Annotated in this window: 38 protein-coding genes, 1 other RNA gene and 2 pseudogenes; 26 read left to right on the top strand and 15 right to left on the bottom strand. The window is 42.2% G+C overall.

The features are described from left to right. Positions 1-38 precede the first annotated feature (38 nt). Together VHA01S_RS13175 and VHA01S_RS13170 are read right to left on the bottom strand one after the other, a co-directional pair. Entirely contained in the window at positions 39-866 is an 828-nt protein-coding gene (locus tag VHA01S_RS13175; RefSeq protein ID WP_023404859.1) for an AlkA N-terminal domain-containing protein, read from the bottom strand. A 29-nt stretch (positions 867-895) separates the two neighbouring features. Next, complete coding sequence (locus tag VHA01S_RS13170; protein WP_023404858.1) at positions 896-1,453, bottom strand: outer membrane beta-barrel protein; 558 nt, start codon at positions 1,451-1,453, stop codon at positions 896-898. Positions 1,454-1,634: 181 nt separating this feature from the next. On the opposite strand from VHA01S_RS13170, the gene VHA01S_RS13165 reads away from it, so the two are divergent. After that, positions 1,635-1,952: a DUF1244 domain-containing protein gene (locus tag VHA01S_RS13165; RefSeq protein ID WP_023404857.1), complete on the top strand. Its 318-nt coding sequence runs from the start codon at positions 1,635-1,637 to the stop codon at positions 1,950-1,952. A gap of 121 nt (positions 1,953-2,073) precedes the next feature. Here VHA01S_RS13165 and VHA01S_RS13160 read toward each other — a convergent pair whose 3' ends face one another. Together VHA01S_RS13160 and VHA01S_RS13155 are read right to left on the bottom strand one after the other, a co-directional pair. Beyond that, a complete protein-coding gene (locus tag VHA01S_RS13160) occupies positions 2,074-4,764 on the bottom strand; it encodes a glycosyl hydrolase family 18 protein (RefSeq protein WP_023404856.1) in 2,691 nt (896 codons plus the stop codon). 852 nt (positions 4,765-5,616) lie between these two features. Then, positions 5,617-6,681, bottom strand: coding sequence for a PLP-dependent cysteine synthase family protein (locus VHA01S_RS13155; protein WP_023404854.1), 1,065 nt, complete (start codon positions 6,679-6,681; stop codon positions 5,617-5,619). A gap of 130 nt (positions 6,682-6,811) precedes the next feature. Here VHA01S_RS13155 and VHA01S_RS13150 point away from each other — a divergent pair, with 130 nt between their 5' ends. Further along, positions 6,812-7,279 carry an Lrp/AsnC family transcriptional regulator gene (locus tag VHA01S_RS13150; RefSeq protein ID WP_023404853.1) on the top strand — a complete coding sequence of 156 codons (468 nt, stop codon included), beginning with the start codon at positions 6,812-6,814 and terminating at the stop codon, positions 7,277-7,279. Positions 7,280-7,331: 52 nt separating this feature from the next. On the opposite strand, the gene putP is transcribed toward VHA01S_RS13150, so the two are convergent. Continuing rightward, entirely contained in the window at positions 7,332-8,765 is a 1,434-nt protein-coding gene (gene putP / locus VHA01S_RS13145) for a sodium/proline symporter PutP (RefSeq protein WP_023404852.1), read from the bottom strand. A 266-nt stretch (positions 8,766-9,031) separates the two neighbouring features. Here putP and VHA01S_RS13140 point away from each other — a divergent pair, with 266 nt between their 5' ends. Then, positions 9,032-10,054 carry a YHYH protein gene (locus VHA01S_RS13140; RefSeq protein ID WP_023404851.1) on the top strand — a complete coding sequence of 341 codons (1,023 nt, stop codon included), beginning with the start codon at positions 9,032-9,034 and terminating at the stop codon, positions 10,052-10,054. On the opposite strand, the gene tesB is transcribed toward VHA01S_RS13140, so the two are convergent. Next, positions 10,051-10,908, bottom strand: a complete 858-nt coding sequence (gene tesB, locus VHA01S_RS13135) for an acyl-CoA thioesterase II (RefSeq protein ID WP_023404850.1) — start codon at positions 10,906-10,908, stop codon at positions 10,051-10,053. The two genes, VHA01S_RS13140 and tesB, sit on opposite strands and share 4 nt — an antisense overlap. 265 nt (positions 10,909-11,173) lie before the next feature. After that, positions 11,174-11,476, bottom strand: coding sequence for an MGMT family protein (locus VHA01S_RS13130; RefSeq protein ID WP_023404849.1), 303 nt, complete (start codon positions 11,474-11,476; stop codon positions 11,174-11,176). A 60-nt stretch (positions 11,477-11,536) separates the two neighbouring features. On the opposite strand from VHA01S_RS13130, the gene VHA01S_RS13125 reads away from it, so the two are divergent. The 3 genes from VHA01S_RS13125 to VHA01S_RS13120 all read left to right on the top strand — a co-directional run bounded on the left by VHA01S_RS13125 (position 11,537) and on the right by VHA01S_RS13120 (position 13,317). Continuing rightward, complete coding sequence (locus VHA01S_RS13125; RefSeq protein ID WP_023404848.1) at positions 11,537-12,271, top strand: VP0952 family biofilm-associated protein; 735 nt, start codon at positions 11,537-11,539, stop codon at positions 12,269-12,271. Between the two features lie 122 nt (positions 12,272-12,393). Beyond that, positions 12,394-12,490, top strand: an RNA gene (gene ffs / locus VHA01S_RS18185) — signal recognition particle sRNA small type. 425 nt (positions 12,491-12,915) lie between these two features. After that, complete coding sequence (locus tag VHA01S_RS13120; protein ID WP_156916974.1) at positions 12,916-13,317, top strand: hypothetical protein; 402 nt, start codon at positions 12,916-12,918, stop codon at positions 13,315-13,317. A gap of 706 nt (positions 13,318-14,023) precedes the next feature. On the opposite strand, the gene VHA01S_RS13115 is transcribed toward VHA01S_RS13120, so the two are convergent. From VHA01S_RS13115 to VHA01S_RS13100, 5 genes and pseudogenes are all read right to left on the bottom strand, one after another. Continuing rightward, the gene (locus VHA01S_RS13115; RefSeq protein ID WP_052029622.1) at positions 14,024-14,686 is read right to left on the bottom strand and encodes a glutathione S-transferase; all 663 of its coding nucleotides are present in this window, start codon (positions 14,684-14,686) and stop codon (positions 14,024-14,026) included. Positions 14,687-15,028: 342 nt separating this feature from the next. Then, positions 15,029-15,961: a hypothetical protein gene (locus VHA01S_RS13110; protein WP_039970931.1), complete on the bottom strand. Its 933-nt coding sequence runs from the start codon at positions 15,959-15,961 to the stop codon at positions 15,029-15,031. Between the two features lie 303 nt (positions 15,962-16,264). Beyond that, positions 16,265-16,603, bottom strand: coding sequence for a hypothetical protein (locus VHA01S_RS13105; RefSeq protein WP_023404844.1), 339 nt, complete (start codon positions 16,601-16,603; stop codon positions 16,265-16,267). Between the two features lie 242 nt (positions 16,604-16,845). After that, positions 16,846-17,015, bottom strand: a pseudogene (locus VHA01S_RS18180) (transposase); the annotation flags it as partial. A gap of 66 nt (positions 17,016-17,081) precedes the next feature. Then, the gene (locus VHA01S_RS13100; protein WP_023404843.1) at positions 17,082-18,551 is read right to left on the bottom strand and encodes a KAP family P-loop NTPase fold protein; all 1,470 of its coding nucleotides are present in this window, start codon (positions 18,549-18,551) and stop codon (positions 17,082-17,084) included. A 170-nt stretch (positions 18,552-18,721) separates the two neighbouring features. Here VHA01S_RS13100 and VHA01S_RS13095 point away from each other — a divergent pair, with 170 nt between their 5' ends. From VHA01S_RS13095 to VHA01S_RS13035, 13 genes are all read left to right on the top strand, one after another. After that, the gene (locus VHA01S_RS13095) at positions 18,722-19,564 is read left to right on the top strand and encodes a hypothetical protein (protein ID WP_023404842.1); all 843 of its coding nucleotides are present in this window, start codon (positions 18,722-18,724) and stop codon (positions 19,562-19,564) included. Positions 19,565-20,268: 704 nt separating this feature from the next. Continuing rightward, entirely contained in the window at positions 20,269-22,488 is a 2,220-nt protein-coding gene (locus tag VHA01S_RS13085) for a PDDEXK family nuclease (RefSeq protein ID WP_023404840.1), read from the top strand. A gap of 560 nt (positions 22,489-23,048) precedes the next feature. Further along, positions 23,049-24,614, top strand: coding sequence for a polysaccharide lyase 6 family protein (locus VHA01S_RS13080; protein ID WP_023404839.1), 1,566 nt, complete (start codon positions 23,049-23,051; stop codon positions 24,612-24,614). 59 nt (positions 24,615-24,673) lie between these two features. Further along, the gene (locus tag VHA01S_RS18410; protein ID WP_156916973.1) at positions 24,674-24,859 is read left to right on the top strand and encodes a hypothetical protein; all 186 of its coding nucleotides are present in this window, start codon (positions 24,674-24,676) and stop codon (positions 24,857-24,859) included. A gap of 149 nt (positions 24,860-25,008) precedes the next feature. Next, on the top strand, positions 25,009-25,278 hold the full coding sequence (locus VHA01S_RS13075; RefSeq protein WP_039970929.1) for a type II toxin-antitoxin system TacA family antitoxin: 270 nt from the start codon (positions 25,009-25,011) through the stop codon (positions 25,276-25,278). Then, the gene (locus VHA01S_RS13070; protein ID WP_023404837.1) at positions 25,275-25,811 is read left to right on the top strand and encodes a GNAT family N-acetyltransferase; all 537 of its coding nucleotides are present in this window, start codon (positions 25,275-25,277) and stop codon (positions 25,809-25,811) included. The genes VHA01S_RS13075 and VHA01S_RS13070 overlap by 4 nt, the downstream gene beginning before the upstream one ends. A 130-nt stretch (positions 25,812-25,941) precedes the next feature. Continuing rightward, positions 25,942-26,790, top strand: coding sequence for a LysR family transcriptional regulator (locus VHA01S_RS13065; protein WP_023404836.1), 849 nt, complete (start codon positions 25,942-25,944; stop codon positions 26,788-26,790). A 108-nt stretch (positions 26,791-26,898) separates the two neighbouring features. Then, positions 26,899-27,615, top strand: coding sequence for a hypothetical protein (locus VHA01S_RS13060; RefSeq protein WP_023404835.1), 717 nt, complete (start codon positions 26,899-26,901; stop codon positions 27,613-27,615). Positions 27,616-27,674: 59 nt separating this feature from the next. Next, positions 27,675-28,106, top strand: coding sequence for a glycine zipper family protein (locus VHA01S_RS13055; protein ID WP_023404834.1), 432 nt, complete (start codon positions 27,675-27,677; stop codon positions 28,104-28,106). Between the two features lie 116 nt (positions 28,107-28,222). Continuing rightward, positions 28,223-28,462 (top strand): hypothetical protein, encoded by a 240-nt coding sequence (locus tag VHA01S_RS13050; RefSeq protein ID WP_023404833.1) that lies wholly within the window; start codon positions 28,223-28,225, stop codon positions 28,460-28,462. Positions 28,463-28,745: 283 nt separating this feature from the next. Further along, the gene (gene gntH / locus VHA01S_RS13045; protein WP_023404832.1) at positions 28,746-30,365 is read left to right on the top strand and encodes a guanitoxin biosynthesis MBL fold metallo-hydrolase GntH; all 1,620 of its coding nucleotides are present in this window, start codon (positions 28,746-28,748) and stop codon (positions 30,363-30,365) included. A 99-nt stretch (positions 30,366-30,464) separates the two neighbouring features. Then, a complete protein-coding gene (locus VHA01S_RS13040; protein WP_023404831.1) occupies positions 30,465-30,977 on the top strand; it encodes a hypothetical protein in 513 nt (170 codons plus the stop codon). Between the two features lie 118 nt (positions 30,978-31,095). Beyond that, complete coding sequence (locus VHA01S_RS13035) at positions 31,096-31,620, top strand: hypothetical protein (RefSeq protein WP_039970936.1); 525 nt, start codon at positions 31,096-31,098, stop codon at positions 31,618-31,620. 112 nt (positions 31,621-31,732) lie between these two features. Here the strand turns inward: VHA01S_RS13035 and VHA01S_RS13030 are convergent, their stop codons facing one another. After that, positions 31,733-32,470, bottom strand: coding sequence for an RluA family pseudouridine synthase (locus VHA01S_RS13030; protein WP_023404829.1), 738 nt, complete (start codon positions 32,468-32,470; stop codon positions 31,733-31,735). A gap of 295 nt (positions 32,471-32,765) precedes the next feature. Between VHA01S_RS13030 and VHA01S_RS13025 the strand changes: the two genes are divergently transcribed. Both VHA01S_RS13025 and VHA01S_RS13020 read left to right on the top strand, forming a co-directional pair. Further along, entirely contained in the window at positions 32,766-33,743 is a 978-nt protein-coding gene (locus tag VHA01S_RS13025) for a cell division protein FtsZ (RefSeq protein WP_023404828.1), read from the top strand. A gap of 5 nt (positions 33,744-33,748) precedes the next feature. After that, positions 33,749-34,546, top strand: a complete 798-nt coding sequence (locus tag VHA01S_RS13020) for an FtsZ/tubulin family protein (protein ID WP_023404827.1) — start codon at positions 33,749-33,751, stop codon at positions 34,544-34,546. 50 nt (positions 34,547-34,596) lie between these two features. Here the strand turns inward: VHA01S_RS13020 and sigZ are convergent, their stop codons facing one another. After that, entirely contained in the window at positions 34,597-35,139 is a 543-nt protein-coding gene (gene sigZ, locus VHA01S_RS13015) for an RNA polymerase sigma factor SigZ (protein WP_023404826.1), read from the bottom strand. A gap of 301 nt (positions 35,140-35,440) precedes the next feature. Here sigZ and VHA01S_RS13010 point away from each other — a divergent pair. From VHA01S_RS13010 to VHA01S_RS12990, 5 genes and pseudogenes are all read left to right on the top strand, one after another. Next, positions 35,441-35,671: pseudogene (locus tag VHA01S_RS13010) on the top strand (DUF3622 domain-containing protein); the annotation flags it as partial. A gap of 286 nt (positions 35,672-35,957) precedes the next feature. Further along, positions 35,958-36,167: a DUF3955 domain-containing protein gene (locus VHA01S_RS18175; RefSeq protein ID WP_084309162.1), complete on the top strand. Its 210-nt coding sequence runs from the start codon at positions 35,958-35,960 to the stop codon at positions 36,165-36,167. 208 nt (positions 36,168-36,375) lie between these two features. Continuing rightward, positions 36,376-38,160, top strand: a complete 1,785-nt coding sequence (locus VHA01S_RS13000; RefSeq protein WP_023404823.1) for an ABC transporter ATP-binding protein — start codon at positions 36,376-36,378, stop codon at positions 38,158-38,160. Next, positions 38,153-39,985, top strand: coding sequence for an ABC transporter ATP-binding protein (locus VHA01S_RS12995; RefSeq protein ID WP_023404822.1), 1,833 nt, complete (start codon positions 38,153-38,155; stop codon positions 39,983-39,985). The genes VHA01S_RS13000 and VHA01S_RS12995 overlap by 8 nt, the downstream gene beginning before the upstream one ends. Positions 39,986-40,010: 25 nt before the next feature. Beyond that, complete coding sequence (locus VHA01S_RS12990; protein WP_023404821.1) at positions 40,011-41,561, top strand: hypothetical protein; 1,551 nt, start codon at positions 40,011-40,013, stop codon at positions 41,559-41,561. Between the two features lie 62 nt (positions 41,562-41,623). On the opposite strand, the gene VHA01S_RS12985 is transcribed toward VHA01S_RS12990, so the two are convergent. Beyond that, positions 41,624-42,322, bottom strand: a complete 699-nt coding sequence (locus tag VHA01S_RS12985) for a metal-dependent hydrolase (RefSeq protein ID WP_023404820.1) — start codon at positions 42,320-42,322, stop codon at positions 41,624-41,626. Between the last annotated feature and the right edge of the window lie 503 nt (positions 42,323-42,825).

Genomic DNA, 42,825 nt, shown 5'->3' with positions numbered 1-42,825 from the left:
CCAGTTCAGAGTGAATGGCATTTTTTTTGAAGAATAGGTTATTGATTCCACAAATGAAAAGTCGCGTAACTTCCATAAGGGCTAACATTGTCAGCGGTGAGGTGGGGAAACTTAGCCAGCGCTTTTTTAACCACTAAATCATTGCTTAAAAAGCAGTTCTTTTCTGATAGACCTCTTAATTGCGCGTATTGAATTGTCCATGGGCCGATACCTTTGATGGCTAGCCATTGGCTTGGGTGTGCTTGCGGGGATTCAATAATAAATTCTGCCAGTCTGTTGAGTGTTTCTTTACGTCGCTGGGGCATTTTTAAGAAGGAAAGATCGGCTGTAGCGACCTGTTGCGGGCTAGGAAAGTGCTGGTGGTTGGTTAATTGTTTGGTGAAGTGATTTAAATGATTAATTGCCGCTGTCACTGATATTTGCTGTCCTAGCACGGCGCGTACGCCGGCTTCCCAAGTGCTCCATACCCCGGGAATGCGAATGCCGGCGCGTTTGATTAATGTGGGTGATAGGGCGTGCAGGTGCTTTTGTATAGCCTCTAAGTCTGAGTCGAGATCAAACATTCTGCGCACTGCATTAATTAGTGGGTTAAGCTGCGAATCACTACTTAATTGATACTCTAAAGTGAGGGACTGAGGGTGATTTTTTGATAGCCGAAACCATATCGGCATCTTGTCTATTTGTGCATGTCGCGTGTATTGGAGGTTATCTATTCGCTCTAGATGCGAAATGGCGCGCCGCTGATAAAAATCTAGCATGTATTGCCAATCTAGCGCGCCTTTATAGTTAAGCTCAATAGTATTCGTTTCTATAGGATTAGGTTCGATGATATTAGGTGTGATGCTATCAGACTGAATGACCATCATTGATATACCTAGATTATGAGCGGGCTATCTTAAAAATCTAAACCAATACTCATTTGCAGTCCATCATAGTCTGCATCATAGCGGCCGACTCCAGACGTCGCGTACCCATAAATGTATTCAGCACGAAGCCAGTAATCGGCGTTGATATTCCATTGCAAGCCTGCACCAACGGTAAATATCGAGCCTGTGGTATCACCCACATCGACTCTAGAGCCTGAACTAATATCGTGGCCTTTAATATGGGTGGCGATGGCACTGGTGCGGCCAAAGATCTCAAGGGGGGTATCACCGAGCTCCCCGGTAGTCGCGATAAGAGATAAGCCTAATTCGTAATAGTTGATTTCAAAGGTTTTAGCATCGTCTGAAGACTCTGAATAACGGAAAAATCCTTCCATACTGAGGTGTTCGTTAAAGGATTGACCCCCTCCAATAATAAAACTAGGGCTAGCAAAAGTGTCTGTTGAATCTCCCTCCGGGGAGAAGCCAACATCACCAACACCAAGATAAAAAGAGTTGTTGCCCGCGGCTGCCGCTGACAAGGAAAGCAGAGCAGTAGAAAGTAAGCTAAAGTGGCGAAGCTTGTTCATTGTCATCCTTTATTACGTGTTAGTATTAACAATATTGATACCAAAAGCAGGTAAACACGAAACGATTGATTAAGTGTTTATCTCATTAAGAGTAACAATAATATTACATGAAGCTATTGATTATTATTAAAAACATGGCTTAAAACGCTAGATAGTGACGCAATTAACAAGGAGAGGGACATTGACTCAAGCTAAGCACCTACAATTATCACAACAAGAGCAAGACCAACTAGACGCTGCAGTCTTTCGTCGTTTGCTGGCGCATTTAGACAATAACAAAGATGTGCAAAATATTGATTTAATGATTTTGGCGGGGTTTTGCCGCAATTGCTTTAGCAAGTGGTACACCGCTGAAGCACAAGATAAGGGGCTAGATCTGGATATTGATGATGCTCGTTTGCGTGTTTATGGCATGGCGTACGATGAGTGGAAGCAAAATCATCAACTGCCAGCAACACCAGAGCAACTGGCCGCTTTTGAAGCAAAGCATAAGAAGTAAAAACTTATAGTGTTATTTGCCGATGCTCTTTCAAGACATTACGGCAGCGCAATAAAAAAGTCCCTCAGCAATACTGAGGGACTTTGAAAAGACGCGTTACTTAATAAAGCCTAACTATCGGTTAGTATTTACAAGTAGAAGAGCCTAGGTTAACCCATACATCTTCAACACCAGGTTCATCACCTTGTGTCCACCATTTAGCCTGCCAGCGCGAACCGTTGTGGTTAGTTTGCTCTGTACCTGCGTATGCAATAGCTGCAGACCATGGTAGTTCGATTTCTGAAATCAGTTCCCAGCCTTCAGCCGTTGCACTTGGTTCTGCTTGAGTCCACCATTTAGCTTTGTAAACAAGGCCTTTGTGGCTCACTGTTTCGTTAGTGTAGGTGTTACCTGCTTCCCATGCAGGGTAGTTTGGTGCTGCTGGATCAGTTGATGAACATTGGTTGCCGCCATCGGTATCGCCATCACCAGAGTCGCCGCCGTCGCCTTCACCGCCATCAGTATCACCGTCACCGCCACCGTTGTCTTCTTCGATGTTTGCAACGTGAACACGTGTTGTAGCACTTGCTGACTCTTCGCCATCAGTGACTGTAACATCAATAGAGAACTGCGTATCAGCCGTCACTTCAGGAGCGGTTAGTACGATGCTGTTCTCATGTCCGCCATCAATAATAACGAAATCAGAAGGTACGTTCCAAGTGTATGCCAGTGAGTCACCATCTGCGTCAGATGCATTTGCTAGCAGAGTGAACTGTGCATTTTCATCAACGTAAACAGTTGGGGTAATAGCAATTGTTGGTGGTTGGTTTGTTACTTCAGCTGTGTTGGTAATCACAACGCTATCAGAAGACGATGCGCCATCTGGATCAGCAACGGTTAATGTGAAGGTGTAAGACACATCAGCTTCTGTGAAAGGGACATCCACAGTTGGCTTAGCGCTGGTGTTATTAATAATAGTCACCGCGTTGCCGCCAGTTTGTTGCCAGCTAAAGGTAAGAGCTTCACCTTCAGGATCTGATGATAAAGAACCATCAAGAGTGACTGAAGTAGGGCCCGTTACTGTCTTATCAACACCAGCACGTGCGATAGGTGCACGGTTTGGTTGTTCAGGATCCGTGATAGAATCACCGTGACCTAAACCTTCATGCATTGCATTAACTAGGTCGCCGTTATCGCCATCCATTTCCCAATGGAAAATACCCGCCATGCCAGTTGATAATGCGTACTGTGCTTTCGCTTTAATAGAACGAGCATTGTCATAGGTGATTAACTCACCGGTTGATTCCTTGAATAGGTATGGTGCTTCTGCTGCCTCATCATAGCCGTATACAAAGCCCTGCTCAGGACCGTGGTTATCAGCAATATCACGGTAATCTAGAACACCATTTTCCCAAGTACCGTTGATAGGACCTGTTGCATTACCGGTAAATGGATTGCCGTCGGTAAAACCGTGTACGCCAGACCAGCCACGACCGAATGCCGCTGCACCGATAACCATTTTCTCGATAGGAACACCTTGCTCAAGCAGGATCTCTACGCCGCGAGAAGTGTAGTACTCCGACTCATCAGGAACGGTATTGACGCTCGACTTATGCAACGCTGTTTGGTGGTTTAGAATATTGTTGTTCCATGCACCATAGTAGTCGTAAGACATTAGGAAGATATGGTCTAAGTATTTAGACGCTTCACCGTAGTCAACAACAGCCAGCTTGTCATGGCCAATGTTGATTGCTGAACCTAGCTCGTAATGACGGCCGTTTTTCTCGCCCAACTCGTCTAGCATTTCACGTAAGTCTTTCATCAAGGTTACGTAAGTTTGGCCATCGATATCTTTGTTACCTAGGTTAGGGTTTGCACCTCCGCCACCAGGGAATTCATAATCGATATCAACACCATCGAAGAATTTCCATGTTTCTAGATATTCACGTACCGATTCAACAAATGTATGACGGATTTCATCATCATGCATGAAGAAGAATGGGTCAGATAGGGTCCAGCCACCGATAGAAGGTAGGATTCGTAGATCTGGGTTGGCTTTCTTAGCCGCCATCATTTGCGCAAAGTTGCCTTTGTATGGCGCAGACCACTCTTCTGAACCTTTTAGAGGTATTTGTACCGCTGCCCATGGGTCATGAATCGCAACTTTAAAGTCATCGCGGCCAGCACAGGCATTTTGTAGCGCTTCAAACGAACCTTCGATAGTTTTGACCGAATCGTTAAGGCCATGACCACCACAAATTGGCACAAAGCCGTAAATCATACGGTTTAAGTTTGGTATTGGCGCTTTGTCGATAGGGTAATCACGACCGTAGACCGCCCACTCAACCACGTAAGTACCGACAATCTTGTCTGTCGTGTTTTCGTATGGCTTATTGTTTTCAGTCCAAACTGTTTCTAGAGGTTCAATGTGGCTGCCGTCAGTATCTGCAATGGTCAATAGAGTTGTTTTCGAGCGGCTTACACCGTCTGCGTTTTCAAGCTCAATAGCCATGTCATAAAGACCGCCTTTGTTCATCTTAAAGACAGCTTTGTTTGCAGAAGCGTCGCCTTCCCACACTACGTTACCGTCAAGAAGTACACGAGCCGTATCAGCAGGATCGCCGGCCCATACATCCCAAGTGACTTCAATGTCTAGCTCAGTATGTACAGCCTTAACGACTTTTTCGTAGGCAACAGCTTCTGGATCAACCTCAACCATTGCGTATGTGTGATCACCCCACGATAAAACGGGTTCACCAGGGGCAGCTGCAAATGATGGTGCAGCAAATATGGAGCCTATAATGGATAAAGATAAAAATGATTTGTTAAACATAAACGCTAACCTTAATAAAATAAAAGCATTTTCAATTGGGGGATGTCAGTTCGAACATCAAGATAAATTAGAGAATGTTCTTATTTTTATCCTGACTTTACTTATTCTTTAAAAGGAAAATAAAAGGTAAATCTCAAGTAACTTTTAAATGTAAGTGTTCGAAAGACATTTTGATTATGTATTCAAAATTATCATTATCAAATGAATAACTATTATTTGAATCAATATATGCAACACAGAGCGCAACTTAATAATAAATATTGCATGAAAAGCCATTCTGTTTCGAAAATAGTTTATTTTCGTCACAAAATAATGATATGGGTGCGTTGATAAAGACATGTGATCTATGTCTTTTTGGCAGGTGTTACTTGTGTCAGGTCACGTTATGTACGATGGGGTCTTTTATTTTCAATGGGTTAGGTGTGAGCTTTATCGGTGCTTATTTTTTAGTGTGAATCTAAGTGGGCAGCTAAAATATCAATAAAAGATGGCTAATAAGAGAATGGGTGTTCTTGTTAATGATTATATTGTCAATGATTCAATAATATTAAATAACGTCAGTGTTGTAAGTTTTTTAAGAATATCAAATATAAATACAGTTAGCTCTTGGTTGCACAAATTAGGATTACTAATGAAGTTAATATATATTATTTCAATCGATAACAATTTATTAATTATAATATGCATTTAATTAGAGCTTTTAATTTATAAAGATGGCGTCTTCTTATTAGAAGACGCCATCTTTAAATTAACAGTATTACTGCAAATAGTGATCTGGGTACTGTTCTTGAACAAATAGTGATTTTTTAACAAACAATTATGCTTGAACAAACTACTATAGTTAAAGCGTTGCTATGCCATCAACGTTTGTAAATGGTCGTAGCTCGCTTGTACATCACCAATAGTTTGAGCGATCCATTGTGGGTTGTAGTAAGTATCTAAGTATCGCTCGCCACTATCACACAACAAGGTAACGATAGAGCCTGTTTCTCCTTGGTCACGCATTCTGCGAGCCAACTGAAATACGCCGTATAAATTAGTCCCAGTAGAAGGGCCTACTTTTCTGCCTAGTTTGTTGTGTAGCCATTGCATGGTAGCGATAGCGTGCGCATCTGGCACTTTAATCATTTCATCGACTACGCCCGGAATGAAGCTAGGCTCTACTCTTGGCCTGCCAATACCTTCGATGTTACTGCCACGGTTTAAGGTAATTGTCGCGTCCTTATTGTGGTAGTAGTCGTAAAATACCGAGTGAGTAGGGTCAACAACACACAGTTGTGTATTACAGCGCTGATAGCGAATGAAACGACCAATCGTTGCAGACGTGCCGCCGGTGCCTGGGCTCATCACTATCCACGTAGGAACAGGATGTTGCTCTAATTTCATTTGCTCAAAAATAGAGTTGGCGATGTTGTTGTTGCCACGCCAGTCTGTAGCGCGCTCTGCGTAGGTAAACTGATCCATATAGTGACCATTTAACTCTTGCGCTAAACGGTGAGATTCTGCGTAAATTTCATCAGAGTGATCAACTAAGTGTGCTGTGCCGCCGTAAAACTCAATTTGTTGTATTTTTTTCTTCGCCGTACTTTTTGGCATTACCGCAATGAAAGGCAAACCCAATAGTCGAGCAAAATACGCTTCCGACACCGCAGTGCTACCTGAAGATGATTCAATGATTGGTGTTTTAGGACCTATGTGGCCATTACATAGTGCATAAAGAAACAAAGAGCGTGCTAAGCGATGTTTTAACGAACCGGTTGGATGGGTGCTTTCATCTTTAAGATAAATATCAATACCCGGAAAAGCTTCAACGTCTAACTTGATAAGATGTGTATCAGCTGAACGCTGATAATCAGATTCAATAATTTGGATCGCACGGTTGGTCCAGCTACGAGTGCAAGTATCTTCAGTGTTCATCTTCGGCTTCCTACATATCATTGACGGTATGCATATAATTTAGCCTTAAATGTAGAGAAAAGCTTACCTAATGATGTGCTTAATGGACTAAAATAGAGAAAATTTTTCTACAATAGTAAGGTTTTGTGAAATGAATATTGATAAAACAGACAAGAAATTACTCGCCTTGCTGCAAAAAGATGCCACCTTATCATTAAGTGATTTATCAGAAGCGGTAAATTTGACCACCACACCTTGTTGGAAGCGCTTAAAACGATTAGAAGAGGCGGGGGTCATTCAAGGCCGAGTAGCGTTGTTAGATCCGGAAAAGCTGGGTTTGGCGTTTACCTCTTTTGTGTTGATTAAAACCAGTGACCATTCCCATGAGTGGTATCAAATGTTTGTCGATAAAGTTTCAGAACTAGAACAGGTGATGGAATTCTATCGAATGGCAGGGGATTACGATTACATGTTAAAGGTGCTGGTCAAAGACATGCAAAGTTTTGATGCCTTTTATAAAACGTTGGTCAATGTGGTGCCGGGTATTTCCAATGTAACATCTACCTTTGCTATGGAATCCATCAAATACACCACCGAATTACCTTTAGAGGGTGTATGAATAACATAAAAAAGGCGAGGCATTTGCCTCGCCTTTATCCATCATTATTTAACTAGATTTGCAGTTGAGTAAGCGTATTTTGCGATGGAGCTTTAGTCACTTTACTGACCGCCACAATTGAGATGAACGACAAAATAAACGCAGGTAGTAATTCATAGAAGTATTCACCTTCAATAGAAATGTAATTCTTCACCACAAAGATACTGACTGCACCCACAATCATGCCTGTCACTGCGCCGGCTTTGGTGGTGCCTTTCCAGCATAGCGACAAGATCATCAATGGACCAAAGGCTGCGCCGAATCCACCCCATGCATAACCTACCATCGACAAGATAGAGCCATCGTCGTTTGAGGCAATAATCAGTGCAAATACCGCAAAACCAACCACACCTAAACGGCTGATCCACGCTTTTTTGTTTTCATCAAGTTTGCTGATAAAACCAATGTCTTCAGTAAGTGAAGAGGTGAGAACCAACAGTTGAGAATCGGCTGTGGACATCACAGCTGCCAATACTGCGGCTAAAATAAAGCCAGCAAATACAGGGTGGAACAGAGCATCGGTTAATGCGAGGAAGATGCGTTCTTTATTGCCATCTACGCCAGAAACAGTCTCTAATGGATGAATCGCATCGTAACCAATACCTATTAAGGCAATGGAGATAGACAACACTAAAGTGAGTACCATCCATGAGATGCCAATGCGACGTGCTTTAGCGATGTTTTCAACTTTATCGATACCGACAAAGCGCGCCAGAATATGTGGCTGACCAAAATAGCCTAATCCCCATGCTAATAATGATGCGGCAGTGATAAAGCCTGTTGAGAACTTAAAGGCTTCTGGTTTCACTTCGCTGATCACCACATTTGATTCTGCGATGGCTGAATAGCCAAGTAGCATACAAAATGCCAGTGCAGCTAACATAAGAATACCTTGCACTAAGTCAGTCCAACACACCGCCATGTATCCGCCAAGGAAGGTATAAGAAATCACCACAAATGCGGTGACATACAGAGCAACTTCTTCTGTTGTGCCAAAGCTGTGCGCAAAGAGTAATGTGCCGCCTTTTAGTCCTGATGCGACATATAAAGTGAAGAAGAAAAGGATAACAATAGTAGAAACCGTTTTGATTAAACCGGTATTATCTTCAAATCGTTTAGATAAGAAGCTAGGTAGAGTGACCGTATTGCTTGCTTCGGTTGCAACGCGCAGGCGTGGCGCAACAATCAGCCAGTTCAGGTAAGCACCTAAGGTTAAACCGACGCCAATCCAAACGCCTTCAACTAGCCCGCTTGCGAATACAGCGCCAGGTAAGCCTAACAATAACCAGCCACTCATATCAGAAGCACCGGCACTGACCGCTGATGTCACTGGGCCAAGAGTGCGTCCACCAATAATAAAGTCTTGGTTATTGTGTGTTTTCTTCATGGAATAGTAGCCAATACCTAGCATTGCTGCGAGATAAAGACCAAATTGTAAATAAATCATATACTGCCTTTACGTCCGTGGTTTAAAAGGTGTGAGTTATAAAAAGATAAACTGCTAAGTTAGTGTTACATGTTGTGTCTTGATTGTTAATTAATTTATTTCACCAAGTAACTAACTATCACAGAATTAAGTGTTAACAATTGTTTGTTATATAAAATAATTTCTCGATGGCATTCAAATTTCGCAATGTAAAATTGGGTAAAGGTGCAAGTAAAATTGGCAATAACTCGCAATAATTTCATTCTTGATTAAAAAAGGATGTGATAATGAAAAGGATTTTAACCGTCGTAACAACGGCATTAATGTTATCTGCTTGTAACGATTCTTCTGGCGATGAGGCGTCATTACCTGTGAAGGGGGATGAGGAGAGCAGCATCGATATTTCCGATGCACTGTTAAGTAATCAATCGACAAGCTGTGATGATTATGTAGGTTTGTATGTTTCATCGGCTAACGATATTCAGCGAGACATGCTTTTTTCTGGAAATGTCACTATTAAGTCGCAAGAAAGTGAGTGTTCGCTCACTTCAAACAGTATTCCTAATCACGATTTCAATGATCAAAGTGCTTCTTTTGCCACGGATGTAGAAGCCGTGAGCAGTGAATATTCATTTGCTGCCTTTCCTAGCAAAAACGCCACGCCGACCGGATTAAGCTTGGCTACTTCGGAAGCGATTTTGCTCAATGGTGTTAAAGTCGATCTGTTAGCGGCGGCTTGTTATAACGTTGCCGATGAAAGAGTGGGCTGCGGACAAGAACAAATCGATAATCCTTGGCGATATGATCCAATGTCACCGCTTAATCATTTTGGTACCGATGAGCATCATGCTCATGTACAACCTAATGGGCAATATCACTATCATGGAAATCCCATGGCATTGTTTTCTCAAGATTGCGAAGGGGAACAGGGCTCTCCGGTCATTGGCTTTGCCGCAGACGGTTTTCCTCTTTATGGACGCTGCTTTACCGATCCCGGAACTGGCGAGATCAGAGCGGCGCGTTCTAGCTATCAGCTAAAACAAGGCACGCGTGTGAATAGCAATGGATATGCAGCCCCTATCGCTGGAGTAGGGCTAGTGATTAGCGATAATTACGACGGTCAGTTTCGTGGCGATTATGAATTTGTTGCCGACACAGGCGATTTAGATGAGTGCAATGGTATGACTGTTAATGGTCAATACGGTTATTATGTGACAGATAGCTTCCCCTGGGTAATGAACTGCTTTGCAGGAACGCCAAACGCAAGCTTTGGTAGCCAAGCTGAATCGCGTTCCCATTCTCATTTTTAGCTTTGGCGCATCACACCTTCTTGAACTGCGCTTGCCACTAGATGGCCAGCGCGGTTATACAGCTCACCACGCACCAATCCGCGAGAGTTGCTCGCCGTTGGGCTATCTATTACATACAACAACCAGTCATCCATTTTAAATGGACGGTGGAACCACATAGAATGATCTATGGTGGCAACCTGAAACTTAGGCGTTAGCAAACTGACCTGATGTGGATGTAGCGCCGTAACCAAAAACCCCCAATCAGAGGCATACGCCAACAGATATTGATGGATCAGTTGATCATCAGGCAGTTGACCGTTGGCTTTGATCCATAGGTACTGTTTTGGCTCTTCTTTGTGCGGTTTAAGTGGGTTAACCACTTTTACTGGACGTACTTCAATCGGTTTCTCACCACAAAAGACTTTTTGGATCTGCTCTGGTAAAAACTGCGCAATTTGTTGAGCAAGCTCTGTTTCAGAGGCAAAGTTCTCAGGTCCTGGAATTTCAGGCATAGTATTTTGATGTTCAAACCCAGGCTGATCGCCGTGATAAGACGCGGTGAGATAGAAAATAGGGCGTCCATTTTGAATTGCTTTTACTCGGCGAGTGCTAAAGGTTCTACCGTCACGTAGATGTTCAACATCATAAATGATCGCTTTTTCAGGATCGCCCGGACGTAAAAAGTAGCTATGAAATGAGTGCACACTTCTATCATTAGGAACGGTGTAACGGGACGCAGAAAGTGCTTGCCCTAACACTTGGCCGCCATATACCTGAGGTAATCCAAGGTGTTCACTTTCACCGCGGAACAATCCCAGTTCCAGTTGCTCTAACTGTAAAAGTGTCAATAGTTTATTAAGTGGTTTACTCATCTGACCTCCGAGTTAATTCCAATCGAAAATACTCGTTAACGCCCGTTTAGACAAGTGCTAATTGTGATGAACTCGAAAGAATTATTACGGCGACAGTGTTATGAAAAATAAGCGGGTCTCAATACGTATCGTGATTAAATGCAGTCGAGGAAGCGAAATAAAGGGCAATGAACGGTAGGAGCCTTACTTTGCAGAAGTATTGCAAAGCATTAAATGCAACATATAAGTAACATCCAATAAAAAGTGATGCTACTTACGCTTTTGGTTATGGCTGCCAGCGAAACTCCTTTAATTTCACTTTTCCTGCGGGAGTAAACACAATACCTTCCTCCATCAACCGTGATTGTTGACGTTGTAAATCCGCCCCTTTTAAAGAAATCTCACCTTTACTATTGATGACCCTATGCCATGGCAAGGCTGAGTCTTCAGGTAAATTGCCTAAAATAGCGCCTACCTGTCTCGCGTAGCCTGGAAAGCCTGAAAATTTAGCTATATCTCCGTAGGTACTTACCATACCTAAAGGAATTTGATTAATTAAAGCAAAGACATTGTGTTTAAAATGATGCATAATTGTAGGTGACTGTTAAATAAATTGAGGAATAAAAACAGTAATCGCAAGGAGGCGAATATGATGTTTTCTACAGTTCAGTTCTTTATCACCACATTATTGGCGATAATATGTGCGCAATCCATTGATGTAAGCCAAGGCAATGTCCCTGTTTTGGCTCTCGCTATTCCCGCACTTTGGATTATGTCGCGCTCACGCGCTTCGGGTATTTTTCTGCTAGTCGGACTGTGCCTATTTGGTTCTACGCTTGCCTATCAGCCCACTGCGCTTTCTATTTCCATGTGGATCTTGTTCCCGCTGTTAATGGTAGCATTTTCTAAGCGATGCACGAGCAATGCACGATGGAGTGTATTTAGTTTCTTTGTGTTTATGCAATCTGGGATTATTTATTCGCAGATGCAAGGCATATTAAGTGGCGAACCTATTTTTACCTTACTACAGATCGCCAGTGTCTCAATGATTTGGCTAGCGGCGGTGTCATGGAAGACATCCTCTAAGCATGGCTGGTGGGCTTTGTTTCTGGTATTGCCACTACTGATGGCAGGTATGGCTCACGCCGCACTTATCTCACTCACCATAGTGGGTATTATGGCGTCAATGGAAAACATGGCAATAAGCAAATCCAAACTTCTAAAGCTGCAATGCTGGACACTGCCGACAGCGGCTTTTGCATCGCTCGTGGCAATGCCAAGCGGTAATGTACAAGGAATCGTACTATTGGTTTGGTTATTAATATTAGCCGCAATTTGGATGACTGATTACATCTTGCGCATAAACGAAGAGTTCAGCGATTAAAGTTTCAACGCTTAGCGCTAAGTTATTAGAAAAGCCATAAAAAGCACTTGTATAAAGTCTAAGGATGATGAATAATCCAAGCACTTCTTTAGCAAAAGCATTTGTTGAAGTCGCTCTATGGGGGTTGGTCCTCTCGCAACAATAGTTCGTGAACTCGGTCAGATCCGGAAGGAAGCAGCCGCAGCGAATGACTTGTGTGCCGGGATGTGGCTGGCCCCCACCCAATTCTGCCTATGTCGTTAAAACCATATCTTGTTGCAAGCATCATATTAAATCGAATTGAAATAAAACCAACCAATACAGCTGGAACCAAATAAAGAGCCATTTCATTCTACCACCACCTTCCTAAGCAGCTAATAAACCCCGAAACACGGGATACTCAGGTAATACATAAAGACAACTGCAAATACTCCGATGTTAATTTACTTTTAAGTTCCATCTATAGAGCACTTGATAATCAAAGAAAGGGTTTTAGCTAGTCAGAGCCAATACCAGAACTCCAGCTGTTCGAAATCAATAATTTTGTGCTGAATTTGCAAACTATGATACCAATAAACACAAGTTTTCTGGAGGGAGTAGCATGAGTGCACACACTTAAACAAGGGCAATAAAAGATGAAAATCAATAGTGTGGCTTTACTTTTCTTGACCGCTATAACTTTAGCAGGCTGTGCACTACCAAGAAATTCATATACATGGACACGTTACGATGACGAGGCTGCAACCAAGGGGTACCGAAAAAACGTTGAAGGCACCAAAGGCCTTGGTTACGAGTTCATAAAAGCGAGCGTTCATCTCGACGGCGATCAGATACTATACGAAAATGAAGTTAAGCCACTAACATCCGATAAAGAAGTCAGCGAGGGTGCAGCTAAAGACTTTGCGTATGCTGTCTGCAACACTGCAAAACACCGTAAAATACACTCAATTATTATTGCAACTAGGAACGCAAGTAGCTACGGCGTCAGAATTGCAATGGACTACTACGACAAACCGGGTCAAATAGTACAAAAAGTCACTTGCTGGCATCAAGACGAAGTTTACTAATTGTTTGAGCTTGGCCACTTCACACTGAAATAAAGGGAGGCGCCCAATTTGATTAAAGATACTGAATCTGTAATTCAAATGCACATAAAGTAATGGCGCCTCAACAACGCTTTTGATGCGAAACTATGCAGTTTTACACTGCAAAAGCATTGACTCACTCAGCTGCGTAAATATTTAACTCATTAGTTTTCACGATAAGTGAAATAGCTCTACGTAAATCCCTTTTCTCAACAACCTTGCAATTCAACTGCAGCGAGGCCGTCATAGTAGAAAACAACGAACTTAAACTCGGAGACAACGGCAAACTACTCATTAGCGACATAAAACGCAAGCAACTTCACAGGCGATCGGTAAGCGTCATACTTAAAGATGTTCTTAAATTCTCTTATCAAACATTTTGCATTCCTCGATCGCGTTTAAGTTATCTCTTCTTTTCAATGCCGTTGTCGTTAACAAATCACTGCAATTTCGAATCTTGTTTAATGATTGATACAAGATCACACTTTTTCTACAGCAACCGTTAAAATCGACAGCTTTATAATCACGTGATTAGGTTACCGCAATAGGGAACGGTTTAATTGCGCCAATTCAATCCTGTTTCTTTATATTGGGTGATTAGTTCTCGCCTGGGGTTAAATTTTATATTCCCTCGAAACAGTGCAAAGGCCATCTTGATGTTATTTCGACTTTATATGGCGATATTTCACTACAAATAACCGTCTTTTCGACACTCTATCCAGAGTTTGTGTTGTTTCATAACCTTAGAAAAGAGCGCGCCTTGCAGATAACCATTTAGCCAATTTCGCAGCTTAGGGTAGGGGCTTTGACGGAAATTCTGTTTTTCAACTTTGGCGAATTTACGCATGAAAGGGAATAATGCAATATCCACTAGACTTTCGTTTTCTGAGAACAAATAAGTGTGGTTGCAGAGTCTTTCCTCAAGAGAATGCAAATAGTGTTCGCAAGCTTGACGGCATTCATTCAGGTTGTCGTCATGGTAGCGTTTAGCGCAGCTGTACGACTCCAATAAAGGGATAAAATTGTGTTCAAAATCGGCAATGAAAGAGAGCATCAAAGGTAATGCCTGCGGGTCTTCTTGATGTAATAGGTCATCGGGATCATCTTGTTGCAACGCCCAGAGCATAATATCTAGGCTCTCCTCTAAGATGAGGGGGTGGTTTGTCTCTTCTTGTTGTAAAACCAACACAGGCACACTCCCTTTAGGGGAAGCGATTAGCATTTCCTGCGGCTTGTTGTTGAGTTTAATTGCTCGGATGAACACCATTTGCCGAGCTTTGATAAGAGCTATTCTTGCTCTCATAGCATAGGGGCAATGTTGTAAAGAATAGAGTATTGGTATGTTTTTCATATAGTTAAGTTTAGTGACTAAATTGCTTAAGCGACCTTTTAATTGCAATTTTTTCTTACTATGAACACAACTAGGGTTTTGAGGGGCAGTTCACGGGGTCATGTCCACGGGGTCAGGTCTTTCATTTTGCATTTAAAGGTCTATTTTATGCAAAACGCAATACCTGCCACCATTATTTCTGCACTATTGAGAAGAAGACATTGCTTGAGAAGAAGACATTGCACAGGCGACAGAGAAACTCTGCAAGAGGATGTTGTTACAGACGGGATGTGAATCTATCGACTTCTTTTAGCCGAAATAAGTGAGATAGCAAAAGGGCAGCCATGCGTGGCTGCCCTTCGTTTAGTACATGTCTTGCTCGAGAACGTTTGGATTATCGTTAAACCATTCCCATTTCGTTTGGGTGGTTTGTATTCCATTGTCATTACTGTCTTTAATGACGGGTAGCTCCATAGAAATGATACCGATGCCGGGATGGATCAGTACATCAGCAGAGAACATCTCATCTGAGTCAGTACCATGTACTTCAATAATCTGTATAAATTTATAGGCTTCGTATACATCACCGCTATTGGTTTTGTAATAAAAAGGCTTACCTTCTTCGCCTGTTTGTTGTTCGAGCGTTATCGTCGTTTTCTCATTAAACACGCTAAGCTGCGCCGGTATAGTGCATGACATGCCTAAATCTCCACTAGGGAGAGGCGAACAAAGGGGCTGGCCGTTGTTATCAGGTATAGGTTCACTGGTTAATTTGTTGAAGCTTCTGTATGCACCAAATTCATTCGCTCCTAGTGCCATAGGTAGTGCAAAATTCTTGTATACGGCTTTTTTAATTTGATCTTCTTGAGATAGGTTTTCTTTACTTAGCAAATCTTTAAGCTTGCCTTGTGCGGTCGCTAAACCGGGGATACCAACCTCTAGTGTATGGGTTTCATCCTCTTTTGAGTATTTATCGTCGCCGATTGGTTCAAATGTGTGCCACTCATACGTGAAAATCTTATGCGTTTCTGTAGTGAAGTCGGCTTCAACGCGATCAATGTTGAATGGTTTATCCATACTGAATTTAACAGCAGACACAATATCATCAGCGTCAGCCTTGTTCTCACTACTAGAAGTTGCTTTCCAGTCGTAATCTCGGTTTACGCCACTGGCTAATGCGTTTATTGCTTTTATTTCACCGGGCTTGAGCGTTGGAGCCTTAATGTTAGAATCCGTTCCTCCATCACAAGCGGTAAGTCCAAGCGATACTGCGGCTAGCAATAGACACTTATACATAATCATTTCCCCTCTACAAGATGTTACGCAATCGGTTATATGGGGCTAAGTCTATGTCTATATTTGCATATATGGAAAGCGTAAAACTGAAAATATAGATTTACTGCAGATAAATGACGCGTCAGATTGTTGGACAGTTTCTTGTAAAACAATGGTTTAGATTGATACGTGTGTAGGTGTGTTTTGTGTCCTCAGTAATCACATGGTTTAAAATAAAACCTCATTTAGAAACAAAATCCGGTTAGATTGGCTGTAAGGATACAACCTCATTTAATGCGCAGATTTCAATTTACAGAATCATCTTCAATCCAATCGAGTAATAAAGGTTTGCTCATCATCCACAAAAGCCACAAAGCCACCGTGATAAATAAACACCCGACCACGCCCCTCAACCAAGCAGGCAAGCTGTGGGTTCAAATCTTCTTCATTATTTCGACTTTGAAAAGTACCCGTATCAGTGATTACGCCGTTAAGTGCAGGTAAATACCCATAACGGCGCTTAGCTTGATCAATCAAGCTCAACTCACTGGTGGTAGAGAAGCAAGAGGGGATCGTCCCCGCATCTTCGATAAATAGAGTTTTCAGTTCTTCAAAAGCTGTAATCACCAGCCAGTCGATGTCGTTAACGCGATGGATAAACATTGTTGATAATACCTAGTTGAACGGTGATTCTAATGTGGGAATTCTATCATTATCTGGGGTGGGACGTGGTAGAGATTTAGGTGTGAAGGTGCTGATTTTGCACTGTTTTTGGAGTGTAACTTAGGGGCCAAGTTGAAATATGTTTTTGCCCCATTTCTACTTAGTGCTTTACCATTCACATCCTGTTAATGGGGTTTCGCCTTACTAAAACTAATTGAGGCAAAAGGAAAGATCTGACCCTATTGATGGTTGCTGGTGTCGCTCTTAGCTGCCTTACACCAGCCATAGATCAGGGACTCGTGTAACGACAGTTGCCTCGCTGCCGCAGTTACTCCCCACTTTCCCTGCTAGCTTTAGTGCTTCTGCTTGAAATTCAAGGGGAGTGGATAATACGTTTTTTCTTGATTTTCATAGTTCACCTCGTTAGTGACTGAACTCAGTGTCCAAAACTGCTGGTGTGGATCATTCCTTCTCTTCATTATTCAATGTTGCCTGCAAGCTCAACTACTCTCGTGTAATCATCCCAAAACCAGTATTTAGGTGTGCCATCGCGAGGTTCATACGCATAAGCTCGTAGTGAATTTAGTAAACTACTTTCGACATTGGTTAATGCGTAGTTAATTGTATCGTTGTTCCTAGTGTAGTGATAAACATCTTCTGGATACATCGGCTCAATTTGAAAAACTTCCTTATGCCATCTATCTTCAATTTCTTTATATAGTTTAGAACTGGATTCTAGGCACAGATCAAATAGCTTTTTGTTGACGACCTTACCGCTGTTTTGGTGGTAGTCAAATAAAGTGACGACATTACATCCGATAAAATTATTCCTTTGTTTATTGTCTTGTTTTCGGTTTTTGTATTCATCTGCATTTCTATCAAACTCTACAAGAGCAATAAGTAGGGTAAAGGTGTTAATCACTTGTTGTTTAGGTGAGTTGTTTGCGGTTCTGAGGCATGCAAAAAACTTGGCTGTGAGTTGGTCTACGGATCTTACGTCGAGGTTGTAAGCCTTAGATACAAGTTCAATGTGTACATGAATGTCGACATCAATGCCATTTAAACTCGGGATCAAAATTAGATTCGTAAAGCTATCTATCTTCTCATTTAAACCCATTGCGTTGAGGTAATGCTTTAGATCAGGCATAGGTAACTGAGCCTTCCGATGGAAGAAGCGTTTGAGGTACTTTTCAGAATCGAAATCATCGCCATAAATAGCCTTGATTGAGCAGCATAACTGTTCAGTATCGGTAGCTATGATGAAAACAAAGTGCTTAGTATCAAAGAAGTGTTTAATCACTTCTAGCATTTCAATAGCGTAATCAGGTCTGCATCTATCAAGCTCATCTACTAAAACAACAATCGGCAGCTCTTGGCCATGGTTTTGTTTGAGAATTTCAGCGAGTAGAGATAGCTTTGTTCTTATTTCTTTTATTGCGTCAATTTGTTCCGTGTATCCTTTTTGGATTGAAGAAATGTAGTCAGCGTCAGTCTTTTCGAATAGTGTCTTAACAGCTTCAACACCAGTTGCACTGTCATCTAATAGTTTCTTGGACACATAACCGCTTGCAGCTATTGCTGTACCTTTAATGAACTTACCTAGTAATGATTTGACTGCATCGAAGTCAGAACCAGTAATGGCTGAATACTTTTCTAGCTGGGAAAGTAGCTCACTACTTACAACAGTCAGTGGCTCTTTCGTGAAGTCGCTTTCCCAAGCGTCAATATAGATTGTTGGGTGGTTTTGGTTGTTTAACAGGGTGTATAAGCGCTTAAGGAACTGTGTTTTACCGCTCCCCCAAGCTCCATTCAGGTTTAGTACGAACCCCTCATTTTCTTCTGTAATGTAATCTGCAATGAACTGACCATAGTCATGACGGTTTAAAAGGCAGTTTTCGAAAGTGAACTCTTCGAGCCAACTGTGGTGCTTGATTTGTATTTCTGGCATTTAAAATAACCCTAGATAAATCAATGATGTAATCAAATAAGGGTAACACTGATTAGATCATAATGATGAATGCTAAATAACAGTATTGTGGGAGGGTTAGGGTTCCAAAATAAGTATTTAGTGTAGTATTCCTTTGTTTGAACAATGTACACCAATAATAGGCTAGGCAAATGAACCCAAGAATCATTGAGTTTCACCTTAAGTACAATCCTAATAGGAAGAACCCTGCTGAAGTGTTCCATGCAATGGGAAACTTTATCTCTACTTATCAGGAAATGGGGCAGTTAATCATTCAGTCAATTGGCTATGAGGCTGATTTTGAATTGGAGATGAAAGAGGTAGTGCATGGCTCTATCTTGGCTCGTTTGATGATTTGTGTGGATGAATGGACTCAACCTAATTCGTTGCTTCGTGAGTTAACGGGTGAGTTTACTGAGAAGGAACAGGTTAGTAAGGTATTAGCTAGAGAGAAAGTGCGTCTGATTGCCAAAGCGACTACTTGTGGTCATCACAATAAGGTTAGGTTAGAGCCTCACTTTGATGAGCGTGAGGTTGCTATGACTATGGATAAATGGTCTGAAGCCAACAAAAAGCTAATGCCTAATGAAAAGCTGACTATTAGTGAAGAACATGAAGATCGTAACAATGTCGTTCCTTTCGATCCCAACTTTCGCTTTACTGGGGACTTGAAGCAAATGTATTCAAGTATAAAAGGTCACCATGATGGATTAGAAGTCGTGAGAGTCTTTAGACCTTGTAATTTGGGGACAGCTAAATGGGAGTTTATCAGTGAGAAAACTGGTAAGCGTTATAGTGCTGAAATTACTCACAAGAAATGGCTAGAACAGTACCAGAACAATGAAGTAAACCCTGCAGCTAAAGATTCGCTGTTAGTACACTCTGAGTATGATGTTGTATCTATCGATGGGGAAGATAAGATTAGAAATGCGCAGATCAAACTGGTCATAGACATTATTCGTTACACTGGAACTCAAAATGAACTGCCCGAATGATCTTAAATCGGCGATCACATCCTATTCATTTATAGCGACGCCCTTCATTCTGCTGATAGTCGTTAAAGTCCTAACAGGTAAGTTCGAGGAGCTAATCCTAACTGGAGATTGGTCGATAGCTAGTGCAATGATTTACTCTAGTGCTGCATTTAATGTGAGGAGTGCTATAAGAGATTATAAGGGGAGGTTGAACGAAGTGGGCTTAGATGGCTTTATGGCTCGAACAACGATCATGTCTTCAGTCAGCGTTACTATCTATGTATTAGCTCTTACTCAAGACCATAATTATTTGATAGGTGCTCTCCAAATAGCTTTATTTATTGTAGCGTCTATTGCACACATTAAATACACTCGTTTGGCTTATTGTTTGAAGGGTTGCGATTAGTTTGACAAACAAAGCGTTTAGGAGAAGTTAGGTTAGCTACCGCAACCAATGGGGTCGCGTCTTGCGTTTTGCATAACAAAGTTTTCAATACCTGAGTTAATCCGTAATTTGCTAATTTAGGAAAGTCACTGACACGTTTTTGTCCAAAAACGCGTTTAAGTTAGATCCGACAGGGACGAAGGTTGGTAGTATTATTCTATAATTCTGCTTATATAATAAGTGTGTTTGAGGAGTAGAGGGCAATCTCTATTCCCCTTAACTGTTCAATGGTTTAGATTAGGTGACACCGAATAACACTATGTAGTGAATGGAATCCTTGATGTTAGATCGTGAACCTAATTATTATGATGAACTTTTCTTAACTTTAAAGGAGGAACATCATAGTTATTGTCCATACAAGCATGTGATTGAAGTATACCTTTACAGGAAACCTTCTAAGAAAAGGGGAGCGAAGCCCCAACTAAACCGAGATGAATCCTTTTGGAACTCAAAGTTTGTTGATGAAATTCCGTTAGCAACATATAAAACTGATATTTTCATACTCGCGTTAGCCCGTTACTTCGAACAAGATATCGCCGAAAACCTTCACTTAATAACTAAAATTCTTGCAGAATCGCCGGCGACTATTCGTACTGCAATTCGTCGTTCTCAACTAGTTCTAAAAAACGAGCATGTGAAATGGAACGAGATTAGGGCAATAGCGAATCAAAACCCAAATGCGCTAGAAGAACTCATCACAACCTGTCAAGCGTTTCAATCAGCACATAAAGATAGGCTAGATTTAGTAAAGGAATACAGTGAACCGTTAAAATTTTTAACCTTGTTTGAGTTCATGTCTTTTTCTGCTGCTTACTCATTTAAACACTTGAAGAAACCGGCTATTTCGCTTGATGGTGGGGCTATAAGTGCTGATTCCCAGTTAAGGGCGTTGACAAGATTAGTACAATGGAAATTGAGACATGTATCCAATGAAAGTTTTACCTTAAACGATATTAAGATTTCACAATCTTTAAAAAGATATCATGCCCCGCTAGTTTTTCCGTCTGATGAAGACAGTTCTAGAGCAGATGCTTTTCTACACATTTTTAGTCAACTAGTACAAGCTCAAGTAGAACTCGATGAATTTATATCTCAGAGTGTTCATCCATTTTGCTTCAATGATTCACTTCATTTTTCGGTCCATAACAAGTGCCTAACATTGAAGCGTCTAGATAGTCGTTTAGACGATACATGGGAGCAAAATGGATATCGGCAAAAAATGCTACGGGGCTACTGGTTTAACTTAGCAGTAGATGAGTTCATAAGTTCTGGTATGGCATTAAAGCAAATTGGAACAAGTGAGAACCATGAAAGTAACCAATTCGCTTACATAAAAGCAATAGCAAGCCGGCTCGAACTTCAAAAGGTGTACGGATTGGAATCATTCGTTACCACTAATTCAGGACTTAACGTAAATCTATTTCAGGCTCTATTGTCTAGAGAGTTAATGGTATCTTTTTACATAAAGGAGTATATCCAAGCATTTGAACGAGAGTTTGCAGAGGTAGGTGATTGGCAGAAAGCCATTGGCATAGTTGCTATAAAAGGACTAGCGATAGGACAAAATCGATTCCCAATTACATGGTCGCTCTGGAAAGACAAGATTAACAACATTGTAGGCTGGACGGTATCGGACGATTTTCCAAATGGTAATATCAATACGGCTAAAGCAATTTTGGATTTCTGGTGCCTTGACTTTAAAAAGTACAGCGCACTCTTGAAAGCCTCTCCGACTAAAGCTCTTCCACAACTTACCGAAAAACCCATCTTTAAAATCGGTATCCATTGCGTTCAACTTCCTTGGTTAATGTCAGTTCAAGAAAGTTCTGTTAATGCTGTAAATAATCTACGCCGATTTGCAAATCAACGTAGTTCATTGAAGGATGAAACAACAAGAATCGAAAATCAGCTGGGTGATGAATTCAAGCTCAAAGGGTTCTCAGTTTTAAAAAACTATACCCCGAAAAGCCGTTGGGGAGCCAAAGCTGGGGAAATAGATTTAATTTGTGCAATAGACAATATCGTGATTGTTATCGAAGTAAAATCAACGTATCGCAGAACGACTACGTCTGAAATCTTTTATCATCGAGATAGAACTTTACGCAAAGCCGGTATACAAGTGAGGAAGAAAGTTGAAGCAATAACAATGGAGCTCCAAGTTGATGAGCAGCTTCGGAAAACCTTATCGTTAGCTATCGATACTCCGAGCGTCGTTGGTTTGATCGCTGATACATCCATTGAATTTGACCATGAATATTTTTCTGGTTTTATGAAGGTTACAGTAGAGGAGCTTCTAATCGCATTAGCAGACAATGCTTACTTCTTGTGTAACCAAGAACAAACAGTCTTGTCGTCACTAGCATCTGGTGAACCTGTGAACTTTGTTTCCGAAGTATTCTCATTGTACAAAAATGGATTTAGCGGCAAAGAATTTCTAGAAGTTATTGAGCATTCCAGAGTCTGGGAAAGTGTGGGTCATTTAAGTGGTGGTAAGTTCTGAAAACCCTAGAAAATTTCTAGGCTCTCCAATTCGGACTTTGTGTAGCTGTTTTTGTTTACAGGTATTCGGATAGTTGAGATCCTTAAACTCGTTTATTGTCCAAAGGCATGTTACCGCAGGACTCTGAACTAATTCAGAAATAATCCCGTATGATCTTTTATCGAATAAAGGTTCATCACACAGTAGTAATTTTACAAAATCAAACCTTGAGGTTAGTTAAAAGTCACTAACTACCCTGCACTCGATGCCACAGCTTTATCCTCATAATGATCAGACAAATCAGCATACCTAAGCATTAAAAATCTGTCCTTAGTCGCAATTCATATCAACCTATAGCCTATTTTTTATCCAAGTATTCGCGGGTTATCTACTGACATTCACTCCATTTTTCAAGACCAAATTACCGCCGACTTACTTGTAGTATTAAAATACATGACCTAGTCGACAAAATGACGAAAAAGAGCGGTCTTTGATAGCAATAATGGCTCTATGCAATTGCTTGAGTGTGATTGTTGTTGCTAATGTTCGCCTCAGAATAAATCCCTACAAAAGAGATAGTCATGAAAAAGACACCCATTTTATTAATCGCAGGTTCTTTACTACTAGCGGGTTGTGCCGCTAACCAAGGTCAAACTGAGTTGGTAACAAAGCCGACTTTGGTGATGGTAGATCAAGGCGTTAGCATCGCGTCAATGCAGCAAGTTTTAGAGCTTCGTGAAAGCATCGTAAACGCTAAAGATGGTGACGTGATCAGCATTAAAGCCGGTCACTACCGTGATTTGGGTAGCGTTACGCTAACGGCTAACAACGTCACTATTAAACCTGAAGTTGCGGGTAGCGTTATTTTTAATGGCTCAACTCAGTTCATCATCAAAGGTGATAACAACCTAATTGAAAGCTTGGTATTTACAGATGGCGGCGCGACACTTAGCACAGTAAGCCATGATGCAAACATCATGGGTGTGTTCGGTATTTTCGGCAAAAACAACACACTGAATAACTCTGTAATCTACAAGTTCAACGATTATCCTTACGTGCCAGACGCGAAAGGCAAATACCCTAACATCCGTTGGGTAACTGTTGGCGGTGAAAACAACAAAATTACTAACAACACTTTTGAAGGTAAGTACAAGCGTGGTGCAATGCTTGTTGTTCAAACTTCAGCTAAGTTAGAAAAGACTTTGATTGAAGGTAATATCTTCAAAGATTTGACTGCTTTGGATATCGAGTTGATTGAAAACTCTAATCCGAAAATGGTTAGAACAAACCGTAATGACCGCCAAGCAATCCGTGTAGGCGATAGCCACAACTCATTGTTTGACTCTCAAAGTGTGGTTAAGAACAACTACTTTGACAACATCAGTGGTTATGTCGGTAAAAAAGGTTCAGGCGAAATCGAGCTAATCTCTATTAAGGCGAGCGGCGTTACGTTTGACAGCAATACTATCCGCAATAGTACTTCTATGATTTCACTGCGCCACGGTCACAATAACGTTGTAACGAACAATGTTATCTTGCCGGGTAAGACAGTCAACTCTGGTGGTATCCGTATTTATGATGAAAATCACCTGATTGAAAACAACTACATTGAAGGTACTTTAGGCAAGGGCACGTATCGTGGCGGTCTTGTGCTAAATACTGGCATCATCGATGTGGCTAATGGCGAAGTGCTAAGCAAAGACTCTGTGGGTAAAACTCTACAGAAGCAGTGGACGCCAAAAGATGTTGTAGTGAAAAACAACACCTTAGTGAACAACACACAAGGTATTTTTGGTAGTAACGCTATCCACCGTGTGAGCCTAACAGACAACACTCGCGCTGAGACAATCTTCCCAGCGGTTGACACTGTATTTGAAAACAACCTATCTATTGCAGCTGAGCCTGGCACAAACGCATTTAGACAGTTTGAAGGTGAGAAATTTAAGATGGTAGGTTCTAAATTCAAGAACAACATCTTCTACGGCCAAATCGAAGGGCTAGATCCTTTACCAAAAGGCATCTCAACTGACAAACCAGCAATGGAGCGAGATGAGCAAGGTCTAGTTAAAGCTGTTGGTTCGGTGGGTGCATCTAACCTAACGGTACTGACTGAAGAGATGGTTGGTTCTAACATCGTATTTAAATAATACGGTTATATAACTCACTATTTGACGGGGTAGGTCGCTGTTTTGTACTAATGTGCAAAATGAGGGGTCTGCCCCGTTTTTCTTTATTGGTATTGTTGTTTGCTAGAAGTTGGAAGGTATTGCCTTGGACAGACGAGCAAGGTGTTGAGTTAGCTGCACAGTTTTCATCTGGTAAACAAGTTAAGGTATTAGCTGCAATTCACTGTCGAACAGTTGGTGCGATTACATCTGAACTGAAAAAGTAAGGTCTTATAGAAGAGTAACAGTGGAGCACTACAACGTGCACTTGTCTTGTTACTTTAGATTCCGTAAAACATCCGTACAAATTGAAGGTGCTGTTTATTTATACTATAATCCAGATTATTACGGCAAGTATCCGTACATAGGAGAGGTTATGGCATCTGCACGTTTAGATATTCGTCTTGATGAAGAGATCAAGGCTAGAGCTGAAAAAGCATCGGCGTTACTTGGTCTAAAAAGTTTAACTGAATATGTTGTTAGGCTTATGGATGAAGATGCTACTCAGGTAATTGAGCAGCATGAAAGTATCGTAGTTAAGGATAGTGTGTTTGATGAATTTATGGTCGCTTGCGAGAAGGCCAATACGCCAAATCAGGCGTTACTTGAAGCGGTTAGGTTCACTGATGAGAGCGGCATTAAGTGAGTTGGGGTAATGAGTTCGTAGAACTTAATAAATCCAAGCATGATCGCACTTCATTTGATTGCGGTGAGCGAGAACTAAATACATTTATCAGGACTCAAGCAGTAAAACACATGCAAGCAGGTATTAGCCGAACTATGGTTCTACCTAGCTCTCAACCACTGCTAAATCAAAAATATGCAATTTGTGCTTTTTACACTGTAGCGCCTAGTTCTATTAGCCGAGAAACATTGCCAGCGCAACATGCCAAGAAACTGCCTCGATATCCCATTCCTGTTTTTCTTTTGGCTCAGCTAGGAGTGCATAAGGAGTTTCATGGCTCTGGGTTAGGTAAAGTCAGTCTAATCCGTGCTCTAAAGTACCTATGGCAAGTTAACCACCATATGCGGGCATACGCCATTGTCGTGGATTGCCTTACTGACTCAGCGCAAGCGTTCTATACCAAGTTTGGTTTTCAAGTGTTGTGTGAACATAATGGAAGTATTCGTATGTTCCTGCCAATGAACACAGTCGCACAGCTTTTTAACCAAGGGTAAGTTATCGCTTAGATAGCTAGATAAGCGGAACCAAAGCCTCAACGCCAAATCAGTATCTTCCACAATTAATACTTGCCAATATTCAGCTCTTTGCATAGGTTAGATCTAAGGGAATTAAGAGCGGTTAAACATGGACTTAAACTTATTTACGACTTTTCTGTCAGTCTATAAACACAAATCAATTACTTTAGCGTCGGAAGAGCTCGACCTGTCACAGCCGGCGGTGAGTGCGGCTTTAAAACGCCTTGAACTGGTGGTTGGCAAAGCACTGTTTGTGCGTGAAGGGCGTGGCATTGTGCCAACGGGTGCGGCGGTGACTTTGGCTAATAAAATTGAATCGCCAATGTCCGTGTTAGAAACGGTTGAAGGTCAGCAAGAGCATCTGAATATTTATTGCAGTGAAGCGGTGCTGTTTAAAGTGGCGCATATCGACAATATCACTATTGGTGAAACACCGCTGGATGAAGAGAGCATCATTGATGACTTGTACACGCAAAAAGTGGATTTAGTAATTGATGGTATGTCGAGCAAGCAACAGAGCTTAATTGTTGAAGAGTTCCATGCCGAGGATGCAGTGTGCCTTACTCGGATGGATCACCCAAGAATCACCGAACAAATATCGTTAGAGCAGTATTATCAAGAGCAACATATTGCCCTTCGAGTGCGAAGAAATAAGCTAAGTACCATTGAATTTTTAAGCGACAAGCCTATTACGGCAAGAAAAGTAAAAATCGAAACAGGATCGATTACTAGCATGCTGACTATCGCGTCGCGTTCTGATTTTATTGCCTCGTCATCACGCGCTATAGCCGAAGAGTTTGCTCAGGATATGCGATTGCGCATCCATGAGATCCCCATCCCTCTGAACAAAATCAAATTTAATATGATTTATCATCGCCGTTATCTCAACGACCCTTTCCATAAAGCCAAAAGAGAAGCTTTGCGTAAAGCAATCACCGGTGACGCTAACCTAGCGTAATGGCTAACATAAATTGAGGTGAGGTTTTGTCTTAACTTCAGTTTATATATTCAAGTTCATGCTTTCAGGATAATCCGTGTATTCAACTTAATACACGTGGAGAACATCATGAAATTACGAGCTTTAGCACTTATTTGCGCCACTTCATTTACTGCAACTGCCTTTGCCAATTCAACGTCTGTTTATCTAGAACAAAATGTCGCCTCTAATGCGGCTGATAATGGAGAGTATGCCACTGAAGCGGGCGCCAATATTGCGGTGTCTGAAAACGGCAGTGTTTATATTGGTTTTGACGATCAAGGCTGGCTTGCTGCAGGTTATGGGCATAACTTTAGCTTAACGGACAATGTTGATTTTAATGTTTATACCGAACTGGGTAAGTGGGAAACGGGCGAAGAAGTGCTCATTGAAGGTATTATCAATTACGATCTAAATGACAATATTAGTCTGTTTACCGGCGTAGGTTATAACCGCTCTGGGCAAGTGCTAGAAAATCTCAGTGATACGGGGATCAATACTAATAAATTCATAGCGGGTACCAATTTAAATTGGGGTGGCTTTAATTTGGCTTATCAATATACGCATGAGAATAGAGATGGTTCAGGTTACACCCATGAAAACAACCAAGCGTTTTTCTCTCAAGACGACTATCGTACCAATGAACACGAAGTCGTGTTTTCTAAAACCATCAATGACTTCACGCCTTATATAAAGTACACCTACTTCAACACCAATGAAGGTGAAGTGAGGACTAGCGGTGATAGCTTCGGTGGGCCAATCGACAACGACAATATCTTAACCCTAGGTATCTCTTACCAGTTCTAATCTTTATTAGTCTATCAATGTATTGGCAAATGGAGTTGCCCTTAGCCAGAGGACAGTTCATGAATTTTTCACGCTTTCCATTCCCTGTTAAACCATCCTATATGTTGCTATTTTTCAGCATATTGACTGCATTTCCTGCGATGTCCCACAATTTAATTTTTGACCAACAACAATACGATGAGCATGAGTTTGCCAGCGATTTAAGACAATGTGAGGCGCTGATTAATGATGTTGGCAACCACCAAGGAAGTGGCGCTGTAGAGCAAGGCGTAAAACGTGGTGCAAGAGGCGCGGCGGCAGGTGCTGCAGCGGGTGCTATTTCTGGAAATTCAGGCTCTGAGGCAGCAAAAAAGGGCGCGGCAATAGGAACGACGATGGGAATATTGTCAGGTCGGGGATCGAAAAATGCCGCTGAGCAAAAGAACCAACAAGAAAGAGAACAAGTGATGCGTAACTGCATGACTGGGCGAGGGTATCAACCGTTAAATTAACCCATAGAGCACGACAATACATAAACCGAGGTGAGGTTAGAACTAAAGTCACCTTTATAGTTATGCGGCAATTAGTAGGTGAATATAGGGGTATTCAAACAAACGAGGAAACTCATATGACCATAAATAAAACAGTGAACAAGACGATTAGCACAATCGCATTTATTGCTTTTTCATCCTCTTCATTCGCTCATGACTCGGACATTTCCTTAGAATCAGAGTTTGATGATTATGCTTATGAAGTATTCCTCGATTCGCCCGATCCCTCACTCACTATGGTGTTTAATGAAGACGGCTTACAACACATTGAGCTGGATGATCAGCGGTGGGATATGAGCAATGACTTTCGTCTTTGATGACGCATAACCTCTCTACTTTCGATTTATTTTACGACCTTGCAAAAGCCACCACTTGGTGGTTTTTTTGTGCCTGTCACTTCAAGGCTAAAGATCCTAACGATAGCGATTGATTATTGTGGCAGTGATACAAGCGATATGCCGTAATACATAAATCAAAGTGAGGTTTGAAGCAAAGTTTGGCTAATTTATCGCGGTCAGGTTTGGATATAAGATTTGCCACATCGGAGTGAGGAGGGAACTTCATTTCACAAACTTATTACTCAAACCGATAGGTAACACTATGAGAACTTTTGCGAAATTATCTTTGATTGCAACGGCGATGGTCGTATCAACCACGGCGTTTGCGAATGACCCAATGCTGCAATACAACACTAAAAAAACGCATTCAGAAATTAAAAATCTTGAAAAGTTTGAATACCACGACGGTCAAACGCTTGAAGAATATCTTGCTGAACAACCAGAAGGCAAACTCTACTCGTCAGAAGAAGATGTTCTTGCTGTTCTTATGGGCGGCGTAAACACCGGTGATTATCGAAAAGAAACCAATACCGGTTGGAAAGAAGGCCTGATGTTTGAAGGGATCGCTCCGTATGGCGATCACATGGTATCAGGAGCAAACTGGTTCCCTCGCACCGAAGAAGTTCAGCCAGATGAAATGCGAGTCACCTTCATGGGTACATCGCCAATGATTCGTCCAGGACAAGCCAATACTTCTATTTATGTTGAGCTAGGCAATGGTTCAAATTTTGTCTTCGATTTGGGTGAAGCCTCTATTGCAAACTATGTTGCAGCCGGCGTGGCACTGAACGAGCTGGATCATATCTTCATTACTCACTTGCACGTCGACCACTATGGTTCTTTGCCTTATCTGTATCAGTTTGGCGGCTGGAATGGGCGCTGGGAAAAACCGCTCAATGTGTACGGGCCAAGTGGCGCATCTCCTGAGTATGGCACGCGCCATATGATTGAAGGTATGCAGCAAATGTTGAACTGGCACACGGATGCATTTGATGTATTCCCTGCTGGCAACGACATCGTGGTGCATGAATTTGATTTTCGTGACGATGGCGGCGTGATTTATGATCAAGATAATGTGCAGGTGATTCACTGGCGCAGAAGTCACGCTAAAGATGGCGCATCGGGTTATCGCTTAAATTGGACTCAAGATGACGGCCGTGTATTGAGCTTTGTTTGGACAGGTGATGGCAGACCTACAGAGCTGGATTTGAAATACGCAAAAGGCGCGGATCTCTTTATTACTGAGTTGCAAACCGAGACCTTTGGCGTGTCATCCATCATTCAGGGCGTACCACCATTTTTAGCTCGCTATACCGTTGATACGCACCATACACCCGCTTATGCCGCAGGTTATGTTGCAAATGAAGTGCAGCCTCGTCTATTTATGACCACGCACATGACATTTGACCCGTATCTAAACGAAGAAACGGTTGCCGAAGTGCGCCATCACTGGAAAGGCCCTTACCACTTTGGCGCGCCAGATGGGATTGTTGTGAACATGACCAAAGACAATGCCTGGGTACGTGAAGGTATTTTGCCGAACTTCCCGAATGCCAGAGCGCCACAGTTTGATTTGGCAGACGGTCAAGATTTCCGAATCCCATTGCCAAAGAATCGTCGTGAAGACATTCAAGAGCAGGAAATTCGTGACTTAGAAATTGATCCAAAACTGTACTATCCAGAAGGGTATATGCCTGAACTTATGACCGAATGGCCTGTGGACTCAGACATTATTATACCGGCAGAGTCTGTTCCTGAGTCAATGAAAGAAGGCATGAACACCAAGCAAGAGTATGTAGATAGAGTGCGAGAGCACCATGGTTTAGACCGTAAATCTGTAACACGGCCAACGCAGCCAACTGAGGGCGCAGATAAAGAATAATTGGAGCACGCAGAGGGTGTATGAGCACCCTCTTACCGAGTATTCATTTTAAACCATTTTATTTGTTCACTGTTATTTACTCATTATTTGGAGTTCATTATGAAGAAATCTTTAATCGCCGCTGTGGTTTTGACCTTAGTTTCAGGAACGGCTCTTGCCAGCAATCAATCCAATGCACATGACTATCACCCGGGTGCGACTGACAACCAACAACGTTTAGCGCCAATAGACCCAAACTACGAGCTTACGCTACCTTCCGAGAAAGAAGGTTACACCATGTACGACAACCAATACATGTCAGAAGGGGGCACATATTCAACGTATGAAAAGCCTAATCCAACCGATGACATTCATGTTGCTGATGCTGGTTCGCTAAAAGTGACTCATGGGCAAGGCGGGGTAATCCAAACCCAATACACCACGAAAAATGGACAAAATACATTTTCTGTCATGTGCGGTTATACCTCAGGGCCTGCATATTGGGCCGATGGCAAGCCGGTGAATGTTTGTAAAGAGGCGCAGGCATTGGCGCAAGCATTAGAAGCCAAAGGTGAATGGAAACAAAACAAGATGACTTATACCTTGCCACCACAGCGAATCGTTATCGACTAGCAAGGTTTCATCATTTAGGAAGATTACAAGGGAGTGAGTTCGGGGAATCCGATTAGATTCCCCATCTAATACCAATTAAATAGCAAAGGCTAATCCCATGAAAAATATCGTTAATCCTATGAAAAAAGCAGTCAAACCTTTCATTATCATCTGTTCATTACTTGCCCCTACATTTGCATTGGCTGATGGGCACAATCACAGTCACAACTTTTTTAATCCAAAGCTCGAACAGCTTGGCAATGACATCATTGGATTAACCGTTTGCTATAAAAATGGCTATTTGTCTGATGCCGAGCAAGAGCCTGTGTTTGAAAACCTCATCGAGTATGCGCAGGTATCGGGAGAAGAGCTTGGGCTGTTTTATATGGATAGATTAGGCCAAAAAGCCGAAGAGATAATGAGCGATGAGCAAGGAAGGCAGATCTGGGATCAGACTTACTGCGCTGAGTTAACCGATAGCTTTTTAGATACAGATAAGTTGGCGCAAAAATCAATGCACAATGAAGCGCACCACCATCATCATGATGATCATCACAGTCATTCCCACGATCATGGTCATTCTCATGGGCATCACAATGAAAACATTGACCCAGAAACGGCGCAGCAAGATCTAGAACGAGGTCGATTGCTGAGTATTCAATAGCTTAGATAGCCAGTTTATGGCTCGCAAATTTAAGGTTCTTGGCTTGGAATGGGGTTTCTTTTTGGTCTTGATATTCGCCATTTGGAGCCAGAACCTTAAATCCCCACTTTATCTAAAAAGGGTTTGGGCTATGCCCGTGCATAGCTTCGCCCGTAGTGGGATGGGTAAAATAAATATCGCTGGCATGCAGCATTAAGCGCTGACTTTGATGAGCGTTGTCTTGCTCGCAATTGTTATAAAGATCGCAACCGATAATAGGGTGACCAAATTCAAGGCTATGGATACGTAATTGATGAGTCCGCCCAGTAACAGGGCTGTACTGCACTAAAGTTCTGGCTGGATTATCTAAACGTTGTATAACCTGATAATCACTTGTCGCACTCTTGCCCGTTTCGTGACAGATTTTTACCCGAGGGAATAAGGTTTTATCTTTGGCAATCGCCGCACAGATTTGTCCACTATCGGCCTCAACCCAGCCAGATAGCATTGCTAGGTAACATTTTTGAACTGTGCGGGCTTGAAACTGTTGATTGAGGCTTTTTGATGCCTCGCGATTTAGCCCTACCACCATAATGCCAGAGGTGCCTAAATCGAGTCGATGTGGCAGTTTTGCCTCGGCAAATGCAGGCGTTGCCTGTTGTCCATCGCCCCCAATTTGACCGTTCACTAAACGATAATGCACCGAATCCCAATTTAGCGGGTTTTTACCCGACAAACTCAGCAAGCCACTGGGTTTATTAATCAATAAAATATCGCGGTCTTGATAGATGATTTCTACAAGGGCTTTGCACTCTGGCGCCACAAAGTTATCGATGATTTCGATAGTGGTAGAAGAGCCGGATTGAGACATGTAACGATCCTGAGGTAATAATGCTCATCCCTTAATTACGGTGCGGAGTGTAAAAAAGCAAACTGAGCGATGGATGCAGAAGAGCTTACCAGAAATTGCTTAGTGAGAGGTATTAGACAACAGCCATGTGGCTCCAAATCTTCTCTTTAGAACCTCTTTTCTAGTATTCATCTGCTGTTAGATCTCACTTTCAAATAATTATCCCTATGATTTGTATGTGTATATGGATTAGCGACACTCTACGTCGCTATGTAAGTTATGCTTTTCCTCTATCTGAATATAGAAGGAAACTTACATGTTTTTACCTGAGCATTTGCATCGAATCGCTGTCGTTGGCGTAGGATGCTGTGGTCACAATACGATTAACTACATCAAAAAAGAGTTGGATGACAATGTCGATCTGTTTGTCTTTGATACCGACTCACGAGGCCTAGAAAGTGATGAGCGAGTCACTCGTATGGCGATTGGTCAGCAGGTAACGGATGGACGCAGTGCTGGGGCGATTCCTAGTGTGGGTGAAAAAGCCGCTCATGCTTCATTTGATGAGATAAAGCAGCACCTTACTGGCTATGACATGATCTTTATCGCTGGTGGACTTGGCGGTGGCACAGCAACCGGCGTTATCCCCGTGTTGACGAAAATGCTCAGTGAAGAGGAGTGTCTTTGCGTCACCATAGTCACCACGCCCTTTGGCTTTGAAGGCAAGAAAAAGCAATTTTTTGCCCAAGAGGCGATAACAAAAATTAACGCCACATCAGATTCGTGCGTGACAGTTTCTAACCAAAAACTGCTGCACACTATGCCCAAAAGTAGCACCTTGATTGAAGCGTTTGAATCTTCCAATCAGGTTCTCAAGCGTTCACTGCTGGGCATTTACTCTCTAATTTCGACAACGGGCTACATCAACCTAGATTTTGCTGATGTGAGAACCGTTATCAGCGGTGCGGGTGCCACTGTGATCGGTTATGGGCAAGGCGTGGGCGAATATCGAATTAAACAGGCAGTAGAAACCGCGCTGATCAATCCTTTATTGGAAGATTATGATTTAGAAAAAGCTAAAGCGGTGCTGATTAACATTACCGCTGACCATTCATTAAGGCTGGATGAAATCCATCTCGCCGGTGAGTTGCTTACTGAGAAGATTGAATCAGAAATCCCCATTATTATCGGCACGGTGATCAGTGATGTTCCTCAAGATGATATAAAAATCTATGCCATTTTTAGTGGCGTGGAGAAGAAAGTGAGCAACTTACTCAAGCCAAAAGGGATTTAGTGATAATGAGCATAGAGAGTGGGGCACTGACTGCAACTGAGACAGTAATTCAAGATCCACGGCTTTTACCCGTGGCATACAGTGAACAGTATGCTGATTTCTTGATTATATCTAATCGGCCGCATGTGTTATCAGTGGCTTTATTATCAGCCATCGGGCGTACTTGCTTTGCCTCTGCCAAGCAGGTGAGTGGTGCGTGTTTAGCCCCGTTTGATCTGATTGTGATTGTCGATGACGGAATGGATCAAAGTGAGGTGCGTCATTTGCAAAGTCAATTGCAGCAGGGCAAGGCGTATTTTACTGTGGTAGTCGCTGACAATGAAGCTACAAGGCAGTGTTGGCTTGGTCAGGTCGATAGCGCACTTTGCATCGAGAGTCAGCATCAGCAAGGTAATTTCATCAATCGAATACTAGAAAGTATCGAGCTGAAGGGGTTTGTTTGTATTGATTATGCCGATATCTACTCTGTGTTCTGCAACATGGGAAAAGGATATTTCTTTCAAGGAATCGCGAAAGGAAAATTTCGGGTGTTCAATGCCATTGATAATGCGCTAGGACATTTTGCAAGTGGCAGTGACAGTGGCAGTGGCAGTGGCAATAGTGGTGATATCAAAGCCGACACTGCTTTGATGGTGCTGAGCGGTGGATTAAACATTACATTAGATGAGTGGGAGTCAGCTTTAAGCTACCTCGATTCAAAACTGCCAGAACATTGCTGCACGATGGGCGCGACAAAATTACTTGCCGATGGACTGATTGATGAAACGCTAATGGTGTCCATTTTTTTGAATCAAGCAAGGTAGTTTCTTTTTTAGGCTTTTCATTCTATTCGAAGAGCCTAAATGCCTTGATTTTACTGTGGCTTACACTCTTTATATTTCTTGTGATAATCAACCAGATTACCTTTTGTATCCATCTCAAAATCACAGCACTGCTTAAAGGCGGCGTGTAACGTGTTGCGACTTTTCTTTACCCTAGACTTTAGGGTGGAGTATTTTATGCCGTGTTGCTCGGCATAATCCTTTTGTGAAATGCCTTCAATTTCAATCGCATTCAGTAGTTGTTTGTCGTCTTCATCTAATGCATTGATAAAGGGTAATACGCACTCAGCAAGTTGATCATACAACTGCTGATTAGGCTGCTCGTGCCATAAGTCTTCATTTTCTAAAGGCTGATTTTTGCTTTGTGCACGATAAAAATCGATGATGCTACGCTGCGCAATCTGAAACAGCCAAGGCTTGATCTTGGTGAGATCTTTTACAGTATTCAAACTGCGATAGGTTTTGATTAAGATTTCTTGCAAGAGATCATCTACATCGTCAGGGTTACTGATGTTTTTATGCAGAAAGGCTTTTAGGCTTGTTTGGTATTCTGCCCAAATGGTTTCAATATTCATCAAATAGGATCTCTAGTTTTGTCAGGGTGCGTGCCACAACAGTATCGCATGCAAAAAGCGTTGTTATTTCGGCAATATCATCTCATAGAGTTTACGAGAACCAAAATAAGCAACCAAGTGATAAAAGATTACAAAAAGATAGGCGACTATGTTTTAATGACGCCCTACTAATAGATAGGGTTATTAATGAATGCTATCTGTCACTTTTTTAACCAATAAAGCTTATGTCTAAAATGCAGTTTGGCAAGGTGTGCAACCGTGCCTGAGTGTGTTGCATTGAAGCTTTTTTAGGGAAACAACTATGTCTGATCATAAAAAATTTACTGTACGCACTGTTGAAAAACGTAACGGTTGGTGCGGTGAAATCGTACGTCAAATCTCATCACGCAGAACGACGGTTTCTAAGCGCGAAATGGGTTTTGCAACTGAAGCCGAAGCACAAGCTTGGGGCGAGAAAGAGCTAGAAGTTTTTGTACAACACCAAGCTGAACGCAACAAACGTAAAGCTGCTGAGCGTAAAGCTAAAGAGCAATAAGCTGTCGTTATAAGCTCAAGTAGAACAAGACTTTACATGGAAAATAGATTTATCAAATAGTACAAGTTGATAGAGCCCTAACGCTTTTAAAATGGACAGTAAATGAGTGTAGGGGCTTGGCTAATAAGTTCTTTATTTTGCCATTATTCGTTTAATCATCCCGCTTTAGTTATCGATAAACCTCGTCATTATTAGCACTAAAAATATCGGCAAAAAGCGTGAACTAATTTTGCTTTAGTCGGGTCAAAATACCTATATTCCTCTGCAAATTCTCGATGCTTTTATGAAATTACTCAAAACATATTGGTTAGGGTTAACACTGCTTTGTTTATCCTTGTTCAGTGCGATGGCTTTTTGGCTGGGCGACTCAACGGTAGCTGACGACGGTCGTTTACTTGAATCATTTGCATTTATTCCTTTAGCTTGGTTGTTTTTAGCGGGTGGGTTGGTTAGTCTCATCTGCGCTTTCCTTTGGGGGAAAAAGCACAAGTAATCGAGCATTTCTTAGAAAATTCTGCCTTTTCGTAATATTTTTTAAAAAATTTTCGTCTTTTCTTCTTTGGTTGCGTCTTATGTGAGTGATTTAAATGTTTACTTGCAAAAGGCGGAAGGAGAATGCGATTTCTTCCCTAAAGTAAGGTTTATTCGTCTAGAGTAAGCAGGTTGCGGCTAAATTTAGTGATAGAAGAAATTGGGTAATTATGAAAATTCTTTGGAAATTAAAAGGCTATCTGAAACGATTTCGCCGACAATATTTGATAGCGTTTGCGGCATTGCAGTTAGTCGCATTAGTCAATTTGCTTCCTTCTTGGCTTATTGGCCGAATTATCGATGGCATTAGCGCCGATACTTTAGATACACGAACCCTGATTATCCACATTTTAGGGATTGTGGTGTCGGGCGCAGCTATGTATGGCCTGCGATTTGTTTGGCAGAGTAAACTATACGGCTCATCTATCGCCATTACGCGCATTATACGTAGCGAGCTATTTCATAAGTTCTCTTTGCTATCACCGGCCTTTTATTCTCGTCGCAGTACTGGGGATTTGATGGCGCATGCCACTAATGATCTGAATGCGGTAGAAGAAACCTTAGGCATGGGCATCATGACCTTAGTGGATTCTTTTATTGCTGGTATTACGGTCATCTTAGGCATGATCTTTGTAGTGAGTGGTCAACTAACCGCAATTGCTTTACTGCCTTTTCCTTTATTAGTGCTGATTACTCGACGTTACGGCATCACGTTGCACAAGGCGTTTGGTAAAGCGCAATCGGCATTTTCAGATTTAACCGAAGAGACAAGAGAAACGGTATCGGGCATACGTGCGGTACGCTCGCACGGCATTAGTGCGCGCCAAGAGCAACGCTTTGCCGACAGCTTAGACGATACGGTAGAAACTAACTTAGCCGTGGCGAAAGTCGATTCCGCATTTGGCCCGACAATTCAGTTGGTGTACGGATTATCATTCGTTATTTCATTAGGTTACGGAGCATGGTTAATACAGCAAGGCAGTATTACCGTCGGTTTATTTACCACCTTTACTTTGTATTTAGGGCAATTACTTGGCCCATTTTTGCAGTTTGGTTGGCAGTTTAATGTGTTCCAACGGGGCAGCACCTCGTGGTCACGCTTAGAGAAACTGTTTGCGGAAAATATCGAAGTACAGGAAGGGGACAAAACGTTACCTAGCAATACAACCGATTCAAGTATGAGCTTTGATATTGCCTCTTTTACTTACCAAAATGCCAACCGTAACGCCCTTGAGCAGATCAAATTTGATTTACCATCAGGTGGTCTAGTGGGAATTACTGGCCCTACGGGCAGTGGTAAAAGCACCCTTATACATTTGGCATTGCGTCAGTTTCAGCTTGAAAACGACTCGGTGATTCACGTGGCAGGAATGCCAACACAAAAGCTCACTTTTGACTCTTTGCGTAGCAAATTAGCGTGGGTGCCGCAAAAACCACATTTATTCTCTGGAAGCATTGCTGAAAATATCGCTTTGGCAAACCCTACTGCGACTCAATCTGAAATAGAACATGCCGCAGATATGGCGGGCATTAAACAAGAGATAGAGGCAATGCCTGAAGGTTTTGCTACGCCTTTACGAGAGGGTGGTAGCAATTTATCCGGTGGTCAAAAGCAGCGTCTAACCCTTGCTAGAGCCTTATTATCTGGAGCCGATGTACTGCTATTAGACGACCCCTACAGTGCGCTGGATATGAAGACCGAAGTGCAAGTGCGTAAAAACTTAAAAGCACATTATTCTCATAAAACCGTGTTATTGGTGACACAACGCCTGACTAACCTTATCGAAGCCGATCATATTTTGGTGCTGAAAGACGGTCAAATTGAAGAGCGCGGCTCACATCATGAGCTAGTTGCTAATCAAGGTTGGTACTCAACGGTGTATCAGCGTCAAAGCCAATTGGGCAAGGCGGTTAGCGCAGAAAAATCAGGTCTAGAGGGAGCATCTCATGAATAATTCTCAAGCGAACGCTAGCCTTTATCGCAGACTACTGGCTTTTTCATTACCACACAAAGCTCGTTTTGGGTTTGCCTTTGCTATGTTGGCGTTATCGGTATGTGCCGAAATGGCAATTCCATGGCTGGCAAAAGTTATCTTGGATGAGGTGATAGTACCAGGGCAGTTTGAATGGCAACAACTGCTGCTGCTAACCGGTTTAGTTCTGCTGTTTTATATTTTTGCCGCAGTGTTTGGCTATTTACAGGCCATAACCTTTAAACACGGCGCACTGCTGGTGGTTAAAGATGTGCGCACTAAGCTGTTTCATCACGTATTGAATTTTCCTATTGCGACCTTTGATAAATTGCCAACGGGTAAGCTAGTGTCATACATCACCAACGACACGGAATCGCTACGTAATATGTATGTATCGACTATCCCAACGGTGATCCAAGGCGCATTGCGCATTGTGGCTATTTTTATTGCGATAGCGCTTCTTGATTGGCACTTAATGTTGATTAGCTTAGTGCTGATTCCCATTTTGCTGATGACGATGCACTTGTATCGAAAAATATCTATGACAGTGTTTGATGGCATTCGCGTGCAAGTGAGCAACATCAATGGTCAAATTAACGAATCTTTAGAGGGAATGGCGTTAATTCAGGCATTTCGTCAGCAAAAAGCCTTTCAAGCTAAGTTTGAGAAAGAAAACCAAACTTGGTTTAACTTCCGCACCAAATCCGTTGCCATTGATAGCTTAATGCTACTGCCGTTGACTCGCTTAATTGCAACCTTAACTGCTGCTGGCATTGTGGCGTGGTTTGCGGGTGCTTCGTTATCGACCGTGGTTGAAATTGGTACGTTATATGCGTTTTTGAATTACATCGAACGCTTTTTTGACCCGTTCCGACAGCTATCGATGGAGCTGCGTAAGTTGCAAGTGGCAACCGTATCTTCAAAACGCATTTTTGAACTGCTTGATGATAAAGCAGATTTAGAGCATAACCTACCAGAAGTGAACATTGACGCCGCTCACGACATAGAGTTTCGTAATGTGACCATGGAGTACGAAGAGGGCAAGCCCGTTCTAAAAAACGTTAGTTTCACCGCAAAAGGCGGCAAGTTTACCGCCATTGTTGGACATACCGGTAGCGGTAAAAGCTCGGTGATTAACCTTTTGATGCGTTTTTATCAGCAAAAAGAAGGGGAGATCTTAATTGGTGGGCAACCTTTACAGGCGTTACCTGAGTGGCAATTGCGTCAGTTGTTTGGTCTAGTTTCTCAAGACCCAACTATTTTCAGTGGCACTATTGCTGACAATATCGATCTCTCATTAAGTGATAAAGAAAAACCGCTGGATGCCGATATTAACAACCATAGCCAGCAAGCCATTCGCGCCGCGCAGACAGTGAAAGCAGATCGTTTTATTGAGCGATTGCCGGACGGGTTTGAGCACATTATTGCTAATGGTGGTGCGTCGCTGTCCGTTGGTGAGCGCCAACTATTAGCATTGGCTCGCGCTATTTCGCACGATCCTAAGATATTTTTATTGGATGAAGCCACGGCCAATATTGACTCAGAATCAGAAGAAACGGTCAAACAAGCATTGGAAAATATTCAAGATGGCAGGACTGTTATTACTGTTGCGCACCGTTTATCGACCATTAAAAACGCCGCTCAAATATTGGTGATGGATAAAGGTAAAGTCGTGCAAAGTGGCACTCACCAAACCCTTATCGAGCAGCAGGGCGACTATCGCGATTTATACCTTGCGCAAAAAGCGCAAGAAGAACAAGAACATCAAAACAGCACGCTTGGCCTAACAGCTGAAAGCGTGGCGTAACAGATTATTAAATGAGCTATACAGTATGAATGATTACACAAAAAATGAGCAGGCAATAAATAATCGCACTGCGAATAGTGACACATTGGATACACATTCACAGACTCAAAGCTCGAATGCTTTATTGCCTCAAGAGATCATCGACGATCTTTTAGAGTGGGAAATAATGCACGGCGTGGCGTTTCGTCAAACAGACAATACGGCAAGACATGTGCCGTTTAGTATTGCACCGATGAGCGTGCAAAAGCCGATTTATGAGCATTTATTGGCAGTAACCCCTTTAATTGCCAAATTGATCAGTAATGTGTCGGAAGACCATCCATTTTTACAACAATCACTGACTGATATGGCAAAAGCCGATCCGTTTTTTGGCCGTTTAATGGAATTGCATCAACAAGCACATGGCGATGCAAGCCAGTCACTAAATCCTGCTCGTCAGCCGTTGCTGTTGATGCGCACCGACTTTATGGATGATCGCAAGCACGGTGCAAAAGTGATTGAATTTAATGGTATAGCAGCAGGAATGGGGCCATTTGGGCAAAGAGCGGCTGAACTGCATAGTTATATTAATAATCAGTGGAACTCGGTATATCGTCACTGGTTAGAAGATGAAAGCGCACTTCCCGCTGAAAATCACGGTATGCAGCAACTGGCGCACGGCATTGCTGTCGCAACCAAAAAAGTGAACGCTCATTTTGCCTCATTGGGCGAAGACAGTGCGACGCAAAAGCCGACATTTTTGATGGTGGTACAAAAAGACGAAGATAACGTTTATGACCAGCACTTATTGGAAGTTGCACTGCAAAACTTAGGTATTCGCACAGTGCGCCGCACCTTTGAGCAGCTCAATAACCAACTTTCTAGCGGAAAAGATCAGCGTTTACTACTCGAAAATGTCGGCGCTATTGATACGGTATATCTGCGAGCTGGTTACCAATATACCGACTATTGGGCGCCCGAGCTTCACGAAGATATCTGCTGTCATACGCTAAGCCAAACCCGTTTGTTTATCGAAAAACATTACGTAGCAATGAACGCCACCATCAGTCAGCAACTGGCGACCAGTAAATCGATGCAGATGCTACTGACTACCATGCCCGCGCAAGAGTACGCTCGTTGGGGATTGACCGAACAAGAAGCGGCACTTGTGAAGAGTGTTCTTGCTGATATGAAGCCTATTTCGACACAAACCATTGATTGGTTTAACACCTCGGCAGAAAAACAAGCATGGGTGTTAAAAAACCAAGGCGAAGGCGGTGGTCACTGCGTATTTGGCGAAGATATTAGTGCAACACTGGCAAATTTAAAGCCAGAAGAGTACGACGCTTGGGCACTGATGCAGCGTCTATATCCACACGAGCGCGACACGCCAACGATTGCCGTTCGTGATGGCAAGCAGAGCCTAGTTAGCGACCTAGTGAGTGAAATTGGCTTATTTACCGCCCACTACCAAGGTGAACCCGTCACTGAACACAAGGGTTATGCAGGCTACTTAATTCGTAGCAAACCCGCGAGTGAAAATGAGGGTGGCATTCATAGCGGGCAAGGGATTTTGGATTCTTTGGCGTTGGTTTAAACAGGTCTACAAATAACGCTAACAAGGAGCCTGAGTGAGAAATCACTCAGGCTTTTTCACGTTTAATAGAATTTAAAATGACCCCAGTGGCTTAAAACATGTATGAAGTCCGTCATGTTTGGCGAATACCAATATCCAGCAACACAGATTGCCACCAAGCTAACGCTTAATAGGATATGATTTTCGGGAAGCAGTTTAAGCGCTGTGCCGAAAGAGTTTTTAAGTTTAAATCGGCTAAATTCCACACTGTTTATCTCATCCATTAAGAGATGCAATAAAAATCCAATCAAGAAGAAAAAGCCTGTGAGCCATGCTGTCATAGCAGGCTTTATTACTAAGTGTCCTGCAAGATAGAAAGTGACGTTAACCAAAACTAACGTATTTGCTATGCCGAAAATAATTGAGTGGCAGGCGCCGCGGTGGGCGGTGATCTTCTTGAAAATTCGTAATAGCACTTGATGTAAAAATAGGTAGATGGCTAACGGGATGAGCAGTAAGCGCAGTAATCCGGTTGGGGTATGAGCAACACCTACGACGTAATGCATGGCTCCAAAGCACAGGGCTATGGACATGGCGCCATAAATGACTTCAAGAGAGGTAGAGCTATCTGAGTCAATATCGGGGTATAGGCTACCTATTGAGCCAACAAACCATAACCATAGTGCGGTCTGAATAGTGATGTCACCTTTTGCCACTAGGGTTGCGGCAGCAATGCCTGTGACGGCGACACCGGCTTTAAGGTGCGTTTCAAAGTTTGCCATTTGAGGTATTTTCGTGATTGATGAGGTTTAGTTTATGAAAATTAACCTTATGCTTGGTAACTGGCAAGTTAGAGGTTTGTCAGGTTTAAAGCATAGTCATTTTTAAATTTTCTTTTGTAATCAGTAATTAATCCATGATGTTAGGGCACTGTAGTGTTTTGGTTATCATTAATGGTTGTAGTGACTAGAATTAATCAATTTGATTATTGGCACGACATCTTTTAACGCAAACTCTAAGCTTTGCATTGCTTCACTACCTAGTATTTGAGTTTCAATCTGGGGCTAGAAAGTGATGCTTTTTACGGGCAATAGCGTGAATAGTTGCTCTAGATTAGACAAGTTACTCGTTGATTCGTTATTCAATTTAATTTCTTTGAGATAGTTATTTACACCTTAACTATATTTTTCACAGGATCATTTTTAATCCAGTTCACGGATATAAGTAATCGTTCATCGTTAGCAGATGACATAGCCGTTCATGACACGTTTAATTATACCAATCG

The sequence above is a fragment of the Vibrio halioticoli NBRC 102217 genome (assembly GCF_000496695.1).
GTDB lineage: Bacteria > Pseudomonadota > Gammaproteobacteria > Enterobacterales > Vibrionaceae > Vibrio > Vibrio halioticoli.
The sequence above is the reverse complement of the archived record's forward strand: the minus strand, read 5'-3'. Positions and strand labels throughout refer to the sequence as shown.

What these genes read in the sequence shown, in the direction of transcription:
- VHA01S_RS13175 (WP_023404859.1), bottom strand. Translation starts at nt 866, where the DNA reads ATGATGGTCATTCAGTCTGATAGCATCACACCTAATATCATCGAACCT.
- VHA01S_RS13170 (WP_023404858.1), bottom strand. Translation starts at nt 1,453, where the DNA reads ATGAACAAGCTTCGCCACTTTAGCTTACTTTCTACTGCTCTGCTTTCC.
- VHA01S_RS13160 (WP_023404856.1), bottom strand. Translation starts at nt 4,764, where the DNA reads ATGTTTAACAAATCATTTTTATCTTTATCCATTATAGGCTCCATATTT.
- VHA01S_RS13155 (WP_023404854.1), bottom strand. Translation starts at nt 6,681, where the DNA reads ATGAACACTGAAGATACTTGCACTCGTAGCTGGACCAACCGTGCGATC.
- VHA01S_RS13150 (WP_023404853.1), top strand. Translation starts at nt 6,812, where the DNA reads ATGAATATTGATAAAACAGACAAGAAATTACTCGCCTTGCTGCAAAAA.
- putP (WP_023404852.1), bottom strand. Translation starts at nt 8,765, where the DNA reads ATGATTTATTTACAATTTGGTCTTTATCTCGCAGCAATGCTAGGTATT.
- VHA01S_RS13140 (WP_023404851.1), top strand. Translation starts at nt 9,032, where the DNA reads ATGAAAAGGATTTTAACCGTCGTAACAACGGCATTAATGTTATCTGCT.
- tesB (WP_023404850.1), bottom strand. Translation starts at nt 10,908, where the DNA reads ATGAGTAAACCACTTAATAAACTATTGACACTTTTACAGTTAGAGCAA.
- VHA01S_RS13130 (WP_023404849.1), bottom strand. Translation starts at nt 11,476, where the DNA reads ATGCATCATTTTAAACACAATGTCTTTGCTTTAATTAATCAAATTCCT.
- VHA01S_RS13125 (WP_023404848.1), top strand. Translation starts at nt 11,537, where the DNA reads ATGATGTTTTCTACAGTTCAGTTCTTTATCACCACATTATTGGCGATA.
- VHA01S_RS13115 (WP_052029622.1), bottom strand. Translation starts at nt 14,686, where the DNA reads ATGAAAAACATACCAATACTCTATTCTTTACAACATTGCCCCTATGCT.
- VHA01S_RS13110 (WP_039970931.1), bottom strand. Translation starts at nt 15,961, where the DNA reads ATGTATAAGTGTCTATTGCTAGCCGCAGTATCGCTTGGACTTACCGCT.
- VHA01S_RS13105 (WP_023404844.1), bottom strand. Translation starts at nt 16,603, where the DNA reads ATGTTTATCCATCGCGTTAACGACATCGACTGGCTGGTGATTACAGCT.
- VHA01S_RS13100 (WP_023404843.1), bottom strand. Translation starts at nt 18,551, where the DNA reads ATGCCAGAAATACAAATCAAGCACCACAGTTGGCTCGAAGAGTTCACT.
- VHA01S_RS13095 (WP_023404842.1), top strand. Translation starts at nt 18,722, where the DNA reads ATGAACCCAAGAATCATTGAGTTTCACCTTAAGTACAATCCTAATAGG.
- VHA01S_RS13085 (WP_023404840.1), top strand. Translation starts at nt 20,269, where the DNA reads ATGTTAGATCGTGAACCTAATTATTATGATGAACTTTTCTTAACTTTA.
- VHA01S_RS13080 (WP_023404839.1), top strand. Translation starts at nt 23,049, where the DNA reads ATGAAAAAGACACCCATTTTATTAATCGCAGGTTCTTTACTACTAGCG.
- VHA01S_RS18410 (WP_156916973.1), top strand. Translation starts at nt 24,674, where the DNA reads ATGAGGGGTCTGCCCCGTTTTTCTTTATTGGTATTGTTGTTTGCTAGA.
- VHA01S_RS13075 (WP_039970929.1), top strand. Translation starts at nt 25,009, where the DNA reads ATGGCATCTGCACGTTTAGATATTCGTCTTGATGAAGAGATCAAGGCT.
- VHA01S_RS13065 (WP_023404836.1), top strand. Translation starts at nt 25,942, where the DNA reads ATGGACTTAAACTTATTTACGACTTTTCTGTCAGTCTATAAACACAAA.
- VHA01S_RS13060 (WP_023404835.1), top strand. Translation starts at nt 26,899, where the DNA reads ATGAAATTACGAGCTTTAGCACTTATTTGCGCCACTTCATTTACTGCA.
- VHA01S_RS13055 (WP_023404834.1), top strand. Translation starts at nt 27,675, where the DNA reads ATGAATTTTTCACGCTTTCCATTCCCTGTTAAACCATCCTATATGTTG.
- VHA01S_RS13050 (WP_023404833.1), top strand. Translation starts at nt 28,223, where the DNA reads ATGACCATAAATAAAACAGTGAACAAGACGATTAGCACAATCGCATTT.
- gntH (WP_023404832.1), top strand. Translation starts at nt 28,746, where the DNA reads ATGAGAACTTTTGCGAAATTATCTTTGATTGCAACGGCGATGGTCGTA.
- VHA01S_RS13040 (WP_023404831.1), top strand. Translation starts at nt 30,465, where the DNA reads ATGAAGAAATCTTTAATCGCCGCTGTGGTTTTGACCTTAGTTTCAGGA.
- VHA01S_RS13035 (WP_039970936.1), top strand. Translation starts at nt 31,096, where the DNA reads ATGAAAAAAGCAGTCAAACCTTTCATTATCATCTGTTCATTACTTGCC.
- VHA01S_RS13030 (WP_023404829.1), bottom strand. Translation starts at nt 32,470, where the DNA reads ATGTCTCAATCCGGCTCTTCTACCACTATCGAAATCATCGATAACTTT.
- VHA01S_RS13025 (WP_023404828.1), top strand. Translation starts at nt 32,766, where the DNA reads ATGTTTTTACCTGAGCATTTGCATCGAATCGCTGTCGTTGGCGTAGGA.
- VHA01S_RS13020 (WP_023404827.1), top strand. Translation starts at nt 33,749, where the DNA reads ATGAGCATAGAGAGTGGGGCACTGACTGCAACTGAGACAGTAATTCAA.
- sigZ (WP_023404826.1), bottom strand. Translation starts at nt 35,139, where the DNA reads ATGAATATTGAAACCATTTGGGCAGAATACCAAACAAGCCTAAAAGCC.
- VHA01S_RS18175 (WP_084309162.1), top strand. Translation starts at nt 35,958, where the DNA reads ATGAAATTACTCAAAACATATTGGTTAGGGTTAACACTGCTTTGTTTA.
- VHA01S_RS13000 (WP_023404823.1), top strand. Translation starts at nt 36,376, where the DNA reads ATGAAAATTCTTTGGAAATTAAAAGGCTATCTGAAACGATTTCGCCGA.
- VHA01S_RS12995 (WP_023404822.1), top strand. Translation starts at nt 38,153, where the DNA reads ATGAATAATTCTCAAGCGAACGCTAGCCTTTATCGCAGACTACTGGCT.
- VHA01S_RS12990 (WP_023404821.1), top strand. Translation starts at nt 40,011, where the DNA reads ATGAATGATTACACAAAAAATGAGCAGGCAATAAATAATCGCACTGCG.
- VHA01S_RS12985 (WP_023404820.1), bottom strand. Translation starts at nt 42,322, where the DNA reads ATGGCAAACTTTGAAACGCACCTTAAAGCCGGTGTCGCCGTCACAGGC.